Genomic DNA, 42,851 nt, shown 5'->3' on the forward strand with positions numbered 1-42,851 from the left:
AAACGCCCGGTTACATTCCGAACCCGGAAGCTAAGCCTTACAGCGCCGATGGTACTGCAGGGGGGACCCTGTGGGAGAGTAGGACACCGCCGAACTACCTTTAGAGCTCTGGCTCTTGGGCAGCTTGCCCAAGAGCCAGAGCTTTTTTGCGTTGAGGTAAGGTCAGGGGGCATCATTGGCTCATTTCCCACAGGAGGCCCCCGGGTGGAGGTCCAGGAGACCCGCGTCCAGACGGATCGGGTCCTCACCATCCCGAACATCCTCAGCATGGCGCGACTGGTAGGTGTGCCCGTCTTCCTGTGGCTGATCCTCTGGCCGGAGTTCGGAGGGCCCAAGGCCGATGGCTGGGCGCTTCTGGTGCTGGCCCTGAGCGGTATCAGTGACTATCTGGACGGCAAGCTTGCCCGGCGTTGGAACCAGGTCAGCAGTCTTGGCCGGCTCCTCGATCCTGCGGCGGACCGGCTGTACATTGTGTCGACTTTGGTCGGCCTCACCTGGCGCGAGATTCTGCCCCTCTGGTTGACCGTTGTACTGATGGCGCGAGAACTGGTTCTCCTGGTGATGGTGGGCGTCCTCAGACGTCATGGCTATCCGCCGCCCCAGGTGAACTTCCTTGGGAAGGCGGCTACCTTCAACTTGATGTATGCCTTCCCGTTGCTGCTGCTCAGTGACGGTAGTGGATGGATCTCGTCACTCGCTGCTATTTTCGGATGGGCGTTCGCCGGATGGGGTACAACGCTGTACTGGTGGGCAGGAGTCCTCTACGTGGTACAAGTCCGCCGCCTGGTTCGTGCGGACGCCATGGCCGATTGAGCTCGCCCGGATTGGGCGGCCGTAGTGGCTCGATGGCCCGCGTCGGTAATGTGCGGGACAATCTGGACGGGTGAAGTCGGCTAGACCGTCGTCTCTTCAAGGAGGACGCTTCCGACATGAAGGCCGTCGTGATGGCCGGAGGTGAAGGCACACGCCTTCGCCCCATGACCTCGAGCATGCCCAAGCCGCTCCTGCCTGTGGCCAACCGCCCCATCATGGAGCATGTGCTGCGGCTGCTCAAAAGGCATGGGCTCAACGAGACCGTTGTAACTGTCCAGTTCTTGGCCTCGCTCGTGAAGAACTACTTCGGCGACGGCGAAGAGCTCGGGATGGAGCTCACCTATGCCAATGAGGAGAAGCCACTCGGTACCGCCGGGAGCGTCAAGAACGCCGAGGAAGCGCTGAAGGACGACGCGTTCCTCGTCATCTCCGGCGATGCCCTGACCGACTTCGACCTCACCGAACTCATCAATTTCCACAAGGAAAAGGGTGCCCTGGTCACCGTCTGTCTGACGCGTGTCCCGAACCCTCTGGAATTCGGCATCACCATTGTGGACGAAGAAGGCCGGGTCGAGCGTTTCCTGGAGAAGCCGACCTGGGGGCAGGTCTTCTCGGACACGGTGAACACGGGCATCTACGTCATGGAGCCCGAGGTCTTCGACTACGTCGAGGCCGATGTTCCCGTCGACTGGTCCGGCGATGTCTTCCCGCAGTTGATGAAGGAGGGCAAGCCGGTCTATGGCTATGTCGCCGAGGGGTACTGGGAGGACGTCGGCACCCACGAGAGCTATGTGAAGGCGCAGGCCGACGTCCTGGAGGGCAAGGTCGACGTCGAGATCGACGGGTTCGAGCTCTCCCCCGGAGTCTGGATCGCCGAGGGTGCCGAGGTGCATCCTGATGCCGTATTGCGCGGACCGCTGTACGTCGGGGACTACGCCAAGGTCGAGGCCGGCGTCGAAATCCGTGAACACACCGTCGTGGGCTCGAATGTCGTCGTGAAGAGCGGGGCCTTTCTGCACAAGGCCGTGGTCCACGACAACGTGTACATCGGGCAGCACAGCAATCTGCGCGGCTGCGTCGTCGGGAAGAACACCGACATCATGCGGGCCGCTCGGATCGAGGACGGTGCCGTCATCGGTGACGAGTGTCTTGTCGGGGAGGAATCGATCGTTCAGGGGAACGTTCGCGTCTATCCGTTCAAGACGATCGAGGCCGGTGCCTTCGTCAACACCTCGGTGATCTGGGAGTCACGAGGGCAGGCGCATCTCTTCGGCGCCCGCGGGGTCTCCGGGATCCTGAATGTGGAGATCACCCCAGAGCTGGCCGTACGAATTGCGGGGGCGTACGCGACGACGCTCAAGAAGGGGTCCACGGTCACCACCGCCCGTGATCACTCCCGAGGTGCCCGTGCGCTGAAGCGTGCGGTCATTTCGGCGCTTCAGGCCAGCGCCATCGACGTACGAGATCTGGAGAACGTACCGCTGCCCGTCGCGCGGCAGCAGACCGCGCGAGGGAGTGCCGGCGGGATCATGATCCGGACCACGCCCGGGGTGCCGGATTCCGTCGACATCATGTTCTTCGACGGACGCGGTGCGGATCTCTCGCAGGGGAGCCAGCGGAAGCTGGACCGGGTGTTCGCGCGGCAGGAGTACCGCCGGGCGTTCCCGGGGGAGATCGGGGACCTGCACTTCCCGGCCAGCGTCTTCGACTCGTACACCGGGTCGCTGCTGCGGAATGTCGACACGGCGGGGATCACGGAGTCAGGGCTCAAGGTTGTCGTGGATGCGTCCAACGGCAGTGCCGGACTCGTTCTGCCCAGCCTGCTCGGCAAGCTCGGGGTCGACTCGCTGACCATCAACCCCGGCCTCGACGAGTCCCGTCCCACGGAGACCGCGGACATGCGCCGGTCGGGGCTGGTGCGGCTCGGGGAGATCGTGGCGTCCTCGCGGGCGGCGTTCGGGGTGCGATTCGACCCGGTCGGTGAGCGGCTGTCGCTCGTCGACGAGAAGGGGCGCATCGTCGAGGACGACCGGGCGCTGCTCGTCATGCTCGACCTGGTGGCCGCCGAGCGGCGCAGTGGGCGGGTCGCGTTGCCCGTGACCACCACCAGGATCGCCGAGCAGGTCGCGGCGTACCACGGCACGCAGGTCGAGTGGACGACCACCTCGCCCGACGACCTGACCAGGGTGGGGCGCGACGACACGACCATCTTCGGGGGTGACGGCAAGGGCGGGTTCATCGTCCCGGAGTTCAGCAGCGTCTTCGACGGTACGGCGGCCTTCGTACGGCTGATCGGGCTGGTGGCGCGGACGCAGCTCACTCTCAGCCAGATCGATGCGCGGATTCCGCGGGCTCACGTCCTCAAGCGGGATCTGGCCACTCCCTGGGCCGTCAAGGGACTCGTGATGCGGCGAGTCGTGGAGGCGGCCGACGATCGCTTTGTCGACACAACCGACGGTGTACGGGTCGTCGAGACCGACGGGCGGTGGGTCATGGTGCTGCCGGACCCGGCCGAGGCCGTGACGCATCTGTGGGCCGAGGGGCCCGACGACGCGTCCGCGCAGGCCCTGCTCGACGAGTGGTCGGCGGTCGTGGACAGCGCCGGCCGCTGAAGGACGCAACACGCGCGCGTGCCGGACAAGTGCCCCCAACGGGGCCTGTCCGGCACGCCGGTGGGGCCATTCGGAGGTAGTGGTCGCGACGTGCGACGATGTGCGGCATGCCGCAGCAGCCCCCCGTTCGGAGCACCCCCACGCGCCCCCCGCGCCCGGACGCCTCCATGTCGCTGCTCACCAACGTCATGGACCACAGCCTCGACGAGGGATACGCCGAGGCCGCCGCCCGGAAGAAGGCACAAGGCACCGGGGGCATGCCGAAGACGGTCAGGGCGAAGCTGGGGCTCGCCGCCGGGCTGGTGCTCGCGGCCCTTGTGGTGACCGTGGGCGCGGCACAGGCACGCATAGCGGCTCCCGCCCTGGCCAAGGAGCGCGAGGAGCTCATCGACCGCATCGAGCGCGAGACGTCGGCCGCGGACGAGCTCGAGAGCGAGGTCGACGAGCTGCGCGACGATGTGAGCGCGCGCCAGCGGGAGGCGCTGAAGGACGACGGCGGTAGCGAGCAGGGCGAGCTGGTCGGCATTCTGTCCGGCGCCGTCGAAGTGCACGGCCCCGGTCTGAAGCTCGTCGTGAACGACTCGAAGGACTCCAGCCAGGGCGGTGACGGCGATCCGCGCGGGACCTCCGGGTTCTCCGACACCGGACGCGTACGTGACCGGGACATGCAGCGGGTCGTCAACGGCCTGTGGGAGTCGGGCGCCGAGGCCGTCTCGATCAACGGGCAGCGGCTGACGGCGCTGTCCGCGATCCGGGCCGCCGGCGACGCGATACTGGTCGACAACAAGCCGCTGGTACCGCCGTACACGGTGCTCGCGGTGGGGGACGGGCAGCGGCTCAGCACCAGGTTCCAGGACAGCGCCGACGGGCTCTACCTGCACGCGTTGCAGGAGAACTTCGGGATCCGGACCGCCATCTCCGCGGAGGACGACCTCCGGCTGCCCGCAGCACCGAGTGTGACCGTACGAACTGCACAACCGAGCACAGAGAAGGGCACATCGTGATCGCCGTACTGGGCCTCGTCGTGGGAGTCGTGGCCGGCCTGTTGGTCCGGCCCGAGGTACCGGCGGTGGTCGAGCCGTATCTCCCGATCGCCGTCGTGGCGGCGCTCGACGCCGTGTTCGGAGGCCTGCGCGCGATGCTCGACGGCATCTTCGACGACAAGGTCTTCGTGGTGTCGTTCCTGTCGAACGTCGTCGTGGCCGCGCTGATCGTATTCCTCGGAGACAAGCTGGGTGTCGGCGCCCAGCTGTCCACGGGTGTGGTGGTCGTCCTCGGCATTCGCATCTTCTCCAACGCCGCGGCGATCCGCCGGCACGTGTTCCGGGCGTGAGGCCGATGAAGAGCCAGGACGAGCAGAAGACCAGCGACGAGCAGAAGACCGGCCAGGCCGAGGAACCGGCGAACAGCCTGCGCAAGGAACTGCCCGAAGAGGTGCCCGTCGCGCCCGTCGAGGAGCAGGAGGAGGCCGAGGAGGCCGAGCCGGAGCCCGCCCTCACCGGACGCCAGCGGCTGGTCAAGGGGCTGTGGCCGCTGCGCGTCACGCGAGCCCAGCTCATCGTCGCCCTGCTGCTGTTCGGCCTGGGCTTCGGCCTGGCGGTGCAGGTGGCCTCCAACAGCGAGAGCAGCGCCCTGCGCGGTGCGCGGCAAGAAGATCTCGTACGCATCCTTGATGAACTGGATGACCGTACTCAGCGTCTGGAGGAGGAGAAGCAGGGTCTCGAGGACCAGCGCACGGAGCTGGAGAACAGCTCCGACCAGGCGGCGGAGGCTCGCAGGCAGACGGTCGAGAAGGAAAGGCAACTCGGCATACTGGCGGGCACGGTGGCGGCGCAGGGACCCGGCATCACGCTGACGATCAACGACACGAAGGGAACGGTCGAGGCGGACATGCTGCTCGACGCGATCCAGGAGCTGCGCGCGGCCGGCGCGGAGGCGATCCAGGTGAATGGCGTACGGGTTGTCGCCGACACCTATCTGACGGACTCCGGCAGTGGCATCAGCGTCGACGGGAACAAGATCACCCAACCCTATCGTTTCAAGGTTATCGGCAAGCCGCAGGACCTCGAGCCCGCGCTGAACATCCCCGGGGGTGTGGTGCAGATGCTGGAGAAGGAGCAGGCCACCGTGACCGTGGAGCAGGCGGACAAGATCGTTGTGGACGCCTTGCGAGCGGCGAAGCGGCCTGACTACGCTCGGTCGTCCTCCCAGTGAACCGCAGGTGCATAGGGGCCGTCGGGCGAGGGCATGAGGTTGCGGGGGGTCGGCGCACCGATTGGGTGGTGCGTGGTGGAAACTGTCAGGTGGATACGGACGTTGTGAGGATGTCCGGGTCGACCGGTGAGTTCAATCAGGGTTCGTCCTGCCCCACGGGCGGGTCTGTTTCGGTCAAGGGGAATCGCCCGTGAAGTTGTTTGCGAAGTTGTTCGGCAAGAGCGCGCGAGAGGACAGCGAGAACGCTACCGCTCGCCATCGCGCGCAGCCTGGAGACGTGGAGGATCAGGGCGGCGAGCGCCCCCTGTTCCGGGACGAGGTCGCTGGTCAGGGTGGCGACATTTCCGGAGGTCAGGGCGCGCCGTCTGTTGACCCTGCCCAGTCCGGCCGCATAGGTTTCGGGCAACCGTCAACCTCAGGTGCGGGTGGAGGGTTCGCCTCCGACCCGTACGCGTCCAATGCCCCGGCGGGGCAGCCGCGGCAGGAGGATCCGTCCATGTCGGCCCTGGTGTGTACGAGGTGCGGTAACCGCAACGCGGAGAACAGCCGCTTCTGCTCCAATTGCGGTGCGCCGCTGCGAGCCGGGGCGGCCGCGGAGCGTCCCTCCGAGACGACCTCCACGATCTCGATCTCCGGCCTGGAGGCCTACGACTCCGAGGTCACCGGACAGACGGCGATCCCGTCGCTGTCGCCCGAGGCGCAGGCTGCCGTCGACGCGCTGCCGCTCGGCTCGGCGCTCCTGGTGGTACGCCGGGGCCCCAACTCGGGCAGCCGCTTCCTCCTGGACGGCGATCTGACCACGGCCGGTCGTCACCCGCAGAGCGACATCTTCCTGGACGACGTGACGGTGTCGCGCCGCCATGTGGAGTTCCGCCGCGGTCCGGACGGCTCGTTCACGGTGGCCGACGTGGGCAGTCTGAACGGCACGTACGTCAACCGGGAGCGGATCGACGAGGTCGCGCTGTCGAACGGCGACGAGGTGCAGATCGGCAAGTACCGGCTGGTCTTCTACGCGAGCCAGCGGGGCATCTGACCCTCCTCCGGACTCCGTCCGGGGGGACCCCCAGGAAGGTCCATGCTTCAAACACCGAGCGGCGGTACCGGGAACGGTGCCGCCGCCACGGACAGCGGGCTGATGAGCATCGGCACGGTGCTGAACACATTGCGCGAGGAGTTCCCCGAGGTCACGATCTCCAAGATTCGCTTCCTGGAGTCCGAGGGCCTCATCGAGCCGCAGCGCACCCCCTCGGGGTATCGCAAGTTCAGCGCCGAGGATGTCGAGCGCCTCGGCCACGTCCTGAGGATGCAGCGGGACCACTATCTGCCGCTCAAGGTGATCCGCGAGCACCTGGAGGCGATGGAGCGCGGTGAGGCGGTACGGCTTCCCACTCTGGGGCGTCAGCGGGACCCGGGGGACGGGGAGGGGCTCGACGAGCTGTTCGGCGGTTCCGAGGAGCCGACCGTGGCCCGGATCGGGCGCGCCGAGCTGCTCGCCGCCGCCGGGATCGAGGAGGAGCAGCTCGTGGAGTGGGAGTCGTACGGGCTCATCACTCCGCTGACGGACGGGGTGTACGACTCCGAGGCGGTCACCGTCGCCGCGCTCGTCGTCGAACTGGGGCGGTTCGGGATCGAACCACGGCATCTGCGAGTGATGAAGGCCGCCGCGGACCGTGAGGCAGGGCTCGTGGACCAGGTTGTGGCCCCGCTGCGCCGCCACCGCAATCCGCAGACCAGGGCGCACGCGGAGGCTCGTACGAAGGAGCTGGCGGGGCTCGCGGTGAAGCTGCACGCAGCGCTGGTGCAGACCGCGCTCGGCGTAAGGCTGCCTTGACGCCAGCGCGCGGATGCCCCAGTGGAGCCCTGGTCGACCGGGGCAATCTCTGCCCGACTACCCAAACGTCCCGCGTACGGCCTAGGGTTGCTGTGTGAACGAGCTCGATGTCGTAGGTGTCCGGGTCGAAATGCCCTCCAACCAACCGATCGTGCTCCTGCGTGAAGTGGGAGGCGACCGTTACCTCCCCATCTGGATCGGGCCGGGGGAGGCCACGGCGATCGCCTTCGCACAGCAGGGCATGGCCCCCGCCCGACCGCTGACCCACGACCTGTTCAAGGACGTGCTGGAGGCCGTCGGCCAGGAGCTCACGGAAGTGCGCATCACCGATCTGCGTGAGGGCGTCTTCTACGCGGAGCTGGTGTTCGCCAGTGGGGTCGAGGTCAGCGCCCGTCCGTCCGACGCCATAGCGCTGGCGCTGCGCACCGGGACACCGATCTACGGAAGTGAAGGGGTGCTCGACGATGCGGGCATCGCCATCCCGGACGAGCAGGAGGACGAGGTGGAGAAGTTCCGCGAGTTCCTCGACCAGATCTCGCCCGAGGACTTCGGGACGAGCAGCCAGTGAGCCCGGGGCCATGGGCGGCGGCGTTCAGAGGCTGACCGGCCCAGAGGTCTGCGTTCGGCGGGGTTTGCTGTGATCGCGCGCTGGGCACATGCCAGCGGCCAGTGTGGTGTCGTGCGGTCCGGCCTCAGCGCATTCGGCTAGCCTTTCCCCGCGGAAGGGCACGGGAAACCACTCCTTGGGTGATTATCACTCGGCGTGCCGAGTGTGGCGATCGTTGACGCACCCCTGGTGACTGCCTACCGTCGAGAGGGCAGGTCGAGGACGGAGGTCGGCGTGAGAAGCAGCGGCGACGGTACGGCTGGGGGTGCTCCCGGACGCAGTCCGGGGGAGAACGGCCCGTACCCGCTTCACGGCAGCGCGGCCGGTCACGTCCCGCAGCGGCCGACAGCAGTGCCGGGCAGCGCAGGGGCGACGTCCGAGACGTACGAGAAGATCGGTTACCGCGGTCCCACGGCGTGCGCGGCCGCGGGCATCACCTATCGGCAGCTCGACTACTGGGCCCGCACCGGGCTCGTCGAGCCGAGCGTGCGGCCTGCCTACGGGTCGGGGACGCAGCGCCTTTACAGCTTTCGGGACGTCGTCGTTCTGAAGATCGTCAAGCGGTTTCTGGACACCGGGGTGTCCCTGCAGAACATCCGGACCGCAGTCCAGCACCTCAGGGAGCGAGGCTTCCGGGATCTGGAGCGCATGACGCTGATGAGCGACGGTGCGACCGTCTACGAGTGCACGTCTCCCGATGAGGTCCACGCGCTGCTCCAGGGCGGTCAGGGCATCTTCGGTATCGCGGTGGGTGTGGTGTGGCGGGACGTGGAGAGCGCTCTCTCGCAGCTGCACGGCGAGCGGGTCGACACGGGGGAAACCCTGGTCGCCCACAATCCGGCGGATGAGCTGGCCCGGCGGCGCAACCGGGCGGTTTGAGGGCGCTGTCCTGGCCGCGTCGGCGGGGCGGGGGAACCGGGGACCGAGCTTGCGTCGGGCTGGTGGCCGGCCGTAGCGGGGCATTGTCAGTGGCGTAGGGCAGCATCGGAGATGTGAGAACCGCGCCCACGATCCTGCATCTCGACATGGATGCCTTCTTCGCCTCGGCGGAGCAGGCATCCAAGCCGAGCCTGCGCGGGAAGGCCGTCATCGTGGGCGGGCTCGGGCCACGCGGGGTGGTGGCCACGGCCTCGTACGAGGCGCGGGTGTTCGGGGTGCACTCGGCGATGCCCATGGCGCAGGCGCGACGGCTGGCGCCGAACGCCGCGTATCTCGTGCCGAGGTTCGGGTTCTACCGGGCGATCAGCGAGCAGGTCATGGGGCTCTTGCGCGGGTTGTCGCCGCTGGTGGAGCCGCTGAGCCTGGACGAGGCGTTCGTCGATCTGGAGGCCGGGGGAGCGGCCTGGGACGAGGAGTCGGCGCGGCTGGCCGGGGCGAAGCTTCGGGCGGACATACGGGCCGTGACAGGGCTGACCGGGTCCGTGGGGCTCGCCGCGTCCAAGATGCTCGCGAAGATCGCCTCCGAGCAGGCCAAACCCGACGGACTCGTGCTCATCGAGCCCGGGACCGAGCGGGCGCTGCTCGGGCCGAAGTCGGTGCGCATCCTGCCCGGCGTGGGGCCCGCGACCGGGGACCATCTGCGGCGGGCCGGGATCACCACGGTCGAGGAGATCGTCGAGGCCGGTGAGGAGGAGCTGGTACGGCTGGTGGGGAAGGCCCATGGACACGGGTTGTACGCCATGGCCCTGGCGCACGACGAGCGACCCGTGGTGGCCGAGCGGGACACGAAGTCGGTGTCGGTGGAGGACACGTACGACGTGGACATCCACGACCGCGTACGGGTCCGCATGGAGGTGCAGCGGCTCTCCGACCGGTGTGTGCGGCGGCTGCGTGGTGCGCGGCTGTCGGGGCGGACCATCGTGCTGAAGGTGCGGCGGTACGACTTCTCCACGCTGACCCGGTCCGAGACGCTGCGGGGGCCCACGGACGACCCCGCCGTGGTGCGGGAGGCCGCCGCGCGGCTGCTGGAGTCCGTGGACACGACCGGTGGCGTACGGCTGCTCGGGGTGGGCGTCAGTGGGCTCGCCGACTACACGCAGGAGGACCTGTTCGCTCAGGCGGCGGGGGAGCTGGACCTCGCGGAGGAGGAAGCGGTGGAGGCGCCCGCTCCGGAGGAGAGCGCGACGCCCGTCGAGCGGCGCTGGCCCGCGGGGCACGACGTTCGGCACACCGAGTACGGGCACGGGTGGGTGCAGGGCAGCGGGCTCGGGCGGGTCACGGTGCGGTTCGAGACGCCTGGGTCCGAGCCTGGGCGCGTGCGTACGTTCCGGGTGGACGATCCGGAGTTGGAGCCCGCGGAGCCGTTGCCCTTGTTACCTGGGGTGCCGATGGGGCCGGAGGCTGGGACCGCGGTGGAGGGCGGGTTGGAGATGAGGGCGCCGGGGTGAGGGTGCGGCCGGGGCGGGGGACTGGCGCCGGGGTGCGGTTGGGGCGTGGGTGAGCCGTGGGTGGGCCTTGGCGATGCGGGGCCGGTGGCCGCGCCGACGGCGCGTGGTTTGTGCCTTCTGCCGAGGCGGGGTGGGGTGGGGACGGGTGCGCGAGAGGGCGGGGAGAGGGGTAGTGGCTGGGCTGTGTCCTGCCGGGACGAGTACGTGGCTGATCCGTCCAGGGTGGAGCAGGGCGGGGCCGAGGTATCAGGCGGGCGGGCCGGGGCGCGTGAGCGTGTTTGGGGTGGACGACTCGTGATCGCAGCGGGCGGAGCCGTTGCCGCTGCGTGTCCGGAGGCTGGTGGGGGCCAGGGTGAGTTGGCGGGTGGCAAGGCCGGGCGGGTGCTGGTGCCGTCGGTCAGGGTTCGTCCTGGCCTGCCACTTGTCCGAAGTCCCAGTCGGGCGGTGGGGGTGGGGCCACGTCGAGGCCGTAGTGGTGGTAGAGCTGGAGCTCTTGCTCCGGGGAGAGGTGGCGGCCCACGCCGAAGTCGGGGGCGTCCTTGATGAGGGCGCGGTCGTAGGGGACGCGGAGGGCGCCGCCGACGAATTCGCTGGGCTCCAGGGGGACGAAGGCGTCGCGGCCGAAGAGGCCCGTGCGTATCGCCGCCCACTCGGGGATGCCGGTCGCGTCGTCGAGGTAGACCTCGTCGACCGTGCCGATCTTGGTGCCCTTACGGTCGAACGCCTTGCGGCCGATCAGATTGCGCGGATCGATGTCGGTCTGCATGGGCCCTCCAAGTGGTCGCACCAAGGGTTGCAGCTCATCCTTAAGCACTACGAAAAGGCACATTGAGGAAGGCGGCCACTCGAAAGCCCGTGCGTTGACCTCGCTGGTAGTCTGGCAGCGGCTGCTGACCCCGTGCGGGAGAGTCCTCCAGACACCATCGGAGGCGCCGAAGGAGCAAATCCTCCCCGGAATCTCTCAGGCCCACGTACCGCACGGACGAGGTCACTCTGGAAAGCAGGGCGGGTGTCGACGGCTTCCGCTCTCACCGACGGTGCAAGCCGGAGCGTCCTCGGGCGGTCCGGTGAAGCTCTCAGGTTGAGATGACAGAGGGGGAGGCCGTCGGGGCACCCGTGCCGTGGTGCCCCTCGAAGGTCGTGTCAGACCAGGAGGCCTCCGCAAATGACCGCCCATCGCATTCCGCTCTCCGAGCTCGAACAGGGAACCCCCTTCGAGCGGCGTCACATCGGACCCGACCACGAGGACCGGGCCAAGATGCTGGCGCAGGTCGGGTACGGCTCCCTCGACGAGCTGACGGCCGCCGCGGTCCCGGATGTGATCAAGAACGCCGAGGCCCTGAAGCTGCCGGGCGCACGCACCGAGGCCGAGGTGCTGGAAGAGCTGCGCTCCCTCGCCGATCGCAATCAGGTCCTCGACTCCATGATCGGGCTCGGGTACTACGGGACGTTCACCCCGCCCGTCATCCTGCGCAATGTCATGGAGAACCCGGCCTGGTACACCGCCTACACGCCGTATCAGCCCGAGATCTCGCAGGGGCGGCTCGAAGCCCTGCTGAACTTCCAGACCATGGTCGCCGACCTGACCGGTCTGCCCACCTCCGGTGCCTCCCTGCTCGACGAGGGCACGGCGGCCGCGGAGGCCATGGCACTGTCCCGGCGCATGGGCAAGAACAAGAAGGGTCTCTTCCTGGTCGACGCGGACGCGCTGCCGCAGACCATCGCCGTGATCGAGGCCCGCGCCGAGCCGACCGGCGTCGAGGTCGTCGTCGCCGATCTCAGTGAGGGCATCCCCGCCGAGATCGCCGGGCGCGAGATCAACGGCGTACTGATTCAGTACCCGGGAGCCTCCGGTGCCGTACGCGCCATCAAGCCCGTCATCGACCAGGCGCACGAACTCGGCGCGCTCGTCACCGTCGCCGCCGATCTGCTTGCCCTCACGCTGCTCACCTCGCCCGGTGAGCTGGGCGCCGACATCGCCGTCGGTACGACCCAGCGCTTCGGTGTGCCGATGGGCTTCGGCGGGCCGCACGCCGGGTACATGGCCGTGCACGAGAAGTTCGCGCGCAGCCTGCCCGGGCGGCTCGTGGGCGTCTCCGTCGACGCGGACGGACACAAGGCGTACCGGCTCGCCCTGCAGACGCGGGAGCAGCACATCCGCCGCGAGAAGGCGACCAGCAACATCTGTACGGCGCAGGTGCTGCTCGCCGTGATGGCCGGCACGTACGCCGTGTACCACGGGCCCGAGGGCCTGAGGATCATCGCCCGGCGCACCCACCGGTACGCCACGATCCTCGCCGCGGGGCTCACCGCGGGCGGGGTCGAGGTCGTGCACGGCGCCTTCTTCGACACGGTCACCGCGCGGGTACCGGGCAAGGCGGACGCGGTCGTCGCGGCCGCGCGGGAGCACGGGGTCAACCTGTGGCGCGTGGACGCCGACACCGTGTCGATCGCCTGCGACGAGACGACCAAGCGGGCCCAGGTGGGCGCCGTATGGACCGCGTTCGGGGTGGAGGGCGACGTCGAGGCGCTCGACGCGGCCACCGAGGAGGCGTTGCCGGACGCGCTGCTGCGCACCGACGAGTACCTCACGCACCCGGTCTTCCACCAGCACCGCTCCGAGACCGCGATGCTGCGCTACCTGCGCAGGCTCGCCGACCGGGACTACGCGCTCGACCGCGGCATGATCCCGCTGGGCTCCTGCACGATGAAGCTCAACGCGACCACGGAGATGGAGCCGGTCACCTGGCCCGAGTTCGGGCAGTTGCACCCCTTCGCGCCCGCCGAGCAGGCCGGGGGCTACCTCACGCTCATCCGGGAGCTGGAGGAACGTCTCGCCGAGGTCACCGGGTACGACAAGGTCTCGCTCCAGCCGAACGCGGGCTCCCAGGGAGAACTGGCCGGTCTGCTCGCCGTTCGCGGGTATCACCGGGCCAACGGTGACGAGCAGCGCACGGTGTGCCTGATCCCGTCCTCCGCGCACGGTACGAACGCCGCCAGTGCCGTCATGGCGGGCATGAAGGTCGTCGTCGTGAAGACCGCCGAGGACGGCGAGATCGACGTCGAGGACCTGCGGGCGAAGATCGAGCGGTACCGCGACGAACTGGCGGTGCTGATGATCACGTACCCCTCGACGCACGGTGTGTTCGAGGAGCACGTCGCCGAGATCTGTGCCCAGGTGCACGAGGCGGGCGGCCAGGTGTACGTGGACGGCGCCAACCTCAACGCGCTGGTGGGGCTTGCCAAGCCGGGCCACTTCGGCGGTGACGTCTCGCACCTGAACCTGCACAAGACGTTCTGCATCCCGCACGGCGGCGGCGGTCCGGGAGTCGGCCCTGTCGGTGTACGCGCGCACCTGGCGCCGTATCTGCCGAATCACCCGCTGCAGCCCGCGGCCGGCCCGGAGACGGGTGTGGGCCCGATCTCGGCGGCGCCGTGGGGTTCGGCGGGCATCCTGCCCATCTCGTGGGCGTACGTCCGGCTCATGGGCGGTGAGGGGCTCAAGCGGGCCGCGCAGGTGGCGGTCCTGAGCGCCAACTACATCGCCAAGCGTCTGGAGCCGCACTACCCGGTGCTGTACACCGGCCCCGGTGGGCTCGTCGCGCACGAGTGCATCATCGATCTGCGGCCGCTGACCAAGGCGACCGGGGTGACCGTGGACGACATCGCCAAGCGGCTGATCGACTACGGCTTCCACGCGCCGACGATGTCGTTCCCGGTGGCCGGGACGCTGATGATCGAGCCGACCGAGTCGGAGGACCTGGCCGAGCTGGACCGGTTCTGCGAGGCGATGATCGCGATCCGGGCGGAGGTCGAGAAGGTCGGCTCGGGCGAGTGGCCCGCGGACGACAACCCGCTGCGGAACGCCCCGCACACCGCCGCCTCGGTCGGTGGGGAGTGGAAGTACGGGTACAGCCGTGAGGAGGCCGTCTTCCCGGACGGTGTCTCGGCCGCCGACAAGTACTGGCCGCCGGTGCGCCGGATCGACCAGGCCTTCGGGGACCGGAACCTGGTCTGCTCCTGCCCGCCGCTCGACGCTTACGAGGAGTAGTCACCCCTGGACACGCGTCGGGGCCGGTGCGGAGCGTATGTCTCCGGCCGGCCCCTCGTATGTCCGGGCGGTTGCCCTGGTGTGGTCCGGGCAGTTCCCCTGTGTACGGACGGTCGCCTTGTGTCGAAGGCGGCCGCCTTGTGCGCGGTGCGCGTCTGTGCGGCTCAGGCGGCCGTCATCACCTGGCCGGTGCCCAGCGGGCGGTGAGGGTCGATGATCTGGCCGTCTGGCAGTAGCTCACCGGTGTCCTCGAAGAGCAGAACGCCGTTGCACAGCAGGCTCCATCCCTGCTCCGGGTGGTGCGCGACGAGGCGCGCGAAGTCCCGGTCGGCTGATTCTGCGGAAGGGCACGACGGCTGGTGCTGGCACATGGTGGTGGGGATCTCTCGCTCTGGCGTGATGTGTGAGATGGCTGTGGTGTCCGGCCCGTGGCGTGAAGCCTCGTTCATGGTCGCCCCCGTTGTGATAAATCGGTCCGGTCCCAGTGTTGCCCCACGGGCGTCGATCCGCAGGGATTTGGCGGCATCGCTTCTCACAGATTGAAGACGCATCACCCGTGCGGTCGGTTCATCCCAACTGCACTGTCCCTTCGGGTGGTTCGCCGTGGTCGGATAGGGCTAGTCCGGACGGGCCGGGCCTTTTCCGGCTCGTACGAGCGTAATGAGGCCCAAAAGAGCGGGCTGCTATCGGCAGCGGGAAAGAGATACCCCGCCACCGGTATTCCGGCAGCGGGGCAAGGGCGGTGCGGTGGTCCCGGATTCAGGCCGGTGAGCTCAGCAGCGGGGCCGGAGTCACCCGGTGGGTCAGTACCGGGAGCAGATCGGCGACCCGGTGTGGGCGGTGGGCCGCGATGCCGGGCGGGGCCGGGGCCAGCGGGACCAGGAGGTCGGTGGCGGCGGGATGGCCGGTGGCGCCGTCGGCCGTGCAGTCGCCGTGCAGCCAGAGCGTGAGCATGTACAGCTCGGGCACCGACAGCAGGCGTGCCTGGTACGGCTGCTTCATGGACTCCGCCTGGCGCAGGGCGAGCTCGGTGGCGGCGACGTACGGTCCTTCGAAGAAGTGCGAGAAGGCCCAGCCGTCGGGGGTCAGCCGGGTCTCGGCGGCGGCAACGGCGCGGTCGCCGCAGCGGATCAGGAAGCGCCAGCCGGCGAGCCTGGTCGCGGAGGCACCCTCGGGAGCGATCCGGTCCAGGACGTGGACGGGCAGCGGGAGTTCGGGCGTGGCGGGGCCCTGGGTGGTGCGCAGGGAGGGCGTGGGTGCCTCGCGGACGGCGGTGGGGGAACCGAGTGCCGTGAGGACGGTGCGCAGGGCGGGCGCGGGAGCCAGGGGGACATGCAACGGCATGATGGGTCGCCTCTCATTCGACAGGCAGGGTGGCGCGAGGGCGGGGGCGGACGGCGCTGTCAGCTCTCGGGGTCAGAGAGACGGGGGCTGGGGTCCGGTGCGTGAGTGGGGCATGCCGTACGTCACCTGACGGCAGGACCAGGGACCGCGAGCGCCGACTCTCTGCCTCTTCGGGAAGTTTATACGACACGTGTTCAGGCAGTGTTTCGTCTAGCAATCCTCCGAATGAAGAGCAAGACGTCATTCGGTCGCTGAATCGAGACATTCATCCCGCTTTTCCGCGGGGCCCGCGCCGGTGACCTCGGATTACTCGTGCGTAGCGGACGGCCGGTTCTGATCGGTGTTTTTCACGAGCCCGCAACATGGTGAAACCGCTTACCGCTACATGCCTCGGGAATGTGTCTGGCGGAAAGTCGCTTCCAGCGTAGCGGTAGACGGGTCCGCGTGGGGACGTTATCCGTCGCTCTGCCTGGGCATCATCCCACGTGCCCGGGACAGCAGCGGCCGGATCGTCGGCCTGCCCATCCGAGGAGGGACACTTCGATGGGAGAGAAGGTCGTGGCGGGGTCGTTCGACCTGTCCGATCGCCAGCACTACCGTGACAAGCTCCGGCAGTGCCTGACGGGGCTGGCGCGACTGCTGGACGAGAAGCGGTTCGACCGGCCCAAGAACCTGATGGGTCTGGAGATCGAGTTGAATCTCGCAGGGCCCGACGGTCTGCCGAGGATGATGAATGCGCAAGTACTCGAGCGGATTGCGAGCCGGGATTTCCAAACAGAACTCGCCATGTTCAATCTGGAAGTCAACATAGCCCCACACCGGCTGGACGGGAGGGTATTCGACCGGCTTTCCGAGGAGCTGCGCACCTCTCTGGCATATGCCCACCGAAAAGCGGGTGAGCTCGACGCGGGAATCGTGATGATCGGCATTCTGCCGACGCTCGGCCGCGACGACCTGGTATCCGCGAACCTTTCGGACGCCGAGCGCTACACCTTGCTCAACGACCAGATCGTGGCCGCCCGCGGGGAGGACTTCGCGCTCGACATCGACGGTGTGGAGCGCCTGGTGTGCACATCGAAGTCGATCGCGCCCGAAGCCGCGTGTACGTCCGTGCAGCTGCACCTTCAGGTCACCCCGAGCCGGTTCGCCGACGTGTGGAACGCAGCGCAGGCGGTGGCCGCCGCGCAGGTCGCCGTCGGGGCCAACTCGCCGTTCCTCTTCGGGCACGAGCTGTGGCGGGAGTCGCGGGTTCCGCTGTTCCTGCAGTCCATCGACACCCGGCCGCCCGAGCTCCAGGCGCAGGGAGTACGGCCGCGCACCTGGTTCGGGGAGCGGTGGATCACCTCGGCGTACGACCTCTTCGAGGAGAACCTGCGCTACTTCCCGGCCCTGCTGCCCATCTGCGACGACGAGGAACCGCTGCGCGTGCTCGATGAGGGCGGCATCCCCAAGCTCGCCGAACTCGTGCTGCACAACGGCACGGTGTACCGCTGGAACCGGCCCGTGTACGGCATCGCCGACGGTGTACCGCACCTGCGGGTCGAGAACCGCCTGCTGCCCGCGGGCCCCACCGTCACCGACGTCATCGCCAACGCGGCCTTCTACTACGGAGTCGTCCGCGCCCTCGCCGAGGAGGCGCGGCCCGTGTGGAACCGGCTGCCGTTCGAGACCGCCGCCGCCAACTTCGAGACCGCCTGCCGCCATGGCATCGAGGCCCGCCTGGAGTGGCCCCGGCGCGGCCGCTACGGCGGAACCACACAGGTGGACGCGGTGCACCTCGTACGCGACGAGCTGCTGCCGCTCGCCGAGGCCGGGCTGGAGGCGTGGGGCGTGGAGCCGGCCGACCGGGACTTCTACCTCGGTGTGATCGAGGAGCGGTGCCGGCGTCGGGTCAACGGGGCGTCCTGGCAGGTCGAAACGTTCCATCGGGCCCTGGCGAAAGGGCTGGACCGGGATGCCGCGCTGGCCGCGACCACGCGGCGGTACTGCGAGCTGATGCACGCCGGGGAGCCGGTGCACATGTGGCCGGTGGGGTTGCCCGAGCCGGTGCCGTTGGGGTGAGGGCTGCTGGGGTGAGGGGTCAGTGTCGCGTGCCTGCTGCCGTGATGGCCTTGAGGATCACGGAGTGGATCTGGGACGGGGCGGTGACCTGGTGGGCCGAGCCGCCGGTGGCCGTGGCGATCTCGTCGAGCTCGGCACGGTCGGCCTCCGGGCCCACGGCGATCGCGATCAGGGGCACCGGGCGGTCCGGGTCGGTGGTCTGCCGCAGTTCGGTGACGAGGGCGGAGAGGGAGATGCTTCCCGGGTCCTGGTTCACACCGTCGGTGAGGAGGACCAGCGCGTTGAACCTGCTCGCCGCGTACGAGGAGACAGCCGCCTCGTACGCGGCCAGCGTGGTGTCGTACAGGCCGGTCTCACCGTCCGGCACCGGCTCCAGGTCGTTGAACGCGGCCGACAGGCGGTTCCGCTGGGTGCCGTCGCCCGAGCCGGTGCCGAGCCGTTCGGTGGGCACGAGGACGCGGTGGTCGCGGTCGCCGTCGAGCTTCGTGGCGAAGTCCCACAGGCCGATCTCGTCGTCGGGGGTGAAGGTGGCGAGGGCCTGGAGCAGGGCGGCCTTGGTGACGTCCATACGGGACCGGTCGGTGCCCGGCACCGGCTGAGCCATCGACCCGGAGGAGTCGACGACGGTGGTGATACGGGCGCTCTGCACGGTGACCGTCCACATGCCGAGCGCCTCCTGGAGATCCCTCGCCGCGGCCGGTTCGGCGGGGTCCGCCCGGTACGGCTGCGGGGCGCGACCGCCGGCCTGGGTGACGAGGCCGGGGGCGGCGTGGTCACCGGTCGTGCGGAAGCCGTGCCGGGCCAGTATCTCGCGGCTGTCGCCGTCGGCCAGCAGGGTCATGAACCGCAGGGCGGCGCTGCGCTCGTCCGTGGTCAGCCCCGCCTGCTCGACCAGGGCGTACGGGTAGTCCAGCCGCGGTGATCCGTCCTTCGGGTAGAAGAGGCCGAGCCGGTCGCCGCCGTCCGCCGTGGCGTTGTACGTGTATGCCGACTGCTCGGAGAGGAACAGCGCCTGGTTGCGCTGCGGATTGCCCTGCTCGGTGCCGGAGGCGTCGCGCGGGAGGGTGGCCAGGACCTGGGCGTCGCTGTCGACGGTGCGCTGCGAGAGTGCCTTCGCCAGGGCCGCCGCCTGCGTGTCGCCGTCGTTCGCCCTGGCTGCGGCGGTGGTCAGCCGGGTAAGGGCGAGCAGCCCGGTGGCGCTGCGCGCGGGGTCGGCCGAGCCGAGCCGCAGCCGACCGTCCCCCAGGGCCGCGCCCGCCAGCTCGGTCCAGGTGTATGTCTCTCGGGGCCAGTCCAGGGTCCGCGCGGCGGACGGAATCACCGCGACGCCGACGGGGGACGAGGCCACGTTGCCGATGGGCGTCACTCGCGTGGACCGGGCTTCTCCGGTGACGTGCCGTACCCATACGTCGGAGTCCGGCACCCACACCTGGAGGTCGGACCCCTCGCCGGAGCGCAGCGCGTCCGCGACCTCGTACGACGCCCGGCCGGTCACGCGGATGTCGACGCAGCGGTCGTCGGAGACGATGTCGTCCTCGCGGACCCGGTCGGCCGCCGCCCGGAGCACGGGGGCGATGTCGGGAGACGCGGCCACATTCAGCCGTACCGCCTCGTCCTCGCAGGAGGCGCCGAAGTCGAGCAGCCCGCCGCGCGCCGCGGCCGCGACGGCGGTGAGCACGAGGACCGTCGCGACGGCCGCGGTGCGGCGGCGCACGCGTGACCGAGGGCCGGTGGCGCCCGCCCCGGAAGCGTCGGGCAAGCTGTGACGTCCCATGCGCGAGTGACCTCCCTGGTGAGTCTCGGGGCGGGAAACAGCGGTGGGGCAGAAGCAGGGGGAGGGCGGGCCGTACAGCGTCCGTACGGTGTCCGTCCCCCGACGGTCTGTCGTGCACGATCTTCATAACCTCTGTCGAGACCCTAGCGGGGCGAAGATGGGGCATGAGGCGGGATTACTCAACTGGAGGCGGGAGTGCAGGTGGAGGCTGGGGCGGTGGCCGGTTCTTTGCCGACGGAGCGGCCGACCCGACGGATGTTCCGGGACGAGACACTGCTCGTTCTGGGTCTGTCGCTCGGTGCGAGCGGGGTGGCCGCGCTGATCAGGTTTGTCGGGTCGGTGACCAGACCGGGCGGGCTGAAGGAACAGGCCGCGAACCTCAACGCCTCGGCCGCGCCGGGCCGTCCGTGGCTTGATCTCGCGTGGCAGCTCTTCGGGATCACGACGGCTCTGGTGCCCGTCCTGCTGGTCGCGCACTTTCTGCTGCGAGAGGGCCAGGGGCTGCGGACGCTCGGCTTCGACCGGACGAAACCATGGACCGATCTCGGCCGCGGGGCCGTGATCGCGGCGGTGATCGGCAGCACCGGGATCGCCTTCTATCTCGCCACCCGCGAGCTCGGCTTCAACCTCACCGTGGTGCCCGAATCGCTGCCCGGGGTGTGGTGGAAGTACCCCGTGCTGATCCTCTCCGCGATCCAGAACTCGGTCCTCGAAGAGGTGATCGTCGTCGGGTATCTGCTCCGTCGGCTCGACCAGTTGGGCTGGACACCGGGCACCGCGCTCGCGGCGAGCTCGGTGCTGCGCGGCTCGTACCACCTCTACCAGGGCATCGGCGGGTTTATCGGCAACATGGTGATGGGTGTGGTGTTCGTCTGGCTGTACCGGCGCTGGGGGCGCGTGGGACCGCTCGTGGTGGCCCACTCGTTGCTCGACATCGGGGCGTTCGTGGGGTACGCGCTGCTGGCCGGGAAGGTGGGTTGGCTGCCCACGGCGTGAAGGGCGGCGCGGGGGTGCTGGCAGGGGCGTACGGCGATGTCGTACGCCCCTGCCGTGCCGCCACGCGTGGTACGGGGAACCGGCCCGCTGTGCCGTCAGGCCAGCAGCTCGCCCTCGATGACCGTGACCGCGCGGCCGGTCAGGAGGGTGCGGTCGCCGCGGAGCTCTGTGCGGACCAGGCCGGAACGGGGTGAGGCCTGGAGGCCGGTCAGGGCGGTGCGGCCGAGGCGTTCGGACCAGAACGGGGCGAGGGCGGTGTGGGCGCTGCCCGTCACGTGGTCCTCGTCGATGCCGACGTTCGGGAAGAAGCAGCGCGAGACGAAGTCGTGGCCGCCCGCGGGGTCCTCGGCCCCGGCGGTGGCGATGATGCCGCGCTCCGAGTAGCGGCCCAGCGCCCGGAAGTCGGGAGAGAGGCCGAGAACCGTCTTCTCGTCGGCCAGCTCCACCAGCAGGTCGCCGACGTTCGGGCCGGTGTCGAAGGCCGAGAGCGCCTCGGCGCCCAGCGCCTCGGCCGCGCCGTCCGGGAGTTCGACGGGGGTGAGGGGCGCGGTGGGGAAGTCGAGCGTGAGCGAGCCGTCCTCGTGGGGCGTGGCGGCGAGGACACCGCTTCGGGTGGCGAACCGCACCGGGCCGTCGTGGGCTCCCGTGGTGTTCAGCACGTGCGCGGTGGCCAGCGTGGCGTGGCCGCACATCGCGACCTCGGCGGCGGGCGTGAACCAGCGCAGCGCCCAGTCGGCCGCGCCGCCCTCGGGGAGGCGATGCGCGAACGCCGTCTCGGGGTGGTTGACCTCCCGGGCCACCTGCCGCAGCCAGGCGTCGTCCGGGAAGGCGTCGAGGAGGAGGACTCCGGCCGGGTTGCCGGCGAAGGGCCGGTCGGTGAAGGCGTCGACGATTCGAATCCGCATGGGGCGACGCTAGACGAACGGCGAAGGCGCAGGCCAAGGCCAATTCCGGGGTGCTGGACCGGTTTCGGGCCACGCCGGGCGGGTTCGGGTTCTGGTGACGAAGACGACGAAGGTGACGCAGAGGACCGGCCGTGCGTCCGCCGGCTTCAGCGGCAGAGCTGCATGACGGTGTCGTCGAAGTCGGGGTACTCCGCGCTGGTCGGCTTGATCATGGAGTTTGGTCGGGCTTGTAGGGGGTGGTCGCTTCCCAGCGGGAGCCGCGTCTCATGGTGTGGGGCATCACCGCTCACGCCCTCGCCACCGTCGTAGTCGAACGGCATGGCCATCGCGGCGGGGAGCTGTCGATGGTCGGTGGGCGCCATCTCCGCAGGTCGGCGACTGGCGGGACGGCGATGGCGGAGCCGGTCTTGTCCTTTGACAGCCAAGTTAGTCCGGTGCGATGCCCTGGCCTGGGGTGACTAGGTTGGATGTCAAACGATCAGTCCTGGTCTGTTGCCTCCGTGAGGTGACGACAGCTCCACACGCAGCAGTTTCATCACCATGTCAGCCACTCCTGGAAGGGTGCCGACCGAAGCCGCACCACGAGTCACCAAGGTCGCCTAGTCTTCTGGGCTACCAGGCTCCAAGCGCGTAAGAGGTGCGGCCGAGGAGGGGGTTCGCGGTGCAGGCTGGCGATGAGCGAGACAAGAGGCGAGCACTGAAGAGCGCCGCGAAGTTCAAGGCGCGAGGGGACTACGCACAGGCGGCGGCACTTCTCGAAGAGCAGATCAGGCGCGCACCCGATGTCGAACTGCTCACAGCCGCCGACGAGTTGATCTTCTCCGGATTTCGCGCCGGTGAGTTTGGCGCGGTGCTGTCCCTCACTCGTACGCTGTGGTCCCTCTTACGGGCCGTCCAGGGCGACGGCCCTCCGATCGTGGAGCGTGCCACCACGGTCATGCTCTTCGCGGAGCGAGTCGGACAGGACGACCTTGCCCGGAAGATGGCGGATTACGTCCTTCAAGCGAGGCGGGGATATCTGCCCGACCGGCACCCCGACCTCGTTCTGGCGTTGAACGACGCTGCACGCCTGCACCTCGCGGTGGGCGACGTTGACGCGGCTCGACCGCTGTACGAAGAGCTGGCCGGGGGCCTGCCGGGGGAAGGCCCGCAGGACAGCGATGAGGCATCCGCGCGGGCGTCGGCCCACTATCTGTTGGGCGAGCTGTGCTTGCGCTTCGGTGAAGGAGACGCAGCTGATGAGCACTGGACCCGTTCACTGGCCTGGGCAGAACACTTCGCCGACAGCCGACCGATGCGGATCGCCGCGCATCTCGGCCTCGGGCAGCTGTTGCTGGCCTTCTCCGATACGTCCGGAGCAGCGCACCATCTTGAAAGGGCCTACGAACAAACCCGCTTGATCCTCGACTCTCCCGGAGAGTCGGCCTGGCTCACCCCGACAACCGACGCGGCGGCCGTGGCCGACATGCTCTTCAACCTTGGCATCGCTCACCGCGGCAGGCATGACCTCCTTGGCGCGGAGCGGGCGCTCCAGGAGGCGATCGACCTGTATTCAGCCCTCGCGAGGCGGGAGTCGGTGGCCGACGCGGTCGTGGCACTCGGGCATACCTATCAGGCGCACGGGGCCTTCGAGGCCGCAGAGCGACACTACGAGCACGCGCTTGCGATATTGGACGGGCTCGCTGAGCCCCTGCCGCAGACCAGACTCCGGATTCTTTCCAACCTTGGTGCTCTGCGGGAGCAGGAGGGGCGCCTCGACGAGGCTAGAAGTCTGTTTGGTCAGGCCGCCGAGTTCCTGACGGGCGAGACCCCGCCGCAGCAACGCTCGGCCCTGCTGAACAATCGTGGACGGCTGGCCTTCAAGTCCCACCGGGACCGGGAGGCAGCACGGTTCTATCAGGAGGCTTTGGACGCCTGCCGAGCGGACGAGGACGATGAGCCCGACCGGCGGCACATCCTCTTCAATCTCGCCGAGGTGCAACTGGCACTCGGCGACACCGCCTCGGCCGTATCAACGTTCCAGGAGGGCCTGAGCCTTGAGGACGCGCAGCTGTCGTCGATGCTCAGAACAGGTTCGCAGCGTGAGTGGCTTGAGGCGGTCACGGCCGCCCAGTACCGCGTCGACCAACTGCTCGACATGGTCGTGACTTTTCGCCATGGCGCCCGCGATAGCGTGGAGTTGGCAGCAGACGTGCTGTTGAACCGCGCCGGTCTTGCGACCACGACGAGCGTGTTCCAGCGCGACATCGCGTTCGGGTACGGCACGGACCCCCGGATCGGTGAACTCAGGCACAACCACACGAAACTGAGCAGGGCTATCGAGAGCAGGAGGCTGGCTGGTCCGCCCGTAGGAGGGGAACGCGGCCATGAGACAGGACTGATCGAAGACCGGTTCCGATTGGAGGCGATCGAGTCCGAACTCTCAATCCGTTTGTTCGCGAGCTCCGGCATCGAGGCGTTTGCCCTGCGGTGGCGTCAGATCGCGGAGGCTCTGCCCGCCGACACCGCCCTGGTTGCCCTGCGGCGCTACGCCTCATTCGATTACGCGAGCGACGACCGGACGGCCTCCCTTGCCGGCGATCATCGCTATGCCGCGCTCGTCCTGCACCGGCACAGGCCCCCTGCACTCGTCCCGCTCGGTACAGCCGACGAGATTGACGCCATGGTCGTTGACGTGGTCGCTGCTTTCAGCGGGCTGAAGACAGCCGATGACACTGCCGTTTCCGCCGTTCGCGAGGCAGTCATCGACCCGCTGTTGCCGCAGCTCGAGGGAGCGCGCGCGGTCTTGGTCGCCCCAGACGGTGAACTTAACCGGTTCCCGTTCGAATCCGTCCCTCTCGGTAATGGCCGTCTCGTCATGGACGACTACGAGGTGAGCTACCTCGCGAGTGCACGTGACGTCCTGCGGATCGGCGCGCCCTTGGCCCCCGCTGGTCCGCCCCTCGTCGTGGCCGATCCCGACCTGGACCTGAGATCCTCTACCGACGTGCCACCGGCGTCGGCCGCACCCGTCTTCGGCCCACTGCCCGCCGCCCGTGCCGAGGCGGAGCACATTGCAGGGCTGCTCGGCGTCGTACCTCTGCTGGGCAGCGACGCCGTGAAGGACAGGGTGACCGGGGCGTCCAGTCCTTCGGTGCTCCACGTCGCCACCCACGGCTTCTTTTTGCCGGCCACCACGCCGGACCTCCTGGATCCCCAGTCGATTCAGGTCGGCGCCGTCCTGCAGCCGTCCGACCCTGACCGGCGGATGATGACCCTGAACGGGACGCTGGCCACGCCGATCCACTTCACCGTCAAGCGTGACGGCGCGTTCCGGCGCCTGTCCGGCGACGGCCTGGACGACCCAATGCTGCGCTCTGGCCTGGCACTGGCCGGTGCCAACACATGGCTCGCCGGAGGAGAACCGCCACACGAGGCGGGAAACGGCGTGGTCACTGCGGCTGACCTGGCAGCCGCCGACCTGAGTGGGACCAGGTTGGTCGTGCTCTCGGCATGCGACACGGCGCTCGGTGAGACTCGGACCGGTGAAGGGGTCTTCGGGATGCGGCGTGCGGTCTCGCTCGCAGGCGCCCGCACTCTGGTGATGAGCCTATGGAAGGTGCCCGACAAGCAGACCCGCGAGCTGATGACCGAGTTCTATGCCCAGGTGATGGCCGGCGCGGCCGTGGCGGAAGCGCTGACTACCGCCCGAAGGGTGCAGCGCGTGAAATACCCGCACCCCATCTACTGGGCGGCGTTCGTCTGCCAGGGCGATCCCGGCCCTGTCCAACTCGACCAGTCGGAGAGGGAGAACACGTGACAAGCGTCGCCGAAATCACCGCGCTGCTGCGGCCGCTGCCGAGCCCCAACCCGTACCCCAGCGTCATGGTGGACGACAAACAGGACGCCTCCCGCGCGCTGACAGCGGCACTCCAGTACTTCGATGCGGACGACGACCGTCAAGCTGTGACGGTCCACTTGGCCGGAGAAGAGCTCGGCCTGCTCCACCGCCGTGACGCCTACAGCCTGCCGCCGCCCCTGCTGAGCACGCGGGACTACGGGGCTTCTGACCAGGCGGCCCTGCCCGGCGATGTGCGGTACGAGATGATCAACATGCGCTGTCCCGTCACGAACTGTTCCCACCGCTTCGCCTTGATCCTTTATCCGCTCCAGCTGCCGCGATGCCCGGTCCACCCCGAACAGACGCTGGTGGTCGCCGGATGAACGCCATTGCACCACCCGGCCTGGGCCAGGACCACGGACGCCGCTTCTCGATCACCGGCACCATCCCCACGCTGGCTGTGCTCTTCACCGTGCTGGCCGAGCTCGCTGCGGGCGCGCCCTCAGAGATGCCCAGCAGGAAACAGCTGGTCAGTTCTCTGCAGTCGTTGGTTCCCGGCGAGTGGGTCCTGCTCTTCCTCGGCGTGATCATCGCCGCGCTCCTGCTCCAGCCCCTCCAGCAGCAGTTGGTGCGTTGGCTTGAGGGCTACCCATTGACGCGAGGAGTCGGAGTGCTCCTGGGGCGTCCGCTCATCGCGCGATGGCGGCGTCGCTGGGAGCGGCTGAATACGTTGCAGCAGCGGGTCGATCCTCGTCCTGAGGACCTGCCTGTGATGGTCGAAGCCGCAGCACGTCTGGCCAAACTGCCGCGCGCCCCGGAACGGCTTATGCCGACCAGGCTCGGAAACATGCTCCGTGCCGCTGAGGACCGGCCCGCCGAGACCTATGGCCTCGACACGGTGGCCGCCTGGCCGGAGCTGTACGCGGTCCTTCCGGAGCGGACGGCGTCTCTCGTGGACGACGCCCGGGATCAGCTCGATATGACCTGCCGTATGACCGCGGCCTTCGCCGTGATGGGCGGCCTCTCGGCAGCGATTCTCCCGTTCAGCCGGTGGACGTTTCTGGCCGTAGCGTTCCTTCTCGCCTCCGCCCTGACGTACCGAAGCGCGATTAGCGCTGCCGAGAACTACGGCCGACTCGTCAACACGGCCGTGAATCTCCACAGATTCGACCTCCTCACCGCCTTCCACCTGCCACTGCCTGCCGGGCCGGACGAAGAACGCGCGCGGTTCCGTGCCCTCTCAAGCCGTCTCCGCCAGGGCCTGCCCGCCACAGAGCCCTACGAGCACATATCCGCATAGGAGCTGGTCCACAAGGCCGTACAGCAAGCAGGCCGGACGCAGGGGCCGAAGCGCGTTCGGGTAGGCAGAGCGTTGTCCCCGCCCCGGCCGGCCGGGACCTTCGCCCGTAACGCAGTCGTCGAGCAGTGGACGCCGTCGTCGCTCACGTACAGCGTCACGTACGACAGCTCGACGTACGCCTCGCAAGATCCACCCCAGCCGATACGGCCACTCGGCCGCCCCAGTCCCTCGTCCCGTACGACTTGGTTCACTGGCAAGAAAGCCAAAGCGACTGGGTTCGCTGTCAAACGCCTCGATTGGATGACAGCGGACAGTCCTGTCCCGAAGAAGACCGTAGGGAAGGTTGAGTAGTCTCACCGAAGGTTGAGCGCGGTGGGAGGCGGCCTTGGTGATGTTCATGGAAGCTTCGCCAACTTCGAACATGCAGCTAGAAGGCCCTGGCGTGGCGCTCGCCCGGATGCCAGGGCCTTCTACCTGCGCAGAACGGCGGTTAAAGATCGTGAGGCCTCTCGGCGGCAGCAGCCATGGAGCGCCACGGAGTCCACTTAAGTTTCCGAAGCTCGATCGCCGGTTACCGAAAGTCATATTCGGTGCGGTACGGCTCCGTCCTGCCAGCGGTAGAGGTCGCGCAGTAGGGAAATCTCGGCGCCGTGATGGATCAGCTCCCTGTTGACGTGCAGGACCCTGTTCTCCATGGGAAACCGCTCGGGACCCATCGTGGGCGGATTGTCCAGGTCAGCGTCCGAGAGCTTGCGGACCCCCGCGTTCCATCTCCCATACATCTCATCGAGCTGTTTTAGCGCCTCGTCAGCGGTCCCCGCGTAGGCGAATGTCTGGGAGTCGACGTCCTGGCCGCCGAAGTGCCATCCGACCCGATAGCCCAGGCAGGAGACGATGATGTGCGCCAGCCGCCAGGCAATCGTGGTCACCGGTGCCGGCACCGGGTCAGGGGACGCGGAGTCCATCGTCCACTTCCCCGAACCTGCCGATATCGGTGCGGCCGACGTGCCACGTGGGCGGATGCTCCAGCAGCCGCGCACCGGCTCCCAGAAGTACTCCTCGTCAGTAAGACCGTCCAGCCGTGGCCGCAGATTCTTGCGCCAGTACCAGTCCAACTGCTCCGCGAGCCGCTCGCTTCTTGTCATTGCCGCACACTACAGACCCGTCGAGCAGAGTAATCGTCGCCGTCTGCGGTCATCCTCCACTGTCACGAACCCTGCAGACAGTCATCCCTAACTGGCACAGAAGTCCCTTGATCGGCCTTCGCTGGCAATCGATCAACACCCACTGACACAGGTCAACCTGCGTGTTCGGCCCAGGTCTTGCCATGCGAACTGTTCCGATATATCGTTGAGGCATCGCGACAGATCAACGATGGAATGGAGTGATTGCGATGCGTTCGCATGGAAGCGACTACGGATTCGAGCGTGGCCATGGACGTCGTGGCGGGCCCCAGCGACAGGGTCGGGGCGACTACGAGGCGCGGCGCGGGGCGTTCGGGCCCTTCGGGCCGGGGCATGGTGGTCCCGGGATCCCCGGGTTCGGTCCGGGGCCCTGGGGAGGGCGCGGCAGGGGCGGTCCCAGGGGAAGGGCGCGCCGCGGTGACGTGCGGGCCTCCATCCTGGCCCTCCTCAAGGACCGGCCGATGCACGGATACGAGATGATCCAGGAGATCGCCGAGCGCAGTGGCGGGGCGTGGAAGCCCAGCCCGGGTTCGGTCTACCCCACCCTCCAACTGCTGGAGGACGAGGGGCTCATCACCAGCGAGACCGAGGGCGGCAAGAAGCTGTTCTCGCTCACCGAGTCGGGCCGCGCCGCGGTCGACGAGGGTCCCGAGGCGCCCTGGGAAGAGGCCTCGCGCGGGGTCGACTGGGAGGCGCTGAGCGAGATCCGGACGGCCGGCTTCGGCCTGATGGAGGCGTTCGGGCAGGTCTGGAAGACCGGCAACAAGGACCAGCGCGACAAGGCGCTGGCTGTCATCAACGAGGCCCGCAAGAAGCTGTACCTGATCCTCGCCGACGAGGGCTGACGGGCCGCTGTGTGTGAGAGTGCCCCGCGGAGGCGGTTCCTCCGCGGGGCACTCTCATGCATGTGTGCGGGCGGGTGCCCGGGGTGTCCCGTCAGCCCACCAGTCCGCCCAGCTTCCGCAGTGACTCGCTGAGCGCTGCCGTGGCCGAGTCCTTGAGCTTGCCCGCCATCAGGGAGACGGCCGCGCCCGTGAAGGAGGCGTCGATGCGGACCGTGGTGGCGCCGCCGTCCGGGGTGAGCGTGTAGCGCGTGGCGAGGTCCACGGCCATCGGGCCCTTGCCGCGGATGGCGAGCGCTCGGGCGGGCTCCAACTCGGCGACGGTCCACTCGACCTCGGCCGGGAAGGCCATGAGCTTCATGTTCTCCTGGAAGGTGGCGCCCACTTCGAGGGTCTCCGGGCCGCCCTTGGGGAAGCCGGTGTGCGTCGTGTTCCACTCGCCGTACGCGGACCAGTCGGTGAGCTGCGCCCAGACCTTCTCGGCAGGTGCCTCGATCCGTGCCTCCGCGCTGACCTCGGCCATACGACCACCCCTTCGTGTCGGGCTGCAATGTCGCGGAACGTAGCCGCAGGGCCTGGAACATTCAATACTGACGAACCGTCAGGAATTATGGAGAGGAGGAGGGGGAGGAGCCTGATTCTGCGGGCGTTCAGCCCACCCGCCGTATCACCGCCGCGTCGAACAGGTCCCACGCGCGCGGGAAGGGGCTCTCGTCGTGGCAGTGCCAGGCCTCCCAGAACAGGTCGGCGAGCAGGGCGTCCTCGGGGGCGTACACCCGGTACACGTACTCCCTGCCGTCGATCGCCGGCAGGGCCACCAGCCAGCACCTGCTCTCCATGCTGCGTTGGACGAGCGCCGGTGTCATCCGGTTGCGTTCGGGGCGTGCGGCAGGACGGCGCGCGCCCCCTCCGGGGGCATCGGCGTGATCTCATCCGTAAGGAGGAGAAACGAGTCATCCGTGCCCAACCTCTGTCGGACGCGAAAATGCTTCCTTCCGTGGATGACTCGGCTTGGTGGGACTGATGGGGTGGGGGTTGTGCAATCCCGTATTCCTCGGCAGGCGGCCGCCGACCATGGCCCGAACCGTTCGGAACCCGAGGCCAGGCTCAGTGAGGAGCTGGCCTCGGTGATCGCCGCCGCGCGCCGCAGAGCGCTGAGAGACGGGGACCGGCAGATCGACACGGCCCATCTGCTGCACACGCTCCTGGAGTCCGACCCCGAGGTCCGTGCGGCCTTCGACGACGGTCCGCAGGTCGCCCGGCTGCTCGGCTACCTCGTGCAGCGCAGCATCGGCTACGGCCTGCGCTGGCAGAGCAGCGTCGAGGACTCCGGTGCCGTACCCGTGCTGACCGAGCCGACGGGTTTCTCGCCCGTGGCGGCCGGCGCGATGGAGGAGGCCTGCGAGCGCGCCGAACGGCGGGGTGAGGGGCGGGACGCGGGGCGCGCCCTCGGGGTCGACCTGCTCGCCGCGATGGTCGCGGCTCCCGAATCGCGGGCGGTGGAGGTCCTGGGGCGCGCAGGTGTCGACGTGGAGGTGCTGGCGAGCCGGGCGGCGCGGCCGTACGCGGCGGGCGGGGACGCCACCTGCTGAGCCCTCGCGGGCGTCTGCGGAGTTCAGCTGTTGAGCCTCGCGGGCCGCGTCCAGCTGTTCCGTTCTGTCTCTGCAGGGCGTCCGGCGTCCAACAGCCCGGTCTCCATGTGCCGTCTCCACGTGCCGTCCGGTGATCGGTCGTCGAGTACCTGTGGCCACTTGGTGCCGAGCCCCCGGGTCTCCGTGGTGGCTTGCGGTGTCCAGCCGCGCATCCGTCGCGGGCCACCTGGTGTTCCGTATCCGAGCCTCCGCGGGCCGATGTCGGCGTCCAGTCGCTGAGACAGGTGTCATTGGGGATGACGGTCCTGACTTTGCCTGTCATCATGTGCCGGTGCATACGTCTCAGAGCAGTCAGGGCGGGCGGGGAAGAAGCGTCGGCCTGGGCCTCGCGCTTGTGTCGGCGCTCGCCTTCGGCGGATCGGGTGTCGCGGCCAAACCGTTGATCGAGGCCGGGCTCGAACCGCTCCACGTGGTGTGGCTGCGGGTCGCGGGCGCCGCGCTGGTGATGCTGCCGCTGGCCGTCCGCCATCGGGCGCTGCCCCGCAGGCGGCCCGCGCTGCTCGCCGGGTTCGGGCTCCTCGCGGTGGCCGGGGTGCAGGCCTGCTACTTCGCCGCGATCTCCCGGATTCCGGTCGGGGTCGCGCTGCTCGTCGAGTACCTGGGGCCCGCGCTCGTCCTCGGCTGGGTGCGGTTCGTGCAGCGGCGGCCGGTGACACGGGCCGCGGCCGTCGGGGTCGTCCTCGCGGTCGGCGGCCTCGCCTGTGTCGTCGAGGTGTGGTCGGGGCTCGGTTTCGACGTGCTGGGGCTGCTGCTCGCCCTGGCCGCGGCCTGCGGCCAGGCCTGCTACTTCGTACTCTCCGACCAGGGCGGCGACGCCGGTGAGGAGGCGCCGGACCCGCTCGGCGTCATCGCCTACGGCCTGCTCGTCGGCGCCTTCGCGCTGACCGTTGTCGCGCGCCCCTGGACCATGGACTGGTCGGTGCTCGCGGGCTCCGCCGACATGGACGGCACAGCCGTCGCCGCCTGGCTGCTGATCGGCTGGGTCGTGCTGATCACGACCGTCCTCGCGTACGTCACCGGAGTGGTCGCCGTACGCCGGCTCTCCCCGCCGGTCGCGGGCGTCGTGGCCTGCCTCGAAGCGGTCATCGCGACCGTGCTCGCCTGGGTGCTGCTCGGTGAACACCTGTCGGCGCCGCAGATCATCGGCGGTGCGGTGGTGCTGGCCGGCGCCTTCATCGCCCAGTCGTCGACGCCCGCCAAGCCCTCGGACGGGCCGGTCGCGGGCGGATCGGGTCGAGCGGGCGGAGTGGGTGGAGCGGGTGACGTGGAAAGGGAGTTGTCGGGCCGCGGGACCGCCGCATAGGGTGCTGATCATGCCTTCGAACGCGCTCGTTCTTCCCCCTCCGGCCGCCTGAGGCGGGCCCTCCCGGATCCATGCTCGGCGCTCTGCCGTCGAGCGGAACGGTGCTGCCCGCAGAAGTAGTCCGAGGACCTTTCCGTACGCCGGTGATCGGTGATCGGTGATGAGTGATCCGGTGAGCTGTTGATCCGGGGCTCTGACGCCCGTATCGACCCGGCGACGACGTGGTCCTTCCCTGCACTTCTGCGTCTGCGGAGAGAACACGTGTCGAATGCTGTTTCCGGCCTGCCCGTCGGGCGAGGCCTGCTCTGTCTGATCGTCGCCGGTGTCGCCTGGGGCACCGCGGGTGCGACCGCCTCGCTGGTCTACCGGGCCAGTGACATGGGGCCGGTCGCCCTGTCCTTCTGGCGCTGCGCGGGCGGGCTCGCGCTGCTGCTCGCCGTCCAGGCCGCACGTCCGCGGGTCCGGGCCACCGCCCCGGAGCCGCTCGGCCGCAAGGTACTGAGGGTCGGCGTCACCGGTCTCGGGCTCGCCGTCTTCCAGACCGCCTACTTCGCCGCCGTCTCGGCCACCGGCCTCGCCGTGGCGACCGTCGTCACGCTGGGCGCCGGCCCGGTGCTCATCGCGCTGGGCGCACGGCTGACCATGGGCGAACGGCTCGGGCGAGGCGGTGCCCTCGCCGTCGTAGGGGCCCTCGTGGGGCTCGCCGTGCTGGTGCTCGGCAGCGGTGAGGCGGCCGTACGGCCGTGGGGTGTCCTGCTCGCGGTGGTGTCCGCCGTCGGGTACTCCGCGATGACGCTGCTCACGCGGTGGTGGGGGCGCGACGGCGGGGCCGACGCGTCCGGTACGACGGTGGGGGCGTTCGCGGTCACGAGCCTGTGTCTGCTGCCGTTCGGCCTGGCGGAGGGGCTGGTGCCGGCCACGGCCGAACCCGCCCTGTTGCTGGGCCTGTTGGCGTACATCGCGGCCGTCCCCACGGCACTGGCCTACACGCTGTACTTCGCCGGGGCCACCGTGATCCGGTCGGCCACCGTCTCCGTGATCATGTTGCTGGAGCCGGTGAGCGCGGCCGTACTGGCGGTCGCGCTGCTCGGCGAACAACTGACGGCGGCGACGCTGGCGGGCACCCTGCTGATGCTCGGGTCCGTTGCGGGGCTCGCGGTGGCGGAGGCGCGGGGCGCGGGCGGGAGGGAGGAGCCGGTTCTCGTGTGAGTCGACGGGCGGGTGCGGGTCCTCCCGGGGCCCGCACTCCGGTCGTACGTCTCGGACGTTGCCCTCCGCCGCCGACGAGTCCGGCCCGCCCTTCGGATCGGGTCGGCCCGGCTCCCGGGTGAACCCGGCCCCGGCCGCGAGTCCGGGCCCGGCGCCGGACCTCCCTCACCTGGCGGAGGGAGCCCACACACCTCGCCTGCGCAGCTGGTGCTCCCGCGCCGCCGTGTCCCCGGGACCGCCCCTGGCCGCGAGTTCCGCGGCGATCCGGTTCTGCACGGCCTCCGGCTGGTTGTTCGCGTACTTGAACTTCGCCCGTACGCCGGTCACTTCGAGCCGTAGGCCGCGGATGCCGGAGAGCATGCTGCCGTACGGGGCCTCGCCGACGGCCACGCTCGCCGATCCGCCCTCCGGCTGGAAGTGACCCAGCTGACGGTTCAGCAGGTCGGCCTTCTCGTCCGGGTCGTCCACGACGTGGGCCGTGCACCGGAGTTGGACGGCCGCGTACAGGCTCGTCGGCGTGCCGTGCTCGGGTGGGGCACCCGGCGCGTGCTTCCAGGGGCCCGGTATGTACACGTAGTCGTCGACCACGCTCAGCAGCACCTCGGGGTTCGCCTCCAGGGCCGGCCACAGGGGGTTGGGGCGGGCCAAGTGGGCCAGGACCTCGCTGCGTTCGGGGTCGTGGACGAAGTGCGTCGGCTGGACGTACGGCGGTTCGCCGGGCGGACCGTTGACGGCGAGCTGGCCGAAGTCGTGGGCGGTGAGCCACCGTTGCCACTCGGTGTCGTCGCGAGGTGTGTCCCAGGGGTGGATCAGCATCCGAGGGCCTTGAGGTAGTCGGGGAGTTCGACACCGGGGGTCAGGTCCGCGTCCGCGACCGGGGTCTCGTACCCCTTGCGGAGCGGGACGACGCCGGCCCAGTGGGGGAGGGCGAGGTCCTCGGGCTCGTCGTTGACGCCGCCCGTGCGGACCTTGGCGGAGACCTCGTCGAGGTCGAGGCGGATCACGGCGGTGGCGGCCAGTTCCTTGGCGTTGGCGGGCCGGGAGTCCTTCGATCGGCCGGGCACGACGTGGTCGACGAGGAAGTCCAGGGCGAGCCGCTTCTCGTCCGGATCGGTCACCTGGTGGGCGACGCCGTGCACCACCACCGAGCGGTAGTTGATCGAGTGGTGGAACGCCGAGCGCGCCAGGATCAGCGCGTCGACATGGGTGACCGTCAGGCAGACCGGCAGCCCCGGGTCGGCCTGGCCCGCCATCCGCAGCGGGCGCGAACCCGTCGAACCGTGCACGTAGAGCCGGTCGCCGACCCGCCCGTACAGCGTGGGCAGCACGACGGGGGCGCCGTCCCGGACGAAGCCGAGGTGGCAGACGTAGCCCTCGTCGAGTATCGCGTGCACCGAATCCTTGTCGTACGAGGCCCGGTTCGCGGAGCGTGTGGGGACGGTGCGGTCGGTCGGGGTGTAGGCGGCGGGCTGTGTCGTCGGCTGGGGCCCCTGCATTGCGCTCTCCATTGCACTAGTGCATAATCTGTTTTGTGCTAGGAGAGTATCGGATCGAAGGGCGGCGCGCAGCCGAGATTGCGGCGAGCGTCGAGCGCGCGGTGGGTGCGGGGGAGCTGGAGCCCGGTCAACTGCTGCCTCCCATGAGAGAGTTGGCGGTCGAGCTCGGGGTGAATCCCAATACCGTCGCGGCCGCCTATCGCACGCTGCGTGAGCGCGGGGTCATCGAGACCGCCGGGCGCCGGGGCAGCCGGGTTCGGTCCAAGCCGGCGACGACGGGGCGTGAGTACATCCGCGTGGACGTGCCGGAAGGGGTGCGCGACCTGGCGGCGGGCAACCCCGATCCGGCGCTGCTGCCCCCGCTGGCGGCGGCGTTCGCGGCGGCCGTCGAGGAGGGAGAGCGCGCGCCGGTCCTCTACGGGGAAGCCCCGGTGGAGCCGGAGCTGGCGCGGATCGCCCGGGCGGAACTGGACGCCGACGGTGTGCCCGACGGGCCGGTCGCCGTCACCTCCGGGTCGCTCGACGCCATCGAACGTGTCCTGGCCGCGCACCTCAAGCCCGGGGACGCGATCGCCGTCGAGGACCCCGGGTGGGGCAGCCTGCTGGACCTCGCGCCCGCGCTCGGACTGCGCATGATCCCGGTGGGCGTCGACGACGAAGGCCCCCTCGCCGACGACGTACGGCGGGCCCTGGAGGCCGGGGCGCGGGCCCTGATCGTCACGGACCGGGCGCAGAACCCGACCGGTGCCGCGGTGAGCGCCACGCGTGCGCGTGCCCTGCGTTCTGTGCTGGGGGAGCACCCGGAGACCCTGCTCATCGAGGACGACCACGGCTACCGGATCGTCGACCAACCCCTCCACCCGCTGGCCGGCACCACCCGGAGCTGGGCCTTCGTACGCTCGGTCGCCAAGGCGTACGGGCCCGACCTGCGGCTCGCCGTGCTCGCGGGGGACGCCGTCACTCTGGACCGCGTCAGAGGGCGGCAGAGGCTGGGGCCCGGGTGGGTGAGCCGCCTGCTCCAGCGCGCCGTCGTCCGGTTGTGGGCCGACGGCGCGGTGGACGCGCCGGTCGTGGCCGCGGCGTACGGGGAGCGGCGGGACGCGCTGATCGGCGCGCTCGCGGAGTACGGAATCGAGGCGCACGGGCGCAGCGGCATGAACGTGTGGATCCCCGTCCCGGACGAGACCGGCGTGGTCGCACGCCTGCTGCACGCCGGCTGGGCCGTCGCACCCGGCGCCCGCTTCCGGATGAGCGCACCACCGGGCATCCGGATCACCGTCTCGACGCTCACCCCGGACGAGACCGGGCAGGTGGCGGCCGCGGTGGCATCGGCCGCCGGCCCGGCGCCGGTGCGGCGGTACGTCTGAGCGGGGGTCGGGTCGGGTCGGGTCGGGGCGGGGGCAGGCAAGCTGTGAGTACGCCCGAGGGGGCGCCGGTACGGGTGTGTCCGATGGGCGGCGGGCTGGTGCAGTGCGGGTTCGTCCGGCCGGTCGGTGTGCGTGCGTCGAGGGGGTATCGATCCGGTGCGGAGCGGTGGGGTGCGCGTCCGGCCGGCCGGACGCCGCGCCGATCCCGTACGTGCGCGTCACCTCCGCTCCCTCGGCCGGACCTGAGTGAGTGCCGCCCCCGCGAGGACGATCGCGGCGCCGGCGGGTGTCGACCAGGTCAAGGACTCGCCGAGGATGGCGACGCCCGCGGCCGTGGCGATGACCGGGACGAAGTACGTGACCATCTGGGCCGTCGTCGGGCCGACCTCGGCGACCAGGCCGTACTGGACGAGCATGGCGACCCCAGTGCCGAGGGCGCCCAGCGCGACGACCGCGAGCAGTGGCACGACCGGGAGGCGGCTCGGCAGGGTGGTGAACAGCGGGGTGACGACGGCCAGTTGGACGGTGGCCAACAGCAACTGCGTGCCGGTCAGGGAGAGGTTGGAGTTGCTGGAACCGGCCAGCGTACGGCGGACGTAGATCCAGCCGATCGGATAGCTCAGCGAGGCCAGCAGGGCCATCGCCGTGCCTCTGGCGTCCAGACCGTTGAAACCCTGCCAGGCGCCGAGCACCGTGAGCACACCGAGGAAGCCGATGCCGAGGCCGGCGACCCGCACCCGCGTCGGCCGGTCCTCGGAGAGGGCGACCAGGGACAGAGCCATGCCCCACAGGGGCGAGGTCGCGTTGCAGATGCCCGCGAGCGTGGACGGGATCGTCAGCTCCGCGTAGGCGAACAGGGAGAACGGCAGCGCGTTGATGAAGAAGCCCGCGACCATGAGATGCGCCCAGGTCCGGGCGGAGCGCGGCAGCCGCTCCCGCTTCACCGCCATCACCCCCGCGACCACCGCCGTCCCGAACAGCAGCCGCCCGAAGGTGACCTGGAAGGGAGCGAAGCCCCCCGTGCCGACCTTGATGAGAAGGAAGCTGAAGCCCCAGATCAACGACAGGAAACCGAAGCGGAGGCGCCAGTCGAGCGTGGTCCGGCGGCGGTCGGTGGCGGGAGTGGGCGTGAGGGTTCGTGGTGTCGTGGCGGTGGTCATGGGCGTAACGATCCTCGGAACGATCTCGTAGAACAAGCGAGATTTGTCGCCCGGCATCTCGTAGCATTGCTTACATGTTGAACCTGGAGCGCCTGCGCACCCTCGACGCCCTCGCCCGGCACGGCTCGGTGAGCGGGGCGGCCGAGGGGCTGCACGTCACGACGTCGGCCGTCTCGCAGCAGATGTCCAAACTGGAGCGGGAGGTGGGGCAGCGGCTCCTCGCCAAGAACGGCCGGGGGGTGCGCCTCACCGACGCGGGCAGGCTCCTGGCCGAGCACGCCGCGCGGATCCTGTCCCAGGTCGAGCTCGCCCAGTCGGACCTGGAGGCACAGCGCGGCCAGGTCGTCGGAGAGCTGCGCCTCGCCGCGTTCCCCACGGCCGCGCGCGGGCTGTTCCCCGCCGTGCTCGGCGCGCTGCGGGCCGAACACCCGGCGCTGCGGGTGCGCAGCCGGGAGCTGGAGCCCGAGCTCGGGATCAACGCGGTGATCCGGGGCGACATCGACCTGGCCATCGTCCTCGACTGGTACAACAAGCCGCTGCCGGTGCCCGAGGGGCTCGCCAAGGCCACGATCCTCGACGACCCCGCGGACGTGGTGGTGCCGGAGAGCCATCCGCTCGCCGACCGGGACGAGGTCGACCTGGAGGACTTCGCGGACGACGACTGGATCGTCTGGCCCGAGGGCGAGTTCTGCCACGAGTGGCTGCTCTATACGCTGCGGGCCAAGGGCATCGAGCCCTGTATCGCCCATCGCGCCGGGGAGCACCCCACCCAACTCGCCCTGGTCGCTGCGGGGCTGGGCGTGTGCGTCGCGCCCCGGCTCGGCCGTGACCTGATGCCGCTCGGGGTGCGGGCGCTGCCGGTGAGGCACCGGGTCCACCGCTATGTGTACGCGGTGTGGCGCGTGGACGCCGACCGCCGGCCGTCGATCAGGGCGGCGGTGGCAGCGTTGCGGAGGGCCGGGGAGGAGATCGAGGCGGGGGCCGCCATGCGCTGACGGAACCGGCGGGTGTCACGCTGACGCGATCAGTGGGCGTGACTCGCTGACGTGATCAGGTGACGGTATGCCTCACAGGGACGCCAGTTTCCGGAAGTCCCACGAGGTGACGGCGTCCGGCTTCAACCGCAGCCAGGCGTGCCTGCCGTCGTGCGGGAGCTCGCCGATGCCGAAGTACTTGCGGGCGAACACCGGCTCGATGCCGACGAGTTCGGGGTGCGGCTCACCCGCGCGCGGGACCTCGCCGACCACCTCGACGGTGCCCGACAGTTCGACGCCCCGCAGTTCGTCGTACTCCTCGCCCGCGTCCACGACGACGGCGGCGCGCGGATCGCGGAGCAGGGCGGCCCAGCGCCTGCTGCGGATGATCGAGTACAGCCAGAGCGAGGTGCCGTCCCAGGCGAACCAGAGCGGGCTGACGTGCGGGGTGCCGTCCGCCGAGACGGTGGCGACACGGCAGGTGCGCTGGGTGGCCAGGAACTCGTCCAGTTCGTCGGGCGCCATCATGATCCTCCGGCCCCGGCGCTGAGTGACGGCCATGCGGTCCCCTTCGTCTCCGGCTCTTCTCCGGCGTACACCTGTCTGACGTGGCGTCAGAAAAGGATGAGGGTGTCTTCCGCCCGTGCGCAAGGGGCACTACGCTCGCCCGCCCCGACCGACGACGACAAGGGGGCACCATGCCGTCGCACGACCAGCTCGGCGAACTCCTCGACCCCGCGAGCACGGTCCTGCTCACCGTCGAGTGCCAGCAGGGCGTCGTGGGCCCGGACAGCGCGCTGCCCGAACTGGCCGAGGAGGTGCGCTCGTCGGGGGTGCTGGCCAACATCGCCCGGCTCGTCGCCGGGGCGCACGAGAGCGGTGTGCAGGTGATGCACGCCGTCGCCGAGCGCCGGCCCGACGGGCGGGGCGCGAACCGCAACGCCCGGCTGTTCCGCGCCGCCGAACGGCTGCCCGTACGGCAGTTGTCGGGCACCGCGGCCGTGGGCGTCGCCCCGCCGATCGAGGTGGCCGAGGAGGACTTCGTCGTACGGCGGCTGCACGGCCTGTCGCCGCTCGCGGGCACCGATGGCGACGCCCTGCTGCGCAACCTGGGCTGCCGCACACTGATCGTCACCGGCGTCTCCGCCAACGTGGCGATCCCCAACGCCGTGTTCGACGCGGTGAATCACGGTTACGCCGCCGTCGTGCCCCGGGACGCCATCGCGGGGGTGCCCTCCGAGTACACCCCCGCGATGATCCGCCACACCCTCGCATTGGTCGCCACGGTCGCGACCACGGACGAGGTGCTGGCGTGTCTCAAGCGGCCCGCGCGACGGGCCTGACCTCAGGCCAGCTGGATCGAGTCCCCGCTGACGGTGATCTCCTTGGCGGGCAGCGCCTGGGTGGCGGGGCCGCTCTGCACGCTGCCGTCGGTGATCGAGAAGTTGCTGTTGTGGCAGGGGCAGTTGATGAGGCCGTCGGAGATGCTCTTCACCGCGCAGCCCTGGTGGGTGCACGTGGACGAGAACGCCTTGAAGTCGCCGGCCGTCGGCTGTGTGACGACCACGCCCTCGCTCTCGAAGACCTGGCCGCCGCCTTCGGGGATGTCGGCGGTCTTGGCGAGCTCGGTGCCACCGGCGCCGGCGTTCTCGCCGCCGTTCTCGCCGCCGCCCGAGCCGCCGCTGCTCGCGTCGCTGCCGGCGCTGGTGGTTTCCTGGGCGCCGGAGGAGGTCGACGAGTCGTCGTCCGATCCGCACGCGGTCAGCGCGACGGCGAGTCCCGCCGCTCCGGCGGCCGTCATGACGGTGCGGCGGGCCGGTTTCGATGCGGGGCGAAGCGATGAGCTGTTCATATGCGAGGTTTCCCTTTCATAGGTGTTTCGTGATCCGTGCAGAGGTACGGAACGCGGCCGTCCGTTGCTCAGACACTGTAAGTGCTTGAGAGTTTGACTTGTTCGGGATCAGAGTGGCATAAGGGGGTGCGTGAGCCGCCGTCGGCGCCCAGTGGTACCTCAGTAACCTTGGAAAATGCTGAAAGAAGTCACCGCCACCCGCTTCATCACGCCCCTGCGTGAGGGCGGCTCGCTGCCGGGGCTCGTCGAGGCCGACGATCTCGGGACGTACGTCATGAAGTTCACCGGCGCGGGGCAGGGGCGCAAGACGCTCGTCGCGGAGGTCGTCTGCGGTGAACTCGCCCGGCGGCTCGGACTGCGCGTGCCCGGCCTTGTGACGATCGGCCTCGATCCCGTGCTGGGGCTCGGCGAGCCCGACCCGGAGGTGCAGGAGCTGCTGAAGTCCAGCGGCGGCACCAACCTCGGCATGGACTTCCTCTCCCGTGCGATCGGCTTCGACCCTCTCGCCTTCGAGGTGAGCCCCGAGGAGGCCGGCCGGATCGTCTGGTTCGACGCCCTGGTCAACAACGTGGACCGCTCCTGGCGCAACCCCAACCTGCTGATGCGGCAGGGGGACCTGTGGCTCATCGACCACGGGGCCACCATGATCTGGCACCACAACTGGCCCGGCGCCCGTACCTCCGCCGCCAGGCCGTACGACGCCTCCGACCACGCGCTGGCGCCCTTCGGACCGGATGTCGCCTCCGCCGCCGCGGAACTGGCGCCGCTGGTCACCGAGGAACTCCTGGCCGAGGTGACCGCAGAGGTCCCCGAGGTCTGGCTGGCCGACGAGCCCGGCTTCGACTCGCCGGACGCGCTGCGGCGGGCGTACGCGGAACCGCTGCTCGCGCGGGCCGCCGTCATCCATGAGCGCGTTCAGGGGGTCAAGTGAGCGACAGGCATGTCTTCGAGTACGCGTTGCTGCGGGTGGTGCCTCGCGTCGAGCGTGGTGAGTGCTTCAACGCGGGCGTTCTGGTGTACTGCCGCGCCCGGTCCTTCGTGGCCGCCCGTACGCACCTCGACGAGGCCAAGCTGCTGGCCCTGGACCCGGAGGCGGACGTGACGGGCGTACGGGCCGCGCTGCGTGCCGTCGAGGGGGTCTGCGCGGGCGGCGCGGCGGCGGGCCAGGCCTCGCGCGACGACGCCGGGCGGCGCTTCCGCTGGCTGATCGCGCCCCGTTCGACGGTCGTGCAGCCGGGGCCCGTGCACACCGGGCTCACCGCGGATCCGGCCGCCGAGGCGGAGCGGCTGCTCGACCTCTTGGTGAGGTAATGGATCACACGCGCGCGGTGTGCCGTTGACACCGGGTGCCAGGGCTTCTAGCGTCACGTCTGGTCAAGGTACTAAGCGGTTGCTCACCTGCGGGCGTACCGTGAGAGCCGCACCCCAAGGGCGAGGAGAAGCAGCAATGTCCACCACTGAGCAGCGGGTCGCCGTGGTCACCGGTGCCGCGCGCGGCATCGGCGCCGCGACCGCCGTACGACTGGCCGCCGAGGGACGCGCGGTCGCGGTGATCGACCTCGACGAGGCCGCGTGCAAGGACACCGTGGAGAAGATCACCGCCGCCGGCGGCAAGGCGCTCGCGGTCGGCTGCGACGTCTCCGACGAGGCCCAGGTCGAGGCCGCCGTCACCCGGATCGCCGAGGAGCTCGGCGCCCCGACGATCCTGGTCAACAACGCGGGCGTGCTCCGCGACAACCTGCTGTTCAAGATGAGCGTGACCGACTGGGACACGGTCATGAGCGTGCACCTGCGCGGGGCCTTCCTGATGACCAAGGCCTGCCAGCAGTACATGGTGGACGCCAAGTTCGGCCGCGTCGTCAACCTCTCCTCGTCCTCCGCGCTCGGCAACCGCGGCCAGGTCAACTACTCCGCCGCGAAGGCCGGTCTGCAGGGCTTCACCAAGACCCTCGCCATCGAGCTCGGCAAGTTCGGCATCACCGCCAACGCCGTCGCGCCCGGCTTCATCGTCACCGACATGACCGCCGCCACCGCCGAGCGGGTCGGCATGGGCTTCGAGGAGTTCCAGGCCGCGGCCGCGACCCAGATCCCCGTGCAGCGTGTGGGCCACCCGGACGACATCGCGGGCGCGATCGCGTTCTTCACGGGCGATGCCGCGGGCTTCGTCTCCGGTCAGGTGCTGTACGTCGCCGGCGGACCGCTCAACTGAAGGCAGGGACATGACTAAGGAACTCCCCGAAACCAGGGAACTCCCCGAGCTCTCGGGCAAGGCCGCCCTCGTCACGGGCGCCAGCCGCGGTATCGGCTACGGCGTCGCCGAGGCCCTCGTCGCCCGCGGCGACCGCGTGTGCATCACCGGCCGCAACGAGGACGCCCTGAAGGAGGCCGTCGAGCAGCTCGGCGCCGACCGGGTCATCGGCGTCGCGGGCAAGGCCCACGACGAGGCCCACCAGGCCGCCGCCGTCGAGCGCACCATGGAGGCCTTCGGGCGCGTCGACTTCCTGGTCAACAACGCCGGGACGAACCCGGTGTTCGGCCCGATCGCCGACCTCGACCTGGACGTGGCGCGCAAGGTCTTCGAGACCAATGTCGTCTCCGCGCTCGGCTTCGCCCAGCGCACCTGGCACGCCTGGCAGAAGCACAACGGCGGCGCGATCGTCAACATCGCCTCCGTCGCCGGGGTCTCCGCCTCGCCGTTCATCGGCGCGTACGGCATCAGCAAGGCCGCCATGATCAACCTGACCCTGCAGCTGGCGCACGAGTACGCGCCCGGGGTGCGGGTCAACGCGATCGCGCCCGCCGTGGTGAAGACCCAGTTCGCGAAGGCCCTGTACGAGGGCCGGGAGGCGGAGGCCGCGGCGGCCTACCCGCTCGGCAGGCTCGGCGTGCCCTCCGACATCGGCGGCGCCGCGGCCTTCCTCACCTCGGAGCAGTCGGACTGGGTCACCGGGCAGACGCTCGTGATCGACGGCGGCATCTTCCTCAACGCCGGGGTCGGCTGACGAGGACGGCGGACGCCGGTACCGGTCGGCAGCGACTCTGCCGACCGGTACCGGCGGCCGCCGCGCGGGCGTCCACAAGGGCGTCACAGGGGCCG

General features: G+C 69.7%; 42 protein-coding genes, 1 rRNA gene and 1 riboswitch. Of the genes, 28 read left to right on the top strand and 15 right to left on the bottom strand.

Translation table 11 applies throughout. The features are described 5' to 3' along the window. The 6 genes from rrf to ACWD3C_RS39550 all read left to right on the top strand — a co-directional run. Positions 1-95, top strand: a 5S ribosomal RNA gene (gene rrf / locus ACWD3C_RS39525); the annotation flags it as partial. A gap of 109 nt (positions 96-204) precedes the next feature. Further along, positions 205-813: a CDP-alcohol phosphatidyltransferase family protein gene (locus ACWD3C_RS39530; RefSeq protein WP_451151988.1), complete on the top strand. Its 609-nt coding sequence runs from the start codon at positions 205-207 to the stop codon at positions 811-813. Between the two features lie 116 nt (positions 814-929). Beyond that, positions 930-3,425 carry a sugar phosphate nucleotidyltransferase gene (locus ACWD3C_RS39535; RefSeq protein WP_451151990.1) on the top strand — a complete coding sequence of 832 codons (2,496 nt, stop codon included), beginning with the start codon at positions 930-932 and terminating at the stop codon, positions 3,423-3,425. A gap of 98 nt (positions 3,426-3,523) precedes the next feature. Then, a complete protein-coding gene (locus ACWD3C_RS39540; protein ID WP_451151992.1) occupies positions 3,524-4,429 on the top strand; it encodes a DUF881 domain-containing protein in 906 nt (301 codons plus the stop codon). Beyond that, positions 4,426-4,758, top strand: a complete 333-nt coding sequence (locus ACWD3C_RS39545; protein WP_003988855.1) for a small basic family protein — start codon at positions 4,426-4,428, stop codon at positions 4,756-4,758. The genes ACWD3C_RS39540 and ACWD3C_RS39545 overlap by 4 nt, the downstream gene beginning before the upstream one ends. A 5-nt stretch (positions 4,759-4,763) precedes the next feature. Further along, the gene (locus ACWD3C_RS39550) at positions 4,764-5,639 is read left to right on the top strand and encodes a DUF881 domain-containing protein (protein ID WP_451151993.1); all 876 of its coding nucleotides are present in this window, start codon (positions 4,764-4,766) and stop codon (positions 5,637-5,639) included. A gap of 136 nt (positions 5,640-5,775) precedes the next feature. Here the strand turns inward: ACWD3C_RS39550 and ACWD3C_RS39555 are convergent, their stop codons facing one another. Beyond that, complete coding sequence (locus ACWD3C_RS39555) at positions 5,776-6,045, bottom strand: hypothetical protein (protein ID WP_451151994.1); 270 nt, start codon at positions 6,043-6,045, stop codon at positions 5,776-5,778. Between the two features lie 90 nt (positions 6,046-6,135). On the opposite strand from ACWD3C_RS39555, the gene ACWD3C_RS39560 reads away from it, so the two are divergent. The 5 genes from ACWD3C_RS39560 (at position 6,136) to ACWD3C_RS39580 (ending at position 10,464) form a co-directional block, all read left to right on the top strand. Next, positions 6,136-6,672: an FHA domain-containing protein gene (locus ACWD3C_RS39560; protein ID WP_451151996.1), complete on the top strand. Its 537-nt coding sequence runs from the start codon at positions 6,136-6,138 to the stop codon at positions 6,670-6,672. A 42-nt stretch (positions 6,673-6,714) separates the two neighbouring features. Beyond that, a complete protein-coding gene (gene ftsR / locus ACWD3C_RS39565; RefSeq protein WP_451151998.1) occupies positions 6,715-7,470 on the top strand; it encodes a transcriptional regulator FtsR in 756 nt (251 codons plus the stop codon). 94 nt (positions 7,471-7,564) lie between these two features. Further along, positions 7,565-8,038, top strand: a complete 474-nt coding sequence (locus ACWD3C_RS39570) for a bifunctional nuclease family protein (RefSeq protein WP_360977554.1) — start codon at positions 7,565-7,567, stop codon at positions 8,036-8,038. A gap of 273 nt (positions 8,039-8,311) precedes the next feature. Next, a complete protein-coding gene (locus tag ACWD3C_RS39575) occupies positions 8,312-8,956 on the top strand; it encodes a MerR family transcriptional regulator (RefSeq protein WP_451152001.1) in 645 nt (214 codons plus the stop codon). Positions 8,957-9,069: 113 nt separating this feature from the next. Continuing rightward, positions 9,070-10,464: a DNA polymerase IV gene (locus tag ACWD3C_RS39580; protein WP_451152003.1), complete on the top strand. Its 1,395-nt coding sequence runs from the start codon at positions 9,070-9,072 to the stop codon at positions 10,462-10,464. Positions 10,465-10,861: 397 nt separating this feature from the next. Here ACWD3C_RS39580 and ACWD3C_RS39585 read toward each other — a convergent pair whose 3' ends face one another. Continuing rightward, on the bottom strand, positions 10,862-11,230 hold the full coding sequence (locus ACWD3C_RS39585; protein ID WP_451152005.1) for a PRC-barrel domain-containing protein: 369 nt from the start codon (positions 11,228-11,230) through the stop codon (positions 10,862-10,864). Between the two features lie 125 nt (positions 11,231-11,355). Then, a riboswitch (glycine riboswitch) is annotated at positions 11,356-11,451 on the top strand. A 178-nt stretch (positions 11,452-11,629) separates the two neighbouring features. On the opposite strand from ACWD3C_RS39585, the gene gcvP reads away from it, so the two are divergent. Beyond that, a complete protein-coding gene (gene gcvP, locus ACWD3C_RS39590) occupies positions 11,630-14,515 on the top strand; it encodes an aminomethyl-transferring glycine dehydrogenase (protein ID WP_451152007.1) in 2,886 nt (961 codons plus the stop codon). Between the two features lie 164 nt (positions 14,516-14,679). On the opposite strand, the gene ACWD3C_RS39595 is transcribed toward gcvP, so the two are convergent. Beyond that, entirely contained in the window at positions 14,680-14,886 is a 207-nt protein-coding gene (locus tag ACWD3C_RS39595) for a DUF5999 family protein (protein WP_451152072.1), read from the bottom strand. A gap of 388 nt (positions 14,887-15,274) precedes the next feature. Beyond that, positions 15,275-15,859, bottom strand: coding sequence for a hypothetical protein (locus tag ACWD3C_RS39600; protein WP_451152012.1), 585 nt, complete (start codon positions 15,857-15,859; stop codon positions 15,275-15,277). Positions 15,860-16,402: 543 nt separating this feature from the next. On the opposite strand from ACWD3C_RS39600, the gene ACWD3C_RS39605 reads away from it, so the two are divergent. Then, complete coding sequence (locus tag ACWD3C_RS39605) at positions 16,403-17,920, top strand: glutamate--cysteine ligase (RefSeq protein ID WP_451152018.1); 1,518 nt, start codon at positions 16,403-16,405, stop codon at positions 17,918-17,920. Positions 17,921-17,939: 19 nt separating this feature from the next. Here ACWD3C_RS39605 and ACWD3C_RS39610 read toward each other — a convergent pair whose 3' ends face one another. Then, the gene (locus ACWD3C_RS39610) at positions 17,940-19,694 is read right to left on the bottom strand and encodes a substrate-binding and VWA domain-containing protein (protein WP_451152020.1); all 1,755 of its coding nucleotides are present in this window, start codon (positions 19,692-19,694) and stop codon (positions 17,940-17,942) included. A gap of 195 nt (positions 19,695-19,889) precedes the next feature. Between ACWD3C_RS39610 and ACWD3C_RS39615 the strand changes: the two genes are divergently transcribed. After that, entirely contained in the window at positions 19,890-20,690 is an 801-nt protein-coding gene (locus tag ACWD3C_RS39615; protein WP_451152022.1) for a CPBP family intramembrane glutamic endopeptidase, read from the top strand. A 95-nt stretch (positions 20,691-20,785) separates the two neighbouring features. On the opposite strand, the gene ACWD3C_RS39620 is transcribed toward ACWD3C_RS39615, so the two are convergent. Both ACWD3C_RS39620 and ACWD3C_RS39625 read right to left on the bottom strand, forming a co-directional pair. Beyond that, a complete protein-coding gene (locus tag ACWD3C_RS39620) occupies positions 20,786-21,595 on the bottom strand; it encodes a PhzF family phenazine biosynthesis protein (protein WP_451152024.1) in 810 nt (269 codons plus the stop codon). 146 nt (positions 21,596-21,741) lie between these two features. Further along, positions 21,742-21,957: a hypothetical protein gene (locus ACWD3C_RS39625; RefSeq protein WP_451152026.1), complete on the bottom strand. Its 216-nt coding sequence runs from the start codon at positions 21,955-21,957 to the stop codon at positions 21,742-21,744. Positions 21,958-22,256: 299 nt separating this feature from the next. Here ACWD3C_RS39625 and ACWD3C_RS39630 point away from each other — a divergent pair, with 299 nt between their 5' ends. Genes ACWD3C_RS39630 through ACWD3C_RS39640 form a run of 3 tightly spaced genes read left to right on the top strand, consistent with a single transcriptional unit; the run spans position 22,257 to position 26,715 of the window. Continuing rightward, complete coding sequence (locus tag ACWD3C_RS39630) at positions 22,257-25,394, top strand: CHAT domain-containing protein (RefSeq protein WP_451152028.1); 3,138 nt, start codon at positions 22,257-22,259, stop codon at positions 25,392-25,394. After that, positions 25,391-25,798 (top strand): hypothetical protein, encoded by a 408-nt coding sequence (locus tag ACWD3C_RS39635; RefSeq protein WP_451152030.1) that lies wholly within the window; start codon positions 25,391-25,393, stop codon positions 25,796-25,798. The genes ACWD3C_RS39630 and ACWD3C_RS39635 overlap by 4 nt, the downstream gene beginning before the upstream one ends. Continuing rightward, the gene (locus tag ACWD3C_RS39640; protein WP_451152032.1) at positions 25,795-26,715 is read left to right on the top strand and encodes a hypothetical protein; all 921 of its coding nucleotides are present in this window, start codon (positions 25,795-25,797) and stop codon (positions 26,713-26,715) included. The genes ACWD3C_RS39635 and ACWD3C_RS39640 overlap by 4 nt, the downstream gene beginning before the upstream one ends. A 581-nt stretch (positions 26,716-27,296) precedes the next feature. Here the strand turns inward: ACWD3C_RS39640 and ACWD3C_RS39645 are convergent. Further along, positions 27,297-27,860, bottom strand: a complete 564-nt coding sequence (locus tag ACWD3C_RS39645) for a DinB family protein (protein ID WP_451152034.1) — start codon at positions 27,858-27,860, stop codon at positions 27,297-27,299. Between the two features lie 248 nt (positions 27,861-28,108). Here ACWD3C_RS39645 and ACWD3C_RS39650 point away from each other — a divergent pair, with 248 nt between their 5' ends. Next, positions 28,109-28,744: a PadR family transcriptional regulator gene (locus ACWD3C_RS39650; RefSeq protein ID WP_451152036.1), complete on the top strand. Its 636-nt coding sequence runs from the start codon at positions 28,109-28,111 to the stop codon at positions 28,742-28,744. 91 nt (positions 28,745-28,835) lie between these two features. Here the strand turns inward: ACWD3C_RS39650 and ACWD3C_RS39655 are convergent, their stop codons facing one another. Both ACWD3C_RS39655 and ACWD3C_RS39660 read right to left on the bottom strand, forming a co-directional pair. Next, on the bottom strand, positions 28,836-29,264 hold the full coding sequence (locus ACWD3C_RS39655) for a type II toxin-antitoxin system Rv0910 family toxin (protein WP_451152038.1): 429 nt from the start codon (positions 29,262-29,264) through the stop codon (positions 28,836-28,838). A 127-nt stretch (positions 29,265-29,391) separates the two neighbouring features. Next, positions 29,392-29,580, bottom strand: coding sequence for a hypothetical protein (locus ACWD3C_RS39660; RefSeq protein WP_451152040.1), 189 nt, complete (start codon positions 29,578-29,580; stop codon positions 29,392-29,394). 198 nt (positions 29,581-29,778) lie between these two features. Between ACWD3C_RS39660 and ACWD3C_RS39665 the strand changes: the two genes are divergently transcribed. From ACWD3C_RS39665 to ACWD3C_RS39675, 3 genes are all read left to right on the top strand, one after another. Further along, positions 29,779-30,333, top strand: coding sequence for a Clp protease N-terminal domain-containing protein (locus ACWD3C_RS39665; RefSeq protein WP_451152042.1), 555 nt, complete (start codon positions 29,779-29,781; stop codon positions 30,331-30,333). 325 nt (positions 30,334-30,658) lie between these two features. Then, positions 30,659-31,696: an EamA family transporter gene (locus ACWD3C_RS39670; RefSeq protein WP_451152044.1), complete on the top strand. Its 1,038-nt coding sequence runs from the start codon at positions 30,659-30,661 to the stop codon at positions 31,694-31,696. A gap of 261 nt (positions 31,697-31,957) precedes the next feature. Then, positions 31,958-32,905, top strand: coding sequence for a DMT family transporter (locus ACWD3C_RS39675; RefSeq protein WP_451152046.1), 948 nt, complete (start codon positions 31,958-31,960; stop codon positions 32,903-32,905). 165 nt (positions 32,906-33,070) lie between these two features. Here ACWD3C_RS39675 and ACWD3C_RS39680 read toward each other — a convergent pair whose 3' ends face one another. Continuing rightward, the gene (locus ACWD3C_RS39680; protein ID WP_451152048.1) at positions 33,071-33,721 is read right to left on the bottom strand and encodes an FMN-binding negative transcriptional regulator; all 651 of its coding nucleotides are present in this window, start codon (positions 33,719-33,721) and stop codon (positions 33,071-33,073) included. Continuing rightward, positions 33,715-34,401, bottom strand: coding sequence for a pyridoxamine 5'-phosphate oxidase family protein (locus tag ACWD3C_RS39685; protein WP_451152050.1), 687 nt, complete (start codon positions 34,399-34,401; stop codon positions 33,715-33,717). The genes ACWD3C_RS39680 and ACWD3C_RS39685 overlap by 7 nt, the downstream gene beginning before the upstream one ends. A gap of 35 nt (positions 34,402-34,436) precedes the next feature. On the opposite strand from ACWD3C_RS39685, the gene ACWD3C_RS39690 reads away from it, so the two are divergent. After that, entirely contained in the window at positions 34,437-35,768 is a 1,332-nt protein-coding gene (locus ACWD3C_RS39690; RefSeq protein WP_451152052.1) for an aminotransferase class I/II-fold pyridoxal phosphate-dependent enzyme, read from the top strand. Between the two features lie 218 nt (positions 35,769-35,986). On the opposite strand, the gene ACWD3C_RS39695 is transcribed toward ACWD3C_RS39690, so the two are convergent. Continuing rightward, complete coding sequence (locus ACWD3C_RS39695) at positions 35,987-36,928, bottom strand: DMT family transporter (RefSeq protein ID WP_451152054.1); 942 nt, start codon at positions 36,926-36,928, stop codon at positions 35,987-35,989. Positions 36,929-37,002: 74 nt separating this feature from the next. Between ACWD3C_RS39695 and ACWD3C_RS39700 the strand changes: the two genes are divergently transcribed. Next, positions 37,003-37,923: a LysR family transcriptional regulator gene (locus ACWD3C_RS39700; RefSeq protein ID WP_451152056.1), complete on the top strand. Its 921-nt coding sequence runs from the start codon at positions 37,003-37,005 to the stop codon at positions 37,921-37,923. Positions 37,924-37,995: 72 nt separating this feature from the next. Here the strand turns inward: ACWD3C_RS39700 and ACWD3C_RS39705 are convergent, their stop codons facing one another. Next, on the bottom strand, positions 37,996-38,463 hold the full coding sequence (locus ACWD3C_RS39705) for a pyridoxamine 5'-phosphate oxidase family protein (RefSeq protein WP_451152058.1): 468 nt from the start codon (positions 38,461-38,463) through the stop codon (positions 37,996-37,998). A gap of 137 nt (positions 38,464-38,600) precedes the next feature. Between ACWD3C_RS39705 and ACWD3C_RS39710 the strand changes: the two genes are divergently transcribed. Then, entirely contained in the window at positions 38,601-39,245 is a 645-nt protein-coding gene (locus ACWD3C_RS39710; RefSeq protein WP_451152060.1) for a cysteine hydrolase, read from the top strand. Positions 39,246-39,247: 2 nt separating this feature from the next. On the opposite strand, the gene ACWD3C_RS39715 is transcribed toward ACWD3C_RS39710, so the two are convergent. After that, positions 39,248-39,754, bottom strand: a complete 507-nt coding sequence (locus ACWD3C_RS39715) for a Rieske (2Fe-2S) protein (RefSeq protein ID WP_451152062.1) — start codon at positions 39,752-39,754, stop codon at positions 39,248-39,250. 175 nt (positions 39,755-39,929) lie between these two features. Between ACWD3C_RS39715 and ACWD3C_RS39720 the strand changes: the two genes are divergently transcribed. The 4 genes from ACWD3C_RS39720 to ACWD3C_RS39735 all read left to right on the top strand — a co-directional run bounded on the left by ACWD3C_RS39720 (position 39,930) and on the right by ACWD3C_RS39735 (position 42,756). Continuing rightward, on the top strand, positions 39,930-40,685 hold the full coding sequence (locus ACWD3C_RS39720) for a HipA family kinase (RefSeq protein ID WP_451152064.1): 756 nt from the start codon (positions 39,930-39,932) through the stop codon (positions 40,683-40,685). After that, positions 40,682-41,065 (top strand): DUF3037 domain-containing protein, encoded by a 384-nt coding sequence (locus ACWD3C_RS39725; protein ID WP_451152066.1) that lies wholly within the window; start codon positions 40,682-40,684, stop codon positions 41,063-41,065. The genes ACWD3C_RS39720 and ACWD3C_RS39725 overlap by 4 nt, the downstream gene beginning before the upstream one ends. Before the next feature lie 136 nt (positions 41,066-41,201). Further along, positions 41,202-41,963 (top strand): 3-oxoacyl-ACP reductase FabG, encoded by a 762-nt coding sequence (fabG, locus tag ACWD3C_RS39730; RefSeq protein ID WP_451152068.1) that lies wholly within the window; start codon positions 41,202-41,204, stop codon positions 41,961-41,963. A 10-nt stretch (positions 41,964-41,973) separates the two neighbouring features. Further along, positions 41,974-42,756 carry an SDR family oxidoreductase gene (locus ACWD3C_RS39735; RefSeq protein WP_451152070.1) on the top strand — a complete coding sequence of 261 codons (783 nt, stop codon included), beginning with the start codon at positions 41,974-41,976 and terminating at the stop codon, positions 42,754-42,756. The last annotated feature ends 95 nt before the right edge of the window (positions 42,757-42,851 follow it).

Source organism: Streptomyces sp. NPDC002845 (genome assembly GCF_053591955.1).

Bases quoted from the DNA above. Each gene is read 5' to 3' on its own strand.
- ACWD3C_RS39705 (WP_451152058.1), bottom strand. From the start codon at position 38,463: ATGGCCGTCACTCAGCGCCGGGGCCGGAGGATCATGATGGCGCCCGAC.
- ACWD3C_RS39625 (WP_451152026.1), bottom strand. From the start codon at position 21,957: ATGGCGCCCACCGACCATCGACAGCTCCCCGCCGCGATGGCCATGCCG.
- ACWD3C_RS39585 (WP_451152005.1), bottom strand. From the start codon at position 11,230: ATGCAGACCGACATCGATCCGCGCAATCTGATCGGCCGCAAGGCGTTC.
- ACWD3C_RS39550 (WP_451151993.1), top strand. From the start codon at position 4,764: ATGAAGAGCCAGGACGAGCAGAAGACCAGCGACGAGCAGAAGACCGGC.
- ACWD3C_RS39655 (WP_451152038.1), bottom strand. From the start codon at position 29,264: ATGGCCGAGGTCAGCGCGGAGGCACGGATCGAGGCACCTGCCGAGAAG.
- ACWD3C_RS39710 (WP_451152060.1), top strand. From the start codon at position 38,601: ATGCCGTCGCACGACCAGCTCGGCGAACTCCTCGACCCCGCGAGCACG.
- ACWD3C_RS39695 (WP_451152054.1), bottom strand. From the start codon at position 36,928: ATGACCACCGCCACGACACCACGAACCCTCACGCCCACTCCCGCCACC.
- ACWD3C_RS39715 (WP_451152062.1), bottom strand. From the start codon at position 39,754: ATGAACAGCTCATCGCTTCGCCCCGCATCGAAACCGGCCCGCCGCACC.
- gcvP (WP_451152007.1), top strand. From the start codon at position 11,630: ATGACCGCCCATCGCATTCCGCTCTCCGAGCTCGAACAGGGAACCCCC.
- ACWD3C_RS39645 (WP_451152034.1), bottom strand. From the start codon at position 27,860: ATGACAAGAAGCGAGCGGCTCGCGGAGCAGTTGGACTGGTACTGGCGC.
- ftsR (WP_451151998.1), top strand. From the start codon at position 6,715: ATGCTTCAAACACCGAGCGGCGGTACCGGGAACGGTGCCGCCGCCACG.
- ACWD3C_RS39560 (WP_451151996.1), top strand. From the start codon at position 6,136: ATGTCGGCCCTGGTGTGTACGAGGTGCGGTAACCGCAACGCGGAGAAC.
- ACWD3C_RS39640 (WP_451152032.1), top strand. From the start codon at position 25,795: ATGAACGCCATTGCACCACCCGGCCTGGGCCAGGACCACGGACGCCGC.
- ACWD3C_RS39720 (WP_451152064.1), top strand. From the start codon at position 39,930: ATGCTGAAAGAAGTCACCGCCACCCGCTTCATCACGCCCCTGCGTGAG.
- ACWD3C_RS39605 (WP_451152018.1), top strand. From the start codon at position 16,403: ATGGGAGAGAAGGTCGTGGCGGGGTCGTTCGACCTGTCCGATCGCCAG.
- ACWD3C_RS39540 (WP_451151992.1), top strand. From the start codon at position 3,524: ATGTGCGGCATGCCGCAGCAGCCCCCCGTTCGGAGCACCCCCACGCGC.
- ACWD3C_RS39535 (WP_451151990.1), top strand. From the start codon at position 930: ATGAAGGCCGTCGTGATGGCCGGAGGTGAAGGCACACGCCTTCGCCCC.
- ACWD3C_RS39650 (WP_451152036.1), top strand. From the start codon at position 28,109: ATGCGTTCGCATGGAAGCGACTACGGATTCGAGCGTGGCCATGGACGT.
- ACWD3C_RS39685 (WP_451152050.1), bottom strand. From the start codon at position 34,401: ATGCAGGGGCCCCAGCCGACGACACAGCCCGCCGCCTACACCCCGACC.
- fabG (WP_451152068.1), top strand. From the start codon at position 41,202: ATGTCCACCACTGAGCAGCGGGTCGCCGTGGTCACCGGTGCCGCGCGC.
- ACWD3C_RS39595 (WP_451152072.1), bottom strand. From the start codon at position 14,886: ATGTGCCAGCACCAGCCGTCGTGCCCTTCCGCAGAATCAGCCGACCGG.
- ACWD3C_RS39735 (WP_451152070.1), top strand. From the start codon at position 41,974: ATGACTAAGGAACTCCCCGAAACCAGGGAACTCCCCGAGCTCTCGGGC.
- ACWD3C_RS39620 (WP_451152024.1), bottom strand. From the start codon at position 21,595: ATGCGGATTCGAATCGTCGACGCCTTCACCGACCGGCCCTTCGCCGGC.
- ACWD3C_RS39600 (WP_451152012.1), bottom strand. From the start codon at position 15,859: ATGCCGTTGCATGTCCCCCTGGCTCCCGCGCCCGCCCTGCGCACCGTC.
- ACWD3C_RS39680 (WP_451152048.1), bottom strand. From the start codon at position 33,721: ATGCTGATCCACCCCTGGGACACACCTCGCGACGACACCGAGTGGCAA.
- ACWD3C_RS39700 (WP_451152056.1), top strand. From the start codon at position 37,003: ATGTTGAACCTGGAGCGCCTGCGCACCCTCGACGCCCTCGCCCGGCAC.
- ACWD3C_RS39660 (WP_451152040.1), bottom strand. From the start codon at position 29,580: ATGGAGAGCAGGTGCTGGCTGGTGGCCCTGCCGGCGATCGACGGCAGG.
- ACWD3C_RS39610 (WP_451152020.1), bottom strand. From the start codon at position 19,694: ATGGGACGTCACAGCTTGCCCGACGCTTCCGGGGCGGGCGCCACCGGC.